Origin of the sequence: Actinomadura kijaniata NBRC 14229, from assembly GCF_001552175.1 — a bacterium.
GTDB classification, from domain to species: domain Bacteria; phylum Actinomycetota; class Actinomycetes; order Streptosporangiales; family Streptosporangiaceae; genus Spirillospora; species Spirillospora kijaniata.
In genome coordinates, this window is sequence record NZ_BCQR01000048.1 from 1 (window position 1) to 55,514 (window position 55,514).

At 73.2% G+C, this 55,514-nt stretch carries 56 protein-coding genes (1 of these 56 running past the window's edge); 36 read left to right on the forward strand and 20 right to left on the reverse strand.

The features are described 5' to 3' along the window. The first annotated feature begins 146 nt into the window (after positions 1–146). The 4 genes from AKI01S_RS17015 (at position 147) to AKI01S_RS17030 (ending at position 5,737) form a co-directional block, all read left to right on the forward strand. Complete coding sequence (locus AKI01S_RS17015) at positions 147–974, forward strand: glycoside hydrolase family 16 protein (RefSeq protein ID WP_083999708.1); 828 nt, start codon at positions 147–149, stop codon at positions 972–974. Between the two features lie 29 nt (positions 975–1,003). Then, complete coding sequence (locus AKI01S_RS17020) at positions 1,004–2,365, forward strand: dihydrolipoyl dehydrogenase family protein (protein WP_067818046.1); 1,362 nt, start codon at positions 1,004–1,006, stop codon at positions 2,363–2,365. 29 nt (positions 2,366–2,394) lie between these two features. After that, positions 2,395–4,374, forward strand: a complete 1,980-nt coding sequence (locus AKI01S_RS17025) for a thioredoxin domain-containing protein (RefSeq protein ID WP_067818049.1) — start codon at positions 2,395–2,397, stop codon at positions 4,372–4,374. A gap of 184 nt (positions 4,375–4,558) precedes the next feature. Next, positions 4,559–5,737, forward strand: a complete 1,179-nt coding sequence (locus tag AKI01S_RS17030) for a C40 family peptidase (RefSeq protein WP_067818052.1) — start codon at positions 4,559–4,561, stop codon at positions 5,735–5,737. On the opposite strand, the gene AKI01S_RS17035 is transcribed toward AKI01S_RS17030, so the two are convergent. Together AKI01S_RS17035 and AKI01S_RS17040 are read right to left on the reverse strand one after the other, a co-directional pair. Then, positions 5,734–6,369 (reverse strand): TetR/AcrR family transcriptional regulator, encoded by a 636-nt coding sequence (locus AKI01S_RS17035; RefSeq protein ID WP_067818057.1) that lies wholly within the window; start codon positions 6,367–6,369, stop codon positions 5,734–5,736. The genes AKI01S_RS17030 and AKI01S_RS17035 overlap by 4 nt on opposite strands. Continuing rightward, positions 6,350–7,906: a DHA2 family efflux MFS transporter permease subunit gene (locus tag AKI01S_RS17040; RefSeq protein ID WP_067818196.1), complete on the reverse strand. Its 1,557-nt coding sequence runs from the start codon at positions 7,904–7,906 to the stop codon at positions 6,350–6,352. Before AKI01S_RS17040 ends, AKI01S_RS17035 begins: the two co-directional genes overlap by 20 nt. A gap of 121 nt (positions 7,907–8,027) precedes the next feature. On the opposite strand from AKI01S_RS17040, the gene abmR reads away from it, so the two are divergent. The 7 genes from abmR to AKI01S_RS17075 all read left to right on the forward strand — a co-directional run bounded on the left by abmR (position 8,028) and on the right by AKI01S_RS17075 (position 14,729). After that, a complete protein-coding gene (abmR, locus tag AKI01S_RS17045) occupies positions 8,028–8,561 on the forward strand; it encodes an ATP-binding transcription factor AbmR (protein WP_067818060.1) in 534 nt (177 codons plus the stop codon). 109 nt (positions 8,562–8,670) lie between these two features. Then, positions 8,671–9,324 (forward strand): hypothetical protein, encoded by a 654-nt coding sequence (locus AKI01S_RS17050; protein WP_245681658.1) that lies wholly within the window; start codon positions 8,671–8,673, stop codon positions 9,322–9,324. 47 nt (positions 9,325–9,371) lie between these two features. Next, the gene (locus AKI01S_RS17055) at positions 9,372–10,208 is read left to right on the forward strand and encodes an isoprenyl transferase (protein ID WP_083999712.1); all 837 of its coding nucleotides are present in this window, start codon (positions 9,372–9,374) and stop codon (positions 10,206–10,208) included. 210 nt (positions 10,209–10,418) lie between these two features. Continuing rightward, entirely contained in the window at positions 10,419–11,711 is a 1,293-nt protein-coding gene (phoH2, locus tag AKI01S_RS17060; protein ID WP_067818203.1) for an RNA 5'-3' helicase PhoH2, read from the forward strand. 447 nt (positions 11,712–12,158) lie between these two features. Then, a complete protein-coding gene (locus AKI01S_RS17065) occupies positions 12,159–13,091 on the forward strand; it encodes an aggregation-promoting factor C-terminal-like domain-containing protein (RefSeq protein WP_245681659.1) in 933 nt (310 codons plus the stop codon). Between the two features lie 418 nt (positions 13,092–13,509). Beyond that, the gene (locus tag AKI01S_RS53495; protein ID WP_067818065.1) at positions 13,510–14,019 is read left to right on the forward strand and encodes an aggregation-promoting factor C-terminal-like domain-containing protein; all 510 of its coding nucleotides are present in this window, start codon (positions 13,510–13,512) and stop codon (positions 14,017–14,019) included. Between the two features lie 212 nt (positions 14,020–14,231). Then, positions 14,232–14,729, forward strand: a complete 498-nt coding sequence (locus tag AKI01S_RS17075; protein ID WP_245681660.1) for an aggregation-promoting factor C-terminal-like domain-containing protein — start codon at positions 14,232–14,234, stop codon at positions 14,727–14,729. A gap of 60 nt (positions 14,730–14,789) precedes the next feature. Here the strand turns inward: AKI01S_RS17075 and AKI01S_RS17080 are convergent, their stop codons facing one another. Continuing rightward, positions 14,790–16,196: a class II fumarate hydratase gene (locus AKI01S_RS17080; RefSeq protein ID WP_067818072.1), complete on the reverse strand. Its 1,407-nt coding sequence runs from the start codon at positions 16,194–16,196 to the stop codon at positions 14,790–14,792. A gap of 142 nt (positions 16,197–16,338) precedes the next feature. On the opposite strand from AKI01S_RS17080, the gene AKI01S_RS17085 reads away from it, so the two are divergent. Further along, positions 16,339–17,043 carry a hypothetical protein gene (locus AKI01S_RS17085; protein WP_067818075.1) on the forward strand — a complete coding sequence of 235 codons (705 nt, stop codon included), beginning with the start codon at positions 16,339–16,341 and terminating at the stop codon, positions 17,041–17,043. Here the strand turns inward: AKI01S_RS17085 and AKI01S_RS17090 are convergent. Then, positions 17,027–18,292 carry a serine/threonine-protein kinase gene (locus AKI01S_RS17090; protein ID WP_083999714.1) on the reverse strand — a complete coding sequence of 422 codons (1,266 nt, stop codon included), beginning with the start codon at positions 18,290–18,292 and terminating at the stop codon, positions 17,027–17,029. The two genes, AKI01S_RS17085 and AKI01S_RS17090, sit on opposite strands and share 17 nt — an antisense overlap. A gap of 341 nt (positions 18,293–18,633) precedes the next feature. On the opposite strand from AKI01S_RS17090, the gene AKI01S_RS17095 reads away from it, so the two are divergent. After that, the gene (locus AKI01S_RS17095) at positions 18,634–19,926 is read left to right on the forward strand and encodes a serine/threonine-protein kinase (RefSeq protein ID WP_067818091.1); all 1,293 of its coding nucleotides are present in this window, start codon (positions 18,634–18,636) and stop codon (positions 19,924–19,926) included. On the opposite strand, the gene AKI01S_RS17100 is transcribed toward AKI01S_RS17095, so the two are convergent. Both AKI01S_RS17100 and AKI01S_RS17105 read right to left on the reverse strand, forming a co-directional pair. Then, positions 19,907–21,550, reverse strand: a complete 1,644-nt coding sequence (locus AKI01S_RS17100) for a fumarate hydratase (RefSeq protein ID WP_067818093.1) — start codon at positions 21,548–21,550, stop codon at positions 19,907–19,909. The genes AKI01S_RS17095 and AKI01S_RS17100 overlap by 20 nt on opposite strands. Positions 21,551–21,633: 83 nt before the next feature. Next, positions 21,634–22,602, reverse strand: a complete 969-nt coding sequence (locus AKI01S_RS17105; RefSeq protein WP_083999716.1) for an EamA family transporter — start codon at positions 22,600–22,602, stop codon at positions 21,634–21,636. A gap of 112 nt (positions 22,603–22,714) precedes the next feature. On the opposite strand from AKI01S_RS17105, the gene pdxR reads away from it, so the two are divergent. Together pdxR and AKI01S_RS17115 are read left to right on the forward strand one after the other, a co-directional pair. Continuing rightward, positions 22,715–24,142: a MocR-like pyridoxine biosynthesis transcription factor PdxR gene (gene pdxR / locus AKI01S_RS17110; protein ID WP_067818098.1), complete on the forward strand. Its 1,428-nt coding sequence runs from the start codon at positions 22,715–22,717 to the stop codon at positions 24,140–24,142. A 29-nt stretch (positions 24,143–24,171) separates the two neighbouring features. Beyond that, entirely contained in the window at positions 24,172–24,438 is a 267-nt protein-coding gene (locus AKI01S_RS17115; RefSeq protein ID WP_067818101.1) for a hypothetical protein, read from the forward strand. A gap of 66 nt (positions 24,439–24,504) precedes the next feature. Here AKI01S_RS17115 and AKI01S_RS17120 read toward each other — a convergent pair whose 3' ends face one another. From AKI01S_RS17120 to AKI01S_RS17130, 3 genes are all read right to left on the reverse strand, one after another. Then, positions 24,505–25,740 (reverse strand): MFS transporter, encoded by a 1,236-nt coding sequence (locus AKI01S_RS17120; RefSeq protein ID WP_067818104.1) that lies wholly within the window; start codon positions 25,738–25,740, stop codon positions 24,505–24,507. Positions 25,741–25,862: 122 nt separating this feature from the next. Beyond that, a complete protein-coding gene (locus AKI01S_RS17125; protein ID WP_067818108.1) occupies positions 25,863–26,678 on the reverse strand; it encodes an ABC transporter permease in 816 nt (271 codons plus the stop codon). A 26-nt stretch (positions 26,679–26,704) separates the two neighbouring features. Further along, positions 26,705–27,655: an ABC transporter ATP-binding protein gene (locus tag AKI01S_RS17130; protein ID WP_174567390.1), complete on the reverse strand. Its 951-nt coding sequence runs from the start codon at positions 27,653–27,655 to the stop codon at positions 26,705–26,707. A gap of 74 nt (positions 27,656–27,729) precedes the next feature. On the opposite strand from AKI01S_RS17130, the gene AKI01S_RS17135 reads away from it, so the two are divergent. Beyond that, positions 27,730–28,338: a DUF1707 SHOCT-like domain-containing protein gene (locus AKI01S_RS17135; RefSeq protein ID WP_083999718.1), complete on the forward strand. Its 609-nt coding sequence runs from the start codon at positions 27,730–27,732 to the stop codon at positions 28,336–28,338. A 21-nt stretch (positions 28,339–28,359) separates the two neighbouring features. On the opposite strand, the gene AKI01S_RS17140 is transcribed toward AKI01S_RS17135, so the two are convergent. Together AKI01S_RS17140 and glpX are read right to left on the reverse strand one after the other, a co-directional pair. Then, the gene (locus AKI01S_RS17140) at positions 28,360–28,947 is read right to left on the reverse strand and encodes a DUF7691 family protein (RefSeq protein ID WP_157419890.1); all 588 of its coding nucleotides are present in this window, start codon (positions 28,945–28,947) and stop codon (positions 28,360–28,362) included. A gap of 158 nt (positions 28,948–29,105) precedes the next feature. After that, positions 29,106–30,140 carry a class II fructose-bisphosphatase gene (gene glpX / locus AKI01S_RS17145; protein ID WP_067818116.1) on the reverse strand — a complete coding sequence of 345 codons (1,035 nt, stop codon included), beginning with the start codon at positions 30,138–30,140 and terminating at the stop codon, positions 29,106–29,108. A 182-nt stretch (positions 30,141–30,322) separates the two neighbouring features. On the opposite strand from glpX, the gene AKI01S_RS17150 reads away from it, so the two are divergent. The 3 genes from AKI01S_RS17150 (at position 30,323) to AKI01S_RS17160 (ending at position 32,808) form a co-directional block, all read left to right on the forward strand. Then, on the forward strand, positions 30,323–30,982 hold the full coding sequence (locus tag AKI01S_RS17150; protein WP_067818119.1) for a TetR/AcrR family transcriptional regulator: 660 nt from the start codon (positions 30,323–30,325) through the stop codon (positions 30,980–30,982). A gap of 20 nt (positions 30,983–31,002) precedes the next feature. Continuing rightward, complete coding sequence (locus AKI01S_RS17155) at positions 31,003–31,749, forward strand: DUF4245 domain-containing protein (protein WP_245681661.1); 747 nt, start codon at positions 31,003–31,005, stop codon at positions 31,747–31,749. Positions 31,750–31,863: 114 nt separating this feature from the next. After that, complete coding sequence (locus AKI01S_RS17160; RefSeq protein WP_067818122.1) at positions 31,864–32,808, forward strand: M23 family metallopeptidase; 945 nt, start codon at positions 31,864–31,866, stop codon at positions 32,806–32,808. Between the two features lie 8 nt (positions 32,809–32,816). On the opposite strand, the gene AKI01S_RS17165 is transcribed toward AKI01S_RS17160, so the two are convergent. From AKI01S_RS17165 to AKI01S_RS17175, 3 genes are all read right to left on the reverse strand, one after another. Beyond that, positions 32,817–33,059 carry an exodeoxyribonuclease VII small subunit gene (locus tag AKI01S_RS17165; RefSeq protein ID WP_157419891.1) on the reverse strand — a complete coding sequence of 81 codons (243 nt, stop codon included), beginning with the start codon at positions 33,057–33,059 and terminating at the stop codon, positions 32,817–32,819. Between the two features lie 10 nt (positions 33,060–33,069). Next, positions 33,070–34,284: an exodeoxyribonuclease VII large subunit gene (gene xseA / locus AKI01S_RS17170; protein ID WP_067818127.1), complete on the reverse strand. Its 1,215-nt coding sequence runs from the start codon at positions 34,282–34,284 to the stop codon at positions 33,070–33,072. A 387-nt stretch (positions 34,285–34,671) separates the two neighbouring features. Then, entirely contained in the window at positions 34,672–35,250 is a 579-nt protein-coding gene (locus AKI01S_RS17175) for a TetR/AcrR family transcriptional regulator (RefSeq protein ID WP_245681662.1), read from the reverse strand. An 81-nt stretch (positions 35,251–35,331) separates the two neighbouring features. On the opposite strand from AKI01S_RS17175, the gene AKI01S_RS17180 reads away from it, so the two are divergent. Continuing rightward, positions 35,332–36,177, forward strand: coding sequence for an NAD(P)H-binding protein (locus tag AKI01S_RS17180; RefSeq protein WP_067818129.1), 846 nt, complete (start codon positions 35,332–35,334; stop codon positions 36,175–36,177). A 92-nt stretch (positions 36,178–36,269) separates the two neighbouring features. On the opposite strand, the gene AKI01S_RS17185 is transcribed toward AKI01S_RS17180, so the two are convergent. Next, entirely contained in the window at positions 36,270–37,727 is a 1,458-nt protein-coding gene (locus AKI01S_RS17185) for an aminopeptidase P family protein (protein WP_067818132.1), read from the reverse strand. A gap of 282 nt (positions 37,728–38,009) precedes the next feature. On the opposite strand from AKI01S_RS17185, the gene AKI01S_RS17190 reads away from it, so the two are divergent. The 7 genes from AKI01S_RS17190 (at position 38,010) to AKI01S_RS17220 (ending at position 44,290) form a co-directional block, all read left to right on the forward strand. After that, the gene (locus AKI01S_RS17190; RefSeq protein WP_245681663.1) at positions 38,010–39,122 is read left to right on the forward strand and encodes a branched-chain amino acid ABC transporter substrate-binding protein; all 1,113 of its coding nucleotides are present in this window, start codon (positions 38,010–38,012) and stop codon (positions 39,120–39,122) included. A 3-nt stretch (positions 39,123–39,125) separates the two neighbouring features. Continuing rightward, complete coding sequence (locus AKI01S_RS17195; protein ID WP_067818137.1) at positions 39,126–40,019, forward strand: branched-chain amino acid ABC transporter permease; 894 nt, start codon at positions 39,126–39,128, stop codon at positions 40,017–40,019. After that, positions 40,016–41,044 (forward strand): branched-chain amino acid ABC transporter permease, encoded by a 1,029-nt coding sequence (locus tag AKI01S_RS17200; RefSeq protein ID WP_067818140.1) that lies wholly within the window; start codon positions 40,016–40,018, stop codon positions 41,042–41,044. The genes AKI01S_RS17195 and AKI01S_RS17200 overlap by 4 nt, the downstream gene beginning before the upstream one ends. Then, positions 41,031–41,840: an ABC transporter ATP-binding protein gene (locus AKI01S_RS17205; RefSeq protein ID WP_067818142.1), complete on the forward strand. Its 810-nt coding sequence runs from the start codon at positions 41,031–41,033 to the stop codon at positions 41,838–41,840. The genes AKI01S_RS17200 and AKI01S_RS17205 overlap by 14 nt, the downstream gene beginning before the upstream one ends. Continuing rightward, positions 41,824–42,528, forward strand: a complete 705-nt coding sequence (locus AKI01S_RS17210; RefSeq protein ID WP_067818222.1) for an ABC transporter ATP-binding protein — start codon at positions 41,824–41,826, stop codon at positions 42,526–42,528. The genes AKI01S_RS17205 and AKI01S_RS17210 overlap by 17 nt, the downstream gene beginning before the upstream one ends. 90 nt (positions 42,529–42,618) lie before the next feature. Continuing rightward, on the forward strand, positions 42,619–43,077 hold the full coding sequence (locus AKI01S_RS17215; RefSeq protein ID WP_245681664.1) for a MarR family winged helix-turn-helix transcriptional regulator: 459 nt from the start codon (positions 42,619–42,621) through the stop codon (positions 43,075–43,077). Next, positions 43,058–44,290 carry an MFS transporter gene (locus AKI01S_RS17220; RefSeq protein ID WP_083999722.1) on the forward strand — a complete coding sequence of 411 codons (1,233 nt, stop codon included), beginning with the start codon at positions 43,058–43,060 and terminating at the stop codon, positions 44,288–44,290. The genes AKI01S_RS17215 and AKI01S_RS17220 overlap by 20 nt, the downstream gene beginning before the upstream one ends. A gap of 130 nt (positions 44,291–44,420) precedes the next feature. Here the strand turns inward: AKI01S_RS17220 and AKI01S_RS49240 are convergent, their stop codons facing one another. Beyond that, complete coding sequence (locus AKI01S_RS49240) at positions 44,421–44,630, reverse strand: DUF397 domain-containing protein (protein WP_083999724.1); 210 nt, start codon at positions 44,628–44,630, stop codon at positions 44,421–44,423. 19 nt (positions 44,631–44,649) lie between these two features. Between AKI01S_RS49240 and AKI01S_RS17225 the strand changes: the two genes are divergently transcribed. From AKI01S_RS17225 to AKI01S_RS50590, 6 genes are all read left to right on the forward strand, one after another. Beyond that, positions 44,650–44,994, forward strand: coding sequence for a hypothetical protein (locus AKI01S_RS17225; protein ID WP_083999726.1), 345 nt, complete (start codon positions 44,650–44,652; stop codon positions 44,992–44,994). Next, positions 44,963–45,481 (forward strand): DUF6879 family protein, encoded by a 519-nt coding sequence (locus tag AKI01S_RS17230; protein WP_245681665.1) that lies wholly within the window; start codon positions 44,963–44,965, stop codon positions 45,479–45,481. Before AKI01S_RS17225 ends, AKI01S_RS17230 begins: the two co-directional genes overlap by 32 nt. Positions 45,482–45,563: 82 nt before the next feature. After that, positions 45,564–46,370, forward strand: a complete 807-nt coding sequence (locus AKI01S_RS17235) for a helix-turn-helix domain-containing protein (protein WP_245681666.1) — start codon at positions 45,564–45,566, stop codon at positions 46,368–46,370. 174 nt (positions 46,371–46,544) lie between these two features. Further along, positions 46,545–46,817 carry a BPTI domain-containing protein gene (locus AKI01S_RS17240; protein ID WP_067818156.1) on the forward strand — a complete coding sequence of 91 codons (273 nt, stop codon included), beginning with the start codon at positions 46,545–46,547 and terminating at the stop codon, positions 46,815–46,817. Then, complete coding sequence (locus AKI01S_RS17245; RefSeq protein ID WP_157419892.1) at positions 46,814–47,104, forward strand: hypothetical protein; 291 nt, start codon at positions 46,814–46,816, stop codon at positions 47,102–47,104. The genes AKI01S_RS17240 and AKI01S_RS17245 overlap by 4 nt, the downstream gene beginning before the upstream one ends. A 40-nt stretch (positions 47,105–47,144) precedes the next feature. Beyond that, positions 47,145–47,438, forward strand: a complete 294-nt coding sequence (locus AKI01S_RS50590) for a hypothetical protein (protein WP_067818163.1) — start codon at positions 47,145–47,147, stop codon at positions 47,436–47,438. A gap of 92 nt (positions 47,439–47,530) precedes the next feature. Here AKI01S_RS50590 and AKI01S_RS50595 read toward each other — a convergent pair whose 3' ends face one another. After that, positions 47,531–48,256, reverse strand: a complete 726-nt coding sequence (locus AKI01S_RS50595) for a DUF8129 domain-containing protein (protein WP_157419893.1) — start codon at positions 48,254–48,256, stop codon at positions 47,531–47,533. Positions 48,257–48,503: 247 nt separating this feature from the next. Between AKI01S_RS50595 and AKI01S_RS17260 the strand changes: the two genes are divergently transcribed. After that, positions 48,504–49,466, forward strand: coding sequence for a 4-hydroxy-3-methylbut-2-enyl diphosphate reductase (locus AKI01S_RS17260; protein ID WP_067818169.1), 963 nt, complete (start codon positions 48,504–48,506; stop codon positions 49,464–49,466). Here the strand turns inward: AKI01S_RS17260 and AKI01S_RS17265 are convergent. Further along, positions 49,447–50,985 (reverse strand): PucR family transcriptional regulator, encoded by a 1,539-nt coding sequence (locus tag AKI01S_RS17265; RefSeq protein WP_218009706.1) that lies wholly within the window; start codon positions 50,983–50,985, stop codon positions 49,447–49,449. The genes AKI01S_RS17260 and AKI01S_RS17265 overlap by 20 nt on opposite strands. A 779-nt stretch (positions 50,986–51,764) precedes the next feature. Between AKI01S_RS17265 and AKI01S_RS17270 the strand changes: the two genes are divergently transcribed. Beyond that, positions 51,765–53,360 (forward strand): flavin monoamine oxidase family protein, encoded by a 1,596-nt coding sequence (locus tag AKI01S_RS17270; RefSeq protein WP_067818172.1) that lies wholly within the window; start codon positions 51,765–51,767, stop codon positions 53,358–53,360. A 38-nt stretch (positions 53,361–53,398) separates the two neighbouring features. On the opposite strand, the gene AKI01S_RS17275 is transcribed toward AKI01S_RS17270, so the two are convergent. Further along, complete coding sequence (locus AKI01S_RS17275) at positions 53,399–53,953, reverse strand: DUF6542 domain-containing protein (RefSeq protein WP_083999728.1); 555 nt, start codon at positions 53,951–53,953, stop codon at positions 53,399–53,401. Positions 53,954–54,009: 56 nt separating this feature from the next. Beyond that, a complete protein-coding gene (locus AKI01S_RS17280) occupies positions 54,010–55,365 on the reverse strand; it encodes a DNA recombination protein RmuC (protein WP_067818175.1) in 1,356 nt (451 codons plus the stop codon). A 132-nt stretch (positions 55,366–55,497) separates the two neighbouring features. Between AKI01S_RS17280 and AKI01S_RS17285 the strand changes: the two genes are divergently transcribed. Then, positions 55,498–55,514 carry the 5' portion of an alpha/beta hydrolase gene (locus AKI01S_RS17285; RefSeq protein WP_067818178.1) on the forward strand. 997 nt of this gene lie beyond the right edge of the window, so 17 of the gene's 1,014 nt are visible here — the first part of the coding sequence; its start codon is at positions 55,498–55,500; the stop codon falls past the right edge of the window.

A 55,514-nucleotide genomic window follows, 5' to 3' on the forward strand; every position in this document is an offset into this window, starting at 1 on the left:
GAGCCGCGGTTCGTGGAGCAGGCGGCGGCCGCCTACGGCGGGGAGATCACGCTGGTCCACGATCTGGACCGGATCCCGCTGCCGCGCCGCCGCGCCACCTGATCGTCTTTAGGTCCGCCTTCGCTCGGGGTTGCTGTCATGGGGACATGTGGCGATCCGGCATCCCCGTGGGCGCGGCGGCGCTCGTCCCCGCGCTCACCCTCGCGGCCTGCGGACCGGGCCCCGCCGAGCGGCGGGAGTCCCGGCCGGCCGGGGCGGCCGCACCGGCCCGCACGGCCCCGCCCACCGGGGCGGCCCTGGTCGGGGCGCCGGGCACCCCCGCGTTCTGGGGGGACCCGGTGCTGGAGGACGGCTTCGACGGCGAACGCGTCGACACCTCCAAGTGGCTCGTCTACCACTTCCCCAACGCCCCGGTGAACCCGCGTACCAGGGCCGCCACCAGCGTCGCCGACGGCACGCTGAGGCTGACCGGCGGCATCTACGGGGGCCGGGACCTGTCCGGCGGCATCGCCTCGCACCTCAACCAGACCCACGGCCGCTGGGAGGTGCGGATGCGCGCCGAGGCCGGGCAGGGCTACTCGGCGGTGGCGCTGCTGTGGCCGAAGGCGTTCGGCGACCCCGAGTACGCCGAGATCGACTTCGCCGAGGTCATCGACCACACGCGGCAGAGCGTCGGGATGTTCGTCCATCACGGGCCCGACGACGTCATGCGGCAGCGGACGGTCCGGGGGGACTTCACGCGATGGCACACGTTCGCGCTGGACTGGCTGCCCAACGCGCTGACGTTCTGGATCGACGGCCGGAAGGTGTGGTCCTACCGGGGACCGCTCACGCCCGAACGCTCCCAGATGGGCCTGGCGCTACAGAACGATCAGGTGTGTGACCGAGGACCCTCGTTCTGCCGTAACCGTTCCACTCCGAAATGGGTGACGATGTACGTGGACTGGGTGCGCGTTTACCGGGCGCCCCGGTGAAACCACGCTTACCTGGGCAGGAGTCCGCTGTGGCTGTAGAGGAAACAGACGTCGTCGTCATCGGACTCGGCCCCGGGGGGGAGAACGCCGCGGGGCTGCTCGCCGACGGCGGGCTCTCGGTGGTCGCCGTCGAGGAGCGGCTGGTCGGCGGGGAGTGCCCGTACTACGCGTGCGTCCCGACCAAGATGATGGTGCGCGCCGCCGGGCTGCTCGCCGAGGCGCGGCGCGTGCCCGGCATGGCGGGCGACACCGACGTGCGCCCCGCCTGGGAGCCGGTCGCCGCCCGGATCCGGGACGAGGCCACCGACTCCTGGGACGACGCGGTCGCCGTGGAGCGGCTCACCGCGCGCGGGATCGGGTTCGTCCGGGGCCGGGGGCTGCTCACCGCGCCGCGCGAGGTCACCGTGGGCGACCGGGTGTTCCGCGCCCGCCGCGGCGTGCTGCTCAACACCGGCACCGCGCCCGCCGTCCCGCCGATCGACGGCCTGGCGGGCACCCCCTACTGGACCAACCGCGAGGCGGTGCAGGCCAAGGAGGCGCCCGCGTCCCTGCTGGTGCTCGGCGGGGGCGTCGTGGGCGTGGAGTTCGCGCAGGTCTTCGCGCGGTTCGGCACGCGGGTCACGATCGTGCAGGGCGGGGACCGGCTGCTGGAGCGCGAGGAGCCCGAGGCGAGCGCGCTGCTGGAGAAGGTCTTCGCGACCGAGGGCATCGAGGTGCGGACCGGCGCGAAGGTCACCCGCGTCGGCCACGACGACGACGCGTTCACCCTGCACACCCCCGACGGGACGCTGACCGCCGAGCGGCTGCTGGTCGCCACCGGCCGCCGCCCGAACCTCGGGGGCCTGGGGCTGGACGCGGTCGGCCTGGACGAGAACGCCCGCGCCCTGGAGGTGGACGACCGGCTGCGCGTCACCGACGGCCTGTGGGCGATCGGCGACATCACGGGCAAGGGCGCGTTCACGCACGTGTCGATGTACCAGTCCGCCATCGCGGCCCGGTCGATCCTCGGCGCGGACGGCCCGGCCGCCTCCTACCACGCCGTTCCGCGCGTGACGTTCACCGACCCGGAGATCGGCGTGGTCGGCCTCACCGAGGCCGAGGCCCGCGACCGGGGCCTGGCGGTCGCGACCGGCCACGCCGAGCTGGCCGACTCGTCGCGCGGCTGGATCCACAAGGTCGGCAACGAGGGCTTCGTCAAGCTGGTCGAGGACACCGGCCGGGGCGTGCTGGTCGGCGCGACCGTCGCGGGGCCGTCCGGCGGCGAGATCGTCGCGGCGCTGTCGGTGGCCGTGCACGCGGAGGTGCCCACCGCGACGCTCCGCACGATGATCACGGCCTACCCGACGTTCCACCGCGCCCTGGAGTCGGCCCTCGCCGACCTCGGCTCATAACCCGGCCCGCATCGGGCAGGATCGGAGACATGAACCGTCTCAAGGACGCGACCAGCCCCTACCTGCTCCAGCACGCCGACAACCCGGTGGACTGGTGGGAGTGGGGTGAGGGGGCCTTCGCCGAGGCGCGGCGGCGCGACGTGCCGATCCTGCTGTCGGTCGGGTACGCGGCGTGCCACTGGTGCCACGTGATGGCCCACGAGTCGTTCGAGGACGGCGCGACGGCGGCGCTGATGAACGAGCTGTTCGTCAACGTCAAGGTCGACCGGGAGGAACGCCCCGACATCGACGCGGTCTACATGGAGGCCACCCAGGCGATGACCGGGCAGGGCGGCTGGCCCATGACCGTGTTCATGACGCCGGAGGGGCACCCGTTCTACTGCGGGACCTACTTCCCCCGCGAGCACTTCCAGGCGCTGCTGCGGGCCGTGGACAAGGCGTGGCGGGAGCAGCGCGACGACGTCGTCGGGCAGGGGCAGCAGGTCGTGGCGGCGCTGGGCGGGCGTTCGGCGCCGCTGGGCGGCCAGGGCGCGCCGGAGGCCGAGGCGCTCGACCAGGCGGTGCGGACGCTGGCGGGCTCCTACGACGTCGCGCGGGGCGGGTTCGGGGGAGCGCCCAAGTTCCCGCCGTCGATGGCGCTGGAGTTCCTGCTGCGGCACCACGCGCGGACCGGCGACGCCGAGGCGCTCGCCATGGCCTCCCACACCCTGGAGGCCATGGCCCGGGGCGGGATGTACGACCAGCTCGGCGGCGGGTTCGCGCGGTACTCGGTGGACGCTGAGTGGGTCGTGCCGCACTTCGAGAAGATGCTGTACGACAACGCCCTGCTCGCCCGCGTCTACGCCCACTGGTGGCGGCTGACGGGGACGCCGTTCGCGCGGCGGATCGCCCTGGAGACCTGCGACTGGATGCTGCGGGACCTGCTGACCGCGCAGGGCGGGCTGGCGTCCGCGCTGGACGCCGACAGCGAGGGCGTCGAGGGAAAGTTCTACGTGTGGACGCCCGACCAGCTCAAGGCGGTGCTCGGAAACGAGGACGGCGGGTACGCCGCCGGGCTGTTCGAGGTGACGGGCACGTTCGAGCACGGCACGTCGGTGCTGCAACTGCTGCGCGACCCCGACGACCTGGAACGCTACGCGCGCGTCCGCGACGCGCTGCTGGCGGCGCGGGAGGAACGCGTCCCGCCCGCCCGGGACGACAAGGTCGTCGCCGCCTGGAACGGGCTCGCCGTCGCCGCGCTGGCCGAGTGCGGCGCGCTGTTCGGGCGGCCGGATCTGGTCGCGGCCGCCGAGGGCGTGGCGCGGCTGCTGATCGACCTGCACGCCACCGGCGGGCGCGTCGCGCGGACCTCGCGGGACGGGACCGTGGGCGCCCACGCCGGCGTCCTGGAGGACTACGCCGACGTCGCCGAGGGACTGCTCGCCCTGTACGGGGTGACCGGGAACGCCGAGTACGCGCGGGTCGCGGGCGCGCTGCTGGACACCGTGCTGGACCGCTTCGGGGACGGCGAGGGCGGTTTCTACGACACCGCCGACGACGCCGAGCGGCTGTTCCGGCGGCCCCAGGACCCCACCGACAACGCCACCCCGTCCGGGCAGTTCGCGGCGGCCGGGGCACTGCTGTCGCACGCGGCGCTGACCGGCTCGCACCGGCACCGGGAGGCGGCCGAGGCCGCGCTGTCGCCGGTCGCGGCGCTGGCCGGCAAGCACGCCCGGTTCGTCGGCTGGGGCCTGGCCGTCGCCGAGGCGCGGCTGGCCGGACCCGTCGAGATCGCCGTCGTGGGCGACCGGGACGACGAGCGCACCCGCGCCCTCCACCAGACGGCGCTGATGGCGGTGTCGCCCGGCGCGGTGGTCGGCGTGGGCGCGCCCGGCGCGGACACCGTGCCCCTGCTGGAGGGCCGCACGCCGGTGGACGGCGCCCCGGCGGCCTACGTGTGCCGGAACTTCACCTGCCGCCTTCCCGTCACCACTCCCGCGGAGCTGACCCGCGAGCTCCACGGAGCCTGACGGAACTGGATGAGCGGTCCAATTTATGGCAACGTGACCTTGATCTCCTCGGCGCTTGGTGTTACCACTTGGTAGCGGAGACGAGGCTGACTGAACGCGGCCATCGGGACCAGGGTGTCGTCATACGATCCGGGTATCTGGACGGTGGTCGGCGACCGGGACGAACAACGTAGGGAGTGCTGCGGTGCGAAAGCCGAACCGCCGGGTTCTGCCAGCGATCATCGGCGTTTCGGCGGCGACCACCTTGGCCGTCAACGGCGCGGTGCTGGTCGCCCACGGCCAGCGCGACGCCCACCGCGCCCCCACCGAGCCGCAGGCGCAGCGGTTCGTGGCCGCTTCCGGCAATTCGACGATCACGCCCGGTGCGGTCGCGCCGATGGGCCGGCGCCTCACCCCGCACGTGCTGGTCGCCGCGCCGACCACGCTGCCCGCCGACGTCGTGGCGAAGGTCCGCGAGCTGAAGGGCGTCAAGGGCGTGGAGGTCGTCGACGCCGCCCAGGCGATGATCGCGGGCAAGCGGGTCGGGCTGCTGGGCGTGGACCCGTCCACGTTCCGCAACTACACGCCCGAGCCGACCGCCAAGTCCGACGCCCTGTGGCGCAACATCGCGGGCGGCGACGTCGCGATCTCGTTCACGATGGGCAGCGACGGCGGCGTGCAGCTCGGCAGCCAGGTCCCGGTCGGCGGCAAGGACGGCCGGCAGAGCCAGCTGCGGATCGGCGCGTACGCGACGATGGGCATCGGCGACGTCGACGCGGTCGTCTCGCGCGGCAACGCCCAGGCCCTCGGCATGCCCACCGGCAACGCCCTGCTGGTCAGCGCGCCCAAGCAGAAGCTCGACAGGTTCCTCAAGGGACTGCGCAAGGTCCTGCCGAAGCAGGCCAGGGCCGTCGAGATCAACCCGAAGGTCGACGTCCCCAAGGCCGGGCAGCTGCCCAAGGCCAACAACCGGGTCATGACCGCCGAGCAGGTCCAGACGGTGATCCGCGCGGCCTACACGCGGCTCGGCTGGCCGTACGTGTGGGGCGGCGAGTCGGAGGCCGAGGGCGGCTACGACTGCTCGGGCCTGATGCAGTTCGCGTTCGCCAAGGCGGGCATCCGGCTGCCGCGCGTGGCCGCCGACCAGGCCCGCACCGGCTGGGTGATCCCCTACGGCAAGGCCCAGCCGGGCGACATGCTCATCTGGGCCAACGACCCCACCGCGCCCGGCTACATCTCGCACATCGCGCTGTACCTCGGCAACGGCAAGATGATCGCCGCGCCGCGCCGGGGCACGGTCGTGCAGGTCCAGAACGTCTACACCCGCAACATGAAGGGCGCGGTCCGCGTCAACCCGCACCAGGCCGCCCGCACCCCCGGCTAGAGCGGCAGGCCCTCGGCCAGGAACTCCAGGTTCGCGTCCACCAGGGCGGCCAGGTCCAGGGTGGCGTCGCTGTCCAGCCAGGCGTACATCGCCGCCTGGAGCACCCCCATCACCGCCCACGCGAACGCCTGCACGCGCCGGTCGTCGGGGGCGCGTCCGGTGCGTTCCCCGACCAGCTCGGCGACCACGCCGAGCGTCCCGGTGCGCATCGAGTCGATCATCCGGGCGCGCAGCGCGGGCACCTCCAGCATCATCCGGGTCCGGGCGACCATGGTGCTCCGGTCCTGCGCGTCCAGGTGGGGGAGGACCTGGCGGAACGTGGCGCGCAGCGCCGCCAGGGGCGTCAGGTCCGCGGGCTGGGCGCGGAAGAACTCGGCCATCACCGGGTCGTACTCGTCGGTGACGACCAGGTCCTCCTTGGTGGGGAAGTAGCGGAAGACCGTGCTGGGCGACACCTCCGCCGCCGCCGCGACCTGCTCGACGGTCGTGGCGTCGTAGCCCTGGTCGAGGAAGAGCCGCAGGGCGTGCTCCTGGATCGCCCGGCGGGTCCGCAGCTTCTTGCGCTCCCGGAGCGGCAGCCGGTCGAGAGGGTCGCCCGGGGGCGAGGTCTGCTCAGGAAGCGAGGTGCTCATGGCTCGATTCTGATGCATCCTGCGGGGAGCCGCCGGACGGGCGCGGCCCCCGCGGGGGCGGGCCGGGCATGAACGTCCACAGCAGCGCCCCCGTCAGGAACGTCGCCGCCGCGCACACCGCCAGCGCCGCGTCCATGCCCGACACGTAGGCGTCCCGCGCCGACGCCAGCAGCGCCGGGTCCCCCAGCCGCGCCGCCACGGCGGCGGCCCGTCCCACCGAGTCGCGGGCCGCCTCGGCGACGTCGGAGGGCAGGCCGGTCAGGCGCAGGTCGTCCCGGTAGACCGAGGACACCAGGCTGCCCAGCACGGCGACGCCGAGCGCGCCGCCGGTCTGCCGCAGCGTCTGCACCAGGCCCGAGCCGCGCCCGGCCCCCTCGTCGGGGAGCCGCGCCAGCACCGCGTCCATCGCCGGGATCATCGTCAGGCCGATGCCCAGGCCCGTCACGGTCAGCCAGGCCGCGGTGAACCCGTAGCCGTCGCCGGGCGCGGTCAGCGCGCCGAGCCCGAGCCCGGCCGCCAGCACGGCCAGCCCCGCCACCATGACCGGCTTGGGGCCGGTGCGCGGCACGATCCGGTCGGTGGCGATCCCGCCCGCCAGCAGGCCCGCCAGCATGGGGATCAGACGCAGTCCGGTGCCGAACACCCCGTTGCCCCGCACGACCTGGAGGTACTGCGGCAGCACGAACAGGACGCCCGCCATCACCAGCGTCCCGACGATCCCCGCGCCCAGCGCCCACACGAAGATCCGGTCGCGGAACAGCGACACGTCCATCAGCGGGGCCGCCGCGCGCCGCTCCCACAGCGTGAACGCCGCCAGCAGCGCCAGGCCGCCGCAGAGCGCGCCCAGGGTGAGCGGGTCGCCCCAGCCGCGCACCGGCCCCTCGATCACCCCGTACACGAACGCGACCAGCCCCGCCGTCGACAGCAGCGCCCCGAACCCGTCCAGCCGCGGCGCGTCCGCGGCGCGCGACTCGGGCAGCAGGAACGCCACCGCCACCCCGGCGGCCGCGACGACCGGCACGTTCAGCAGGAAGATCGAGCCCCACCAGAAATTCTCCAGCAGCCAGCCGCCCAGCAGCGGCCCCAGCGGCAGGCCGATCGCGGTGGCCGCCGACCAGACGGCGACGGCGCGGGTGCGCTCGTGCGGCGGGAAGATCGTCGGCAGGATCGACATCGACAGCGGCATCATCACCGCCGCGCCGGCCCCCATGAGGACGCGCGCCACGATCACGCCGGTGACGCCGTCCGCGAGCGCCCCGGCCAGCGACGCGGCGCCGAACACCGCCATGCCCGCCAGCAGCAGCCGCCTGCGTCCGAACCGGTCCCCGAGCAGCCCGGCGGGCAGCAGCAGGGCCGCGAACACCAGCACGTAGGAGTCCACGATCCACTGCAGCGCGCTGGTGCCCGCGTGCAGCTCCTCCGAGAGGGTGGCCAGGGCCACGTTCAGGATCGTCAGGTCGAACCCCAGCGTCAGCAGGGCGAGCGCGAGCGCGCCCAGTCCCCACCAGCGCCGCGGGTCGGGCCGCGCCTCCGGCATCGCCACGAGAGTTACTCCTAACTGATTGTCTCTACTAAATGACAGTGACTCTCAAAATTTGACCGATGTCAATGGCCGTGGGGGCTCGACCGGGTCCGGATGGACTTGTAATTTTGATTACATGACTACAAGCGAAGCCGTCGAGGAGGTGCGGGGCTGGTTCACCGGCCGCCTCCCCGACGGCTGGTTCACCGGTCCGCCGGAGATCGTGCTGGACCGCGAGGAGATCAGCGTGATCGGGCGGCTGCCCGAGCCGGCCACCGCGTCCGGCGGCGCCGAGGAGGTCTCCGAGACCGAGCGCGCGGCGCGGATCGCCGGCCATGTCGGCCGGTTCCGCGAGTCGACCCGCGACCAGCGGATCGCCATCGCCCGCGAGGCCGAGCACCGCTTCGGCCAGAAGGTGTCGTGGGGCGTGGCCTGCGGCGGCCACCGGGAGATGTTCACCACCCTGTCGGTGCCGGTGATGACCCGGCTCCGCCAGCCCGAGCGCCGCGTGCTGGACACCCTGGTCGAGGCCGGGGTGGCGCGCAGCCGCAGCGACGCCCTGGCCTGGTGCGTCCGCCTGGTCGGCAAGAACACCGACGAGTGGCTGGCCCGCCTGCGCACCGCCCTGGAGCACGTCGAGCGCGCCCGCGCCGAGGGGCCGCGGGCCTGAGGCCGCCGGGACGGGCCGATCCTTACCCGATCCCGGGGTCCGTTAGGTGTGATCATGGGCATGACCTGGCCTAACGTTCCTCGTGGGGGATCGGGCGAGGGGGTCGGGCGTGGGCTGGATCCGGTGTCTGGACGGAACGTCGCTGGGAGTGCTCCCGGTGCCGTCGCGCGACCGGGGCGGCACCCCCTTCGAGGTCACCCTGGAGCTGCGGCGCGACGGGGACCCGTTCGGCGCGGTGGGGGAGCGCTGCGGGTACTTCCTGGCCGCGCTCGCCGAGCAGGTGGCCGCCGCGCGGGCCGACGGATCGCCGCAGTCCGCCCGCTGGCCCGACCCCGACGACCGGTTCCCCGAGCCCGCGGGGGCGGGCCGGGAACCCGAGCTGTTCGCCTTCCGCTACCGGGACCGCGGGGACGTCGCCAGCACCGGCGAGCTGCGCTGCACGCTGCGCACCTCCTCGATGTGGGTGGGGCCCCACGATCCGCGCCGGGCGGTGGAGGGCCGCTGGCGGCTGGCCCGCCGGGCCGTACTCGACGCCTGGGGCGCGGGCGGGCACGGCGTCCGCGCGGTGCTCACCTCCGCCGCGCTGGCCCGTTTCCTGGACGATCTGCTCGTCGAGGCCGAACGCGCCGGCGTGGGCTACCGGGCGGTCCACCGGGGACCGTCGCCGGGCCGTTCCCCGGGGTTCACCTCCGCGCCCGACCGATCCTGGACGGTATTCAAGAGGGGCCGTTCCGGTGGGACGACCCCGCGGCGGGGGCCATAATTGGGGGGCGTTCCAACGGGGGACGCGCGCTCGAAGGAGAAGATCCGATGGGGGACAGGGTGCGCCGGGACCCGTCCGGCGGTGGAACGGTCTTCGCGGCGATCCGGCGCAGCAAGCCCTACGGGGTGGTGCGCGACGTCGCCTACCGGATGTACGAACGGCGGGTCGGGCAGTCGCTGCCCACCGACGTCGTCCCCCGCCATGTCGGCGTGATTCTGGACGGCAACCGCCGCTGGGCCCGCGAGATGGGCCTGCCCGACGTCAACCGCGGCCACCAGCGCGGCGCCGACAAGATCTCCGACCTGCTCCAGTGGAGCGTCGAGGCGGGCGTGGAGGTGGTCACGCTGTGGCTGCTGTCCACCGACAACCTCAACCGGCCCGCCCGGGAACTGGAGCCCCTGCTCCAGATCATCGAGAACACCGTCCGGAAGCTGGCCGCCGACGGCTGGCACGTCAAGCCGGTCGGCGCCCTCGACCTCCTGCCCGACAAAACCGCACGTGTCCTTAAAGATGCGGGCGAAGCGACATCTGACGCCCCCGGCCTGATTGTGAACGTCGCGGTTGGGTATGGAGGTAGACGTGAGATCGCTGATGCGGTGCGCTCACTGCTCCTTGAGCAGGCGGGCAGGGGCACCAGCATCGAGGAGCTCGCCGAGGTCCTCGACGTCGAGCACATCGCCGAGCATCTCTACACGCGCGGCCAGCCGGACCCCGACCTGGTCATCCGGACCTCGGGGGAACAGCGTTTGTCCGGCTTCATGCTCTGGCAGAGCGCGCATTCGGAGTTCTACTTCTGCGAGGTCCACTGGCCGGACTTCCGGAAGGTCGACTTCCTGCGGGCTCTGCGGTCGTATGCCGCGCGCCACCGGCGCTTCGGTTCCTGAGGGGCCCTCCTCGCTGGCGGAGTCCTCCCCAGCCTTGGAACGTCCCACGCTGACCGCCTCCGGCCGCGTCCGCCCGCCGGCGCGTGCCCTTCGAGAGACGGACCGGCGCGCCACCGGTAGTTCCCCCATTCCCAGGGAGATCGAGTGGCCACAACCCCTCCGCGCCGTCCCGCGTCCGGCCCGTCCGGGCAGTCCGTCCCCTCGGGGGCGGTGGACCGGCGCACGTACGTCCTCGACACCAGTGTCCTGCTGGCCGACCCGGGAGCGATGACCCGGTTCGCCGAGCACGAGGTCGTACTCCCCATCGTCGTCATCACCGAACTCGAGGCCAAGCGTCACCACCCCGAGCTCGGCTACTTCGCCCGTCAGGCGCTCCGCACCCTGGACGACCTGCGGCTGGAGCACGGCCGGCTCGACGAGGCCCTGCCGATCGGCGACCAGGGCGGAACGCTGCGGGTGGAGCTCAACCACTCCGACCCCAGTGTGCTGCCCGACGGGTTCCGGCTCGGCGACAACGACACCCGCATCCTGTCGGTGGCCGGCTGGCTGGCGCGGGAGGGCCGCGACGTCGTCCTGGTCTCCAAGGACCTGCCGATGCGCGTCAAGGCGTCGGCGGTGGGCCTGGCCGCCGAGGAGTACCGGGCCGAGATGGTGGTGGAGTCCGGGTGGACCGGCATGCGCGAGCTGGAGGTCGGCGCCGCGCAGGTCGAGGAGCTGTACGAGACCGGCGGCACGGACCTGGAGGAGGCGCGGGGCCTGCCGTGCCACACCGGGCTGCGGCTGCTGTCGGAACGCGGCTCCGCGCTCGCCCGGGTCCAGCCCGACAAGTCGGTGCGGCTGGTGCGCGGCGACCGGGAGGCGTTCGGGCTGCGCGGCCGGTCCGCCGAGCAGCGCATCGCCCTGGACCTGCTGATGGACGAGGAGATCGGCATCGTCTCGCTGGGCGGGCGCGCCGGGACCGGCAAGTCGGCGCTGGCGCTGTGCGCGGGCCTGGAGGCCGTGCTGGAGCGGGGCCGGCATCGCAAGGTCGTGGTGTTCCGGCCGCTGTACGCGGTCGGCGGCCAGGAGCTGGGCTACCTGCCGGGCACCGAGGGCGACAAGATGTCGCCGTGGGCCCAGGCGGTCTACGACACGCTCTCGGCCGTGACGACGCCCGAGGTCATCGAGGAGGTGCTGGACCGGGGGATGCTGGAGGTGCTGCCGCTCACCCACATCCGGGGCCGGTCGCTGCACGACTCGTTCGTGATCGTGGACGAGGCGCAGTCGCTGGAGCGCGGTGTGCTGCTGACGGTGCTGTCACGGATCGGCGCGGGCTCGCGGGTGGTGCTCACCCACGACGTCGCCCAGCGCGACAACCTGCGGGTCGGGCGGCACGACGGCATCGCGGCGGTCGTGGAGCGGCTCAAGGGCCACCCGCTGTTCGCGCACGTGACGCTGACGCGTTCGGAGCGCTCGCCGATCGCGGCGCTGGTCACCGACATGCTCGGCGACGTCACCGGATAAAAGCCGACAAATAGTTACACAAGGGGCGTTTCGGGGGCTTTTCGGCCGCCGGGGCGCCCCTTGGCGCGTGTGGCAGGGGCTGTCGATTCCGTCGCGGAGAGTGATCGTTAAACATCAATCCGTGTACTTGTGATGAAGGTCACATGAACTAAGGCAGAAGTAAAGAAACCCTGTACTGGCTGGGGTTTTGCCATTTCTTGGGGTGAGTTGACAACCGCCCCGCCCAGAGCATCTGTCTCGATTTGGTTGCGGAGCATCCCTCGGCTTCGGGCATTGTGTGTCCCCGTAAGCACCCCGAGTGGGGCGAAGCCGGCCAACGCGGACCCTGATCCCGGCCGGAGCGCGCCGCTCAGGGCCGGGGCCGTCCGGAACACGGGCGGCGGCCGGGCCAGGGGTGAAGGCACTCGCCCGCGTGTCCATGCGCGTGCGACCGTCGGAAGGACCGCCTTGCTCGGAGACTCGTTCGGGTCCCCCAGGCGCGACGATCGACACAACCCCCGGGGCGCGGAGTCCGAACCCCCGCAGGGGGCGGCCCATCCGCTCGCCGAGCACCCCGAGGACCGCAAGGTCGCGGGCGCGGCGTTCACCGGCCCGTCCGGGAGCGGCGACAGCCGCTCCGGCGACACCGCCGGGCTGCCGCCGGTCGGCGGCGGCGGACCCGCCCCGCTGGTCGTGGTCGACCCGCTGGCCGGCCCGCCCGCCAAGGGCGCGCGCTCCGGCCGCGCCGGACTGAAGATCGCCGCGGTGGCCGCCGGCGTGGCCGTGGTGGTGGGCGGCGGCTCGGTCGCCGCGTTCGCGCTCACCGGCGACTCCAAGCCGCAGGCCGCACCCGGCGCCAAGCCGTCCGACGCCCAGCCGCTGGCCGACGCCGCCGCGCCGGTCGACCCGATGCTGGAGCAGCAGATGCGCCGCAAGGCCGCGTTCGAGCGCGCCTCCCGGGCGATCCGCGGCTCCTCCGGCAAGAACCCCAAACTGCTGCCCAAGGGCGAGCCGATCCCCACCGAGAAGCCCAAGTCCGCGAGCAAGGGCGACAAGGACAACGGCGGTGGCGGCGCGGGCCCCGACCCGATGCCCGCCGGCGAGGCGCAGCAGGTCGCCAAGGCGATGCTCCCGTCCTACGGCATGGGTGGCAGCGGCCAGTTCGCCTGCCTGGTGAAGCTGTGGAACAAGGAGAGCGGCTGGCGCGTCACCGCCCAGAACCCGAGCTCCGGTGCCTACGGCATCCCGCAGGCACTGCCCGGCACCAAGATGGCCAGCGCGGGCTCCGACTGGCGCACCAACGCCCGGACCCAGATCAAGTGGGGCCTCGGTTACATCAAGAACCGCTACAAGACGCCCTGCGGCGCCTGGTCGCACTCCCAGCGCGTCGGCTGGTACTGAGGCACACACCCTGACTCCGGGCGGCCGGTCACCACGGCCGCGACCGCCCGGTGGGGCGCACCGCTCATGACGGTGCCGCCCCGACCGAAGGCGCACGGAGCCCTCCGTGCGAGCACGATGCCGCGATGACGCGGCCGGCCTCCTCGACAGGCCCACAAACGGCGCGAACGCATCCGGCGTTCGGCGCCCAGATCCCCTGAGCGGGGACGCCGCCTCCCGCGCGTCCGCCGCCACTCACCTCGGATCGCGCGCAGCCACCCCCCACGGGTGCCGCTGCCCGCGTGCCCTCCCGCGCAGCCGCCACCGGCGCGCTGCGCCCAGCCCCCGGTCGTCCCCCCGTTCCCGGGTGGGTCCGGGCTGCCCCGAGGTGGTCACCCGCTGGACCGACCGGTCCGTCCAGCATGATGAAAGGTCTGCTTTGTCCCGTAAGTCGTCGCGTCGTTCCGCCGCCCGCCGTTCCGCCACCCTGCTGGCCGCCGCCACCCTGTCCTTCGGCGTCGTCGCCGAGACCGTTCCCGCCCAGGCGGCCGCCCCCACCTCGGTGTCGGCCTCGGCGCCGTCCTCGGCCCGGACCGCCCAGGTCGCCGCCGTCACGGCCAAGGCCAAGAAGAAGAAGCTCTCCCGCGCCGCGCGCAACAAGGCCATCGCCAAGAAGATGGTCGCCAAGCGCGGCTGGTCCAACCGCCAGTACAAGTGCCTGGTGAAGCTGTGGAACAAGGAGAGCGGCTGGAACCACAAGGCGCGCAACCGCTCGTCCGGCGCCTACGGCGTCCCGCAGGCGCTGCCCGGCCGCAAGATGGCCAGCGCGGGCAAGGACTGGCGCACCAACCCCGCGACCCAGATCAAGTGGGGACTGAGGTACATCAAGGGCCGGTACAAGACGCCCTGCGGCGCGCTGGGTCACTTCCACTCGCGCGGCTGGTACTAAACGGGGCATAGCGCACGGGTGCTCCGCGCATCCGGCCCGGAAATCGGGTGGTGCGCGACGTTCGTCCGTTCACCGTGACGGAGGGGCGGGCTCCGGCCCGCCCCTTTTGTCCGCCCGCTCGGGCACCGCACGCCAACGGTTCGGCAAAGGCCCGGTCCGGGAGCGCGGAATCTGTGGCCCGCCGTGTCGCGGACCGCTGCACGCTACTCCGCGTGTCCTCTCTCACACGCACCGTAGTGCGGATCGTCTCGCTCGGCTCCGCGACCGCGCTGGTCTGCGCGCCGCTGGCGACCTCCCCCATGGGGAACGCCGCCGCCGACCGCGGCGCGGCGCCCACCGCGACGGCGAACCAGCAGCAGGTCCACGAACGCCGGGAACTGAAGCTGCGCGGCCGGATGGGACGCGCGGAGCGCAACAAGCTGATCGCGCACACGATGATGGCGCGGTACGGCTGGCGCAACTCCCGCCAGTTCCGCTGCCTGGAGCGCCTGTGGGCGCGCGAGAGCCGCTGGAACGAACGGGCCCACAACGCGTCCACCGGCGCCTACGGCATCCCGCAGGCGCTGCCCGGCACCAAGATGGCCAGCGCGGGCTCCGACTGGCGCACCGATCCCCGCACGCAGGTCCGCTGGGGGCTGCGCTACATCAAGAACCGCTACGGGTCCCCTTGCTCTGCCTGGAATCACCTTCAGGCTTCCGGGTGGTACTGAGCGGGAAGCCCTCGTGGGGCTCCGCCGTATACCCATGGCCTCCGGGATCGGCCCTTGTGGTCAGGTTCGGTCGTGGTTCGTCATCGACAGCACGTCCAGGGCCGCGTCCAACTGCTCCTCGGTGAGCTTGCCCTCCTTGACGTAGCCGCGTTCCAGGACCACCTGGCGGATCGTCTTGCGCTCCGCCAGGGCCTGCTTGGCGACCTTGGCGGCCTCCTCGTAGCCGATGTAGCGGTTCAGCGGCGTCACGATGGACGGGGACGACTCGGCGTACTCGCGGGCCCTCTCCTCGTCGGCCTCGACGCCGTCGATCGTGCGGTCGGCCAGCAGGCGGGAGGCGTTGGCCAGCAGGGTGATCGACTCCAGGACGTTGCGGGCGAGCATCGGCAGCATCACGTTGAGCTCGAAGTTGCCCGACGCGCCGCCGAACGTGATCGCCGCGTCGTTGCCGATGACCTGCGCGGCGACCTGGGCGACCGCCTCGGGCACCACCGGGTTCACCTTGCCCGGCATGATCGAGGAACCGGGCTGCAGGTCGGGCAGGCGGATCTCGGCCAGCCCCGCGCGCGGGCCCGAGCCCATCCAGCGCAGGTCGTTGGCGATCTTGGTGAGGGAGACGGCGATCGTCTTGAGCGCGCCGGAGACCTCCACCAGGCCGTCCCGGGCGCCCTGCGCCTCGAAGTGGTCGCGGGCCTCGGTGAGGGGCAGGCCGGTGGCGCGGGCGATCTCCTCGATGACGCGCGAGGAGAAGCCCTCGGGGGTGTTGATGCCGGTGCCGACCGCCGTGCCGCCCAGCGGGAGCTCGGCGAGCCGGGGCAGCGCCGCCTCCAGGCGCTCCACGCCGTACCGGATCTGCGCCGCGTAGCCGCCGAACTCCTGGCCCAGCGTCACCGGCGTCGCGTCCATCAGGTGCGTGCGCCCGGACTTCACCACACGGGCGAACTCGACCGCCTTGCGGCCCAGCGACGCCTCCAGGTGCCGCAGCGCCGGGATCAGGTCGTTGACGACCGCGCCGGTCGCCGCGATGTGGATCGAGGACGGGAACACGTCGTTGGACGACTGGGACGCGTTGACGTGGTCGTTGGGGTGGACCGGCCGGCCCAGGCGCTCCTGGGCGAGGGTGGCGATGACCTCGTTGGCGTTCATGTTCGAGGAGGTGCCGGAGCCGGTCTGGAAGACGTCGATGGGGAACTGGTCGTTCCAGCGGCCCGCGGCGACCTCCCGGGCGGCCTCCCGGATCGCGGCGGCCAGGTCCTCCGGGATGACGCCGAGCTCGGCGTTCACGGTCGCCGCGGCGGCCTTGATCTGGCCGAGCGCCGCGACGTGCGCGGGCTCCAGGCCCCGGCCGGAGATCGGGAAGTTCTCCACGGCCCGCTGCGTCTGCGCGCGCCACTTCGCCGTCGCGGGAACCCGCACCTCCCCCATCGAGTCGTGCTCGATCCGGAACTCCCCGGCCTGCTCGGTCATCGTCGACCACCTCACTCAGCGAACGTGCGTGCCCTGCACCATGCATAGCTTCTGATCGACATGGGCCATTCCCCGTTCCGGCGGTCGCATCCGGGCGCAGCCGTCGGCTCCTTTCCGGACGTCTCCTCCGGAGGGAGAACCGATGACCCTGCATGACGAGAACACCGCGCGGCGCCGCCTGGCGTGGATCGGAGCGGCGGTGGCGCTGGTGCTGGCCGCGGTCGCGTACCGGCCGGGAACCGCCCCCGGCGGCCCCCTCGCGCTCGCGCCGACGCCGCTCGGCTACCGGGCCGTGCCGGGGGAGGACGCGGCCACCGCGCCGCGCCGTCTCGCCGACGCGGCGCGGCGCGCCCCGGACCGTTCCGGGAGCGGCCGGTACGGCTACCGGACGACCGTGGAGTGGTACCGGGTGGAATCGCGGATCTCAGGGCGTGTCCGCGCCGAGGGCCACCGGCTGCGCCGTGAGGCGTGGGCGGCCCCCGACGGTTCCGGCCGGGAGATCGTGGCGGAGGAGGGCGGGCCGCGCACCGACGAGCGGCGCGATCCGGCTCCCGTCGCCCCCGAGGACCTCCGAGACCCCGAGGGCTGCCTGACCGCGCTCCGCGAGGCCCATGAACGGGGCCCGGTGCCGCCGTCCCGTCGCGCCTCGCTCCTGCGGGCCCTGGCCGGGCTTCCGGGGCCGCGTCACCAGGGCCGGGTGACCGACCGCGCCGGACGCCGCGGCCTGGCGGTCGGCGTCGACCTCGGCCCGGTCCAGGTGATCCTCATCTTCGATGAGCGCGACGGAGATCTCCTCGGGACGGAGGAGGTCCTGTCGGGGCCCGCCGCGCTCAGGACTTCTTGGTGATCGTGTAGGACTTGCGCTGCCCCGGCTTGCCGGGCGGCTGCTGCTCGCCCTTCACCCACACGTCGCAGGCCGACGGGTCGTAGACCACCACGTTCAGGCGGGGCTGGTCGTACTGGCGGACCGCGCCGCGCGGGAGCGTCTCGTTGGCGAGCACCTGGAGGGTCCGGGCCGGCTCCGCCACGAAGATCTTGCAGGTGTCGCCGGTGGCGCGGATCACCAGCGTCGTGTCGCCGGCCGGGGCGGGCGGCGCGCTCCGCGTGGCGTCGGGCTGCTGGCGGCCGGTGGGCGAGGGGCCGGGGCTCTCCCGCATCATCCCCACGACCAGGGCGGTCGCGCCGATGCCGCAGGACGCGACGATCGCGCTCACCAGCGCCACCACCAGCAGCAGCCGGTAGCGCGGGTCGGGGGCGCCGCGGCGGCGCGCCGACCGCGGCCCGGCGATGGCGCGATCCAGCTTGTCCACCGCGCGCTCGTGGCTGAGCCGCCGGGTCGGGTTCTTCTCCAGCAGGCCGGACACCACCGGCGCCAGCGGGCCCGCGTTGGGCATGGGCGGGGTGGACTCGTTGGCCAGGGCGCTGAGGGTGGCGATGACGTTCTCGCGCTCGAACGGCGGGCGGCCCTCCAGCGCGGCGTACAGGGTCGCGCCCAGCGACCACAGGTCCGACTGCGGGGTCGCCTTGCGCCCGGCCGCCACCTCGGGCGCGACGTAGGCGGGCGAGCCCATGAAGTGGCCGGTCTTGGTGAGGCTGGTCGAACCGTCGGAGAACGCCAGCCCGAAGTCGGTGAGCACGACCCGGTCGCCGTCCAGCATGACGTTGGACGGCTTGAGGTCGCGGTGCACGATCCCGGCCTTGTGCGCGATGGCCAGCGCGTCCAGCAGACGGCGGCCGATGTGCGCGACCCGTTCGGGCGGCAGCGGCCCGGAGCGCTCGATGAGCTCCTCCAGGCTGGGCGCCTCGATCAGCTCCATCACGATCCACGGCCGCCCGGCCTCGATGACGACGTCGTAGACCTCGATGATGGAGTCCGCGCGCAGCTGGGCGGGCGCGCGCGCCTCGCGCAGGGTGCGGCGGTAGAAGAGCACCCGGTCGTTCTCGGAGAGGTCGTCGGGCAGCCGCAACTCCTTGATCGCCACCGCGCGATCGAGGAGGTCGTCGTGGCCGCGCCAGACGGTGCCGTTGGCACCCTGACCGATTTCCGAGACCAGCCGGTAGCGCGTCGCGAGCACGAGGCGCTCTGACTGAGACATGGCCGAAAAGATACCGGAGCGGCCTGGTGGTCATCCCTGAGACCTCAGGACCAACAGGTATCAGTTTCCAATAATGTGACCTATCGCCCGCCCGGAAGTCACCTTCACTGGCCGTGTAAGCCTTTTGCAGGGTTTCATCCCATGGGCAGCGGGGATCGGGGACGCTGGAGCGGTGAGCCGTCCCGCGTCAGGCGGCGGACGGGAAACCGGAGCAAGGCGAGGATTCCCGTCGGCCCCTTGTGGGGCTCGCGGTCGTCCCTGAGGAAGGAGCTGACGTGAGAACGACGGCGCGACCGGCCCCACCGGGCGTTCCCCCGCTTCTTCCAGGAGATCCGCCGACGGTGGGCGGGCACACGCTGCTGGGGCGGCTGGGAACCGGCGGCATGGGCACCGTCTACCTCGGCCGCGCCTCCGACGGGGCCCTGGTCGCCGTCAAGACGCTGCCGGCGGGGAAGGCCACCGACCCCGAGGCGCGGCGGCGGTTCCGCGCCGAGGCCGCCTACGCGCGGCGGGTGGCGACGTTCTGCACCGCGCGGGTGCTGGAGGACGGCAGCGACCACACCCACCCCTACATCATCACCGAGTACATCGACGGCCCGCCGCTGTCGCAGGTCGTGGAGCACCGCGGCGCGCTGTCGCCGGACGCGGCCGTCGCCGTCGGGATCGGCGTGGCGGTCGCGCTGGCCGCCATCCACAACGCGGGCCTGATCCACCGCGACCTCAAACCCGCCAACGTCCTGCTGTCCCGCTCCGGCCCGCGCGTGATCGACTTCGGGATCGCGGTGGAGCCGGACCTGATCGACGGCCCCACCCAGGCCGGCACCGTCATGGGCAGCCCCGGCTGGATCGCCCCCGAACGCCTCACCGGCCGCCCCGTCACGCCCGCCGCCGACGTGTTCTGCTGGGGTTGCCTGGTCGCCTACGCGGCGACGGGACGGCACCCGTTCGGCTCCGGCCCCGCGGACCGGGTCGGGCAGCGCATCATCCACCTGCCGCCCGACCTGAGCGACCTGCCCGAGCCGCTGCGCGCGCCCGTGCTGGCCGCCCTGGCCAAGGACCCGAGCGAGCGCCCCTCGGCCGTGGAGCTGCTGCACGACCTGCTGCCGCTGCACGCCGGCGGAGACCCCGCCCGTGCCATCGCGGCGCTGTGGGAGCCCCGCGAGTTCGGCGTGGCGTCCGGGCGTTCCCACTGGCGGATGGCGCGGCGGGTCGGGTTCGCGGCGGCCTGGGCGGCGGGCGGGGCGGCGTTCGCGTTCTGGGCGGCGGGCACCGAGCCCGCCGCCGAGGCCGGACCCCGGCCCGGCCGCACCGAGATCGTCACCGTGTCCCCCGGCGGGGGGCCCGGCACCGGGACGTCCCGCCCGCCGCAGGCCCCGCAGTCGTCGGGCTCCGCCCCGGCCGCCCAGGGCGATCCCACCCCGAGCCCGTCGAGCGCGACGCCTCGTCCACGCCGCGCCGGAACACGGCCGCCGGTCACCACGCCGACCACCACGCCCGAGCCCACGCCCACGGCCACCTCCACGCCCGCCAAGGAGCGCAAGAAGAACAAGCGCCCGCGCTCCGACGGGAAACGGCCGGGGTCCGTCGGCTCCGGCCACCCGCGCGACTCCTCCGTCAGCGGCGGCCGATGGTGAGCACCGGGCCGGTGTCGCCCTCGGTGAAGAAGTCGTTGCCCTTGTCGTCGACCACGATGAACGCCGGGAAGTCCTCGACCTCGATCTTCCAGACGGCCTCCATGCCGAGCTCGGGGTACTCCAGCACCTCGACCTTCTTGATGCAGTCCTGCGCCAGCCGCGCCGCCGGGCCGCCGATCGAGCCCAGGTAGAACCCGCCGTGCGCGCGGCACGCGTCGGTGACCTGCTGGGAGCGGTTGCCCTTGGCCAGCATCACCATCGAGCCGCCCGCCGCCTGGAACTGCTCGACGTAGGAGTCCATCCGCCCGGCGGTGGTCGGGCCGAACGACCCGGACGCGTACCCCTCGGGCGTCTTGGCCGGACCCGCGTAGTACACGGCGTGGTCGCGCAGGTACCGCGGCATCGGCTCGCCCGCGTCGAGGCGCTCCTTGATCTTGGCGTGCGCGATGTCGCGGGCCACCACCAGCGGGCCGGTCAGCGACAGCCGGGTCTTGACCGGGTAGCGGCCCAGCTCGGCGCGGATCTCGTCCATCGGCCGGTTGAGGTCGATGCGCACGACGTCGCCGTCGAGGTCGGCGGGCGTGGTGTCCGGCAGGTACTTCGCGGGGTCGGTCTCCAGCCGCTCCAGGAACACGCCCTCCGCCGTGATCTTGCCGAGGGCCTGCCGGTCGGCCGAGCACGACACGGCGATCGCGACCGGGCAGGACGCGCCGTGCCGGGGCAGCCGGACCACGCGCACGTCGTGGCAGAAGTACTTGCCGCCGAACTGCGCGCCGATGCCCAGCCGCTGGGTCAGCTCGAAGACCTGCCGCTCCATCTCCAGGTCGCGGAAGCCATGCCCGAGCGGCGAGCCCTCGGTCGGCATCGCGTCCAGGTAGTGCGCCGAGGCGTACTTGGCGGTCTTCAGCGCGTACTCGGCGGAGGTGCCGCCCACCACGATCGCCAGGTGGTACGGCGGGCACGCGGCGGTGCCCAGCGAGCGGATCTTCTCCTCCAGGAAGGCGAGCATCCGCCTGGGGTTCAGGACGGCCTTGGTCTCCTGGTACAGGAACGACTTGTTGGCGCTGCCGCCGCCCTTGGCCATGAACAGGAACTTGTAGGCGTCCCCGTCGGTGGCGTACAGCTCGATCTGCGCCGGGAGGTTGTCGCCGGTGTTCTTCTCGTCCCACATGGTCAGCGGGGCCATCTGGGAGTAGCGCAGGTTGAGCTTGGTGTAGGCGTCGTACACGCCGCGCGAGATCGCCTCCTCGTCCCGGCCGGACGTCAGGACGTTCTGCCCGCGCTTGCCCATCACGATCGCGGTGCCGGTGTCCTGGCACATCGGCAGGATGCCGCCGGAGGCGATGCCCGCGTTCTTCAGCAGGTCCAGCGCCACGAACCGGTCGTTGGGCGAGGCCTCCGGGTCGTCGAGGATCCGGCGGAGCTGGGCCAGGTGCGCCGGCCGCAGCAGGTGCGCGATGTCGCGCATGGCCGTCTCGGTGAGCAGCCGCAGCGCCTCCGGCTCGACCTGCAGGAACGTGCGCCCGCCCGCCTCGATCGTCGAGACGCCCTCGGTGGTGAGCAGTCGGTACTCGGTGTCGTCGGCACCGAGCGGCAGCAGGTCGGTATAGGAGAACTCAGGCATCCTCAAGTTCCTCGCACGTCATCCGGATGGGGGCCGCCCCCCAGGGTACGGCGTACCGTTCCGGGTCGGGCTCACGCCCCGCCTCAGCCTCCGGAGGCGCTTGCGTGGGCGGCCGGGAGCGGTGTTCCCCGCCCCTGCCGCGTGGCGGGGCCGTGGCTCGGGGCGGGGCGGCGGGTGCGGCGCTTCGGCGGGCGTACCCCGACCACGACGCCGGCGGCGACCAGGGCCGCGCCCGCCAGGTCGGCCGGGGTGGGGGAGGCCAGGCCCAGCACGACGGTGGTGGCCACCGCGCTCACCGGGATCAGCCCGGCGAACAGGCCCGCGCGGTCGGCGCCGAGCCGCCCCAGCGCGTCGTACCACAGCAGGAACGCCCCCACCGTGATGATCACCGACAGGTAGAACAGCGCCGCGAACTCCGCCCCCGTGGGAGCCCGCAGCAGCCCGCGCCCGTCCACGACCAGCCCGACGGCCAGCAGCATCGGCACCGCCAGCGCCGCCGAGTACGCCGACACCCGCACCGGCCCGAGCCGGGGCAGCAGCGGGACGGCCAGCAGCGAGAAGCACACCTCCCCGGCCAGCGCGCCCAGCGCCAGCAGCAGCCCGCGCAGGGTGCCGCCGCCCAGGCCGTTGGCCAGCGCCGCGCCCGCCGTGACCACCAGCGCGGCGGCGACGACGCGGGGCGCGGGGCGGCGGCGTTCCAGCAGCGGCCCGACCAGCGCCAGCGCGACCGGCACCGTGGCGATCACCGTGCCGATCGTGGCGGGGGAGGTGTCGGCGGTGGCGGCGACGATGAACACGTTGAACGCCGCCAGCCCCGTCGCCGCCAGCGCGGTCAGCAGCAGCCAGTCCCGCGCCGTCGGCCGCACCCGGCGGCGCGGCCCGACGAACCGGGCGACCAGGAACAGGATGGCGGCGGCGACGGTGTACCGGACGGCCTGGCCGCCGAAGACGGGGTAGTCGGCGAGCACGGCCGACACGGCGGTGAGCGAGCCCACGCCGGCCATCGCGACGGCCGCGCCGGCCATGCCCCGGGGACTGGTTGAGGAGGTCATGGCAGGAACGCTAGAAGCGGCATGGACTCGAACCCAGGGCCAATTCCGGTCGCGTTCCGTGGACCAAGCCATCAGGTGTGACGGGAACGGCACGAAGGACGCTGAGCCGGATGTGACCGATCTGCATCTTCCCCTCGACCGGTCGGCGGGCCGGCTGGCCGCGCAGATCGCGGCCGGTTTCCGCGCGGCCGTGCGGGCCGGGCGGCTGACCGCCGGCACCCGGCTTCCCTCCAGCCGTGACCTGGCCCGCGACCTGGAGGTCTCGCGCGGCGTCGTCGTCACGGCCTACGAGCAGCTGATCGCCGAGGGCTTCCTGACCGCGCGGCGCGGCGACGGCACCCGGGTGGCGCCGCTGGCCCGTCCCGACGAGCCCGCGCCGCCGCGGCCGGCCATGGCGTCCGGCCCGCCGCCCGCGGCGCTCGTCGCCGACCTCGTGATCAGCCATGATCTGCGGCCGGGCCGGCCCGACCTGGCGGCGTTCCCCCGGGAACGCTGGCTGGCGGCGCTGCGCGCGGTGCTGCGCACCGCCCCCCACGACGAGCTGCTGACCTACCCCGACCCCGGCGGCGAGCCGGTGCTGCGCGCCGAGCTGGCGGGCTACCTGGGCCGGGTGCGCGCCGCCGCGGCGACCGCCGACCAGGTCGTGATCATGGGCGGGGTGGCGCACGGCCTGTCCACCCTGACCCGGCTGCTGGCCGACGACGGGCACACCCGGCTGGCCGTGGAGGACCCGACCAGCGACCGGCAGATCCCGATGCTGCGGGCGACCGGGATCGCGCTAGACCGCGTCCCGGTGGACGGCGAGGGCCTGGACGTCGCCGCACTGGAGCGCACCGGGGCGCGCGCGGTGCTGGTCACCCCCGCCCACCAGTACCCGACCGGGGTGGTGCTGTCGCCGCGCCGCCGCGCCGAGCTGGTCGCCTGGGCCCGCCGCGTGGACGGTCTGATCATCGAGGACGACTACGACGCCGAGTTCCGCTACGACCGCGACCCGGTCGGCTGCCTCCAGGGCATCGACCCCGACCGCGTCGCGCTGCTCGGGTCGGTCAGCAAGGCCCTGGCCCCCGCGCTGCGGCTCGGCTGGGTCGTCGCGCCGCCGGAGTGGGCCGAACGGCTGCGCCACCACCGCCTGCTGAACGACCTGGGCGCGCCCGCCCTCGACCAGCACGCGCTGGCGCACCTGCTGGCGTCCGGGGGCTACGACCGGCACCTGCGCGCGATGCGCCGCCGCTACCGCGCCCGCCGCGACGCGCTGGTCGGCGCGCTGCGGACGCGGCTGCCCGGCGCGGTCGTGCGCGGCGTGTCCGCCGGGATCCACGTGTACGTGGAACTGCCCGACGGCTGCGAGGAGTCCGCGGTGGTCGCGGCGGCGGCCGAGGCGGGCGTCGCGGTGGAGGGCGCGGCGGGCATGTGGGGGCCGGACCGGGGCCGCAAGGCGCCGCCCGCGCTGGTCCTCGGCTATGCCGGGCTCGGTGAGAGCCGCCTCACAGAGGCCGTCGATCTGCTGGCCGGCGCGATTACCGACCGTGCTCGCGGGTAGGTACGCGACCCGAGGCGAGGGAGGGAACGATGAGTCTTGACGAGGCCGTGCGGCAGCTGAAGATGGCCACGCACGACGCCCAGGTGGCCTTCGACCTGGTGGGGCTCGGTGATCTCGAACGCGCCCAGGAGAACGCCGTCACCGCCCGCACCGCGGTGGACGCGGCGCTGCTGGCGCTGGAGCAGGCGGCCAAGGACCTGACGCCTGAGCAGGCGCAGGACGCGGGCGAGCGTGCCGTGGCGGCGCTGGAGGAGCACGACAGCCCCGTTCACGAACCCACGCAGGAGCACGTCTAGACCTTCCGAGAACGCGGAACGGCCGCCCGGTGGTTGCCCGGACGGCCGTTTCGCTTTCCGCGGAGGTCACACCGTGGGGCGTTCGGCGACCGGCGCGCCCGGCCGCGCCCCCGGCACCGGCGCCGGGTCGAACGACCTGGCCACCGCCAGGATCACCAGCACCAGCACGGTCGGCACGACGAACGCGATCCGCAGCCCGTGCTGGTCGTCCAGCGGGGCGATCGCGCCGACGACGGCCGCGCCGAGCACGAAGCCGACGTAGTTGAAGATGTTCACGCGGGCGACCGCGACGCCGAGCCCGGTCGGGTCCACCCGGGAGGCGGCGGTGTAGGACACCGGCGCGACGACGCTGAGCCCCAGGCCGACCAGCGCGAACGCGGGGATCGCCACCAGCACGCTCGGCGCGGCGACCACCGCGGCCATGCCGGCCAGGCCGACCAGCCCGCCGACGCGCACCACCCACACCGCGCCCCGGCGGCGCACCAGCAGGTCCGCGCCGACCCGGCTGACCACCATGGCGACCTGGTAGAAGACGTAGCCGAGCGGCGCGACGGCGGCAGAGCCGCCCAGCTCGTCGTCCAGGTACTTGGCGCCGTAGCTCGACAGCGCCGCGTCGGCCAGGTAGAACGCCGCCATCGCCGCGCCGACCAGCAGGATCGGCCGCCACGGCACGCGCTGCCCGGCGGCCTTCAGCTCCTGCGGCGAGGGCTGTCCGGCGGCCTCCTCGGCCTTGGTCATCAGCCGCCGCCCGGTGACCAGCGCCACCGCGAGGCCGACGGCCGTGACGATCCCGAACCCGGCCGGCAGCGCCAGGTCCAGCTTGTTGGACAGCGACGCCCACAGGCCACCCGCGATGCCCGCCATGCTCCACACCGCGTAGAAGCCGGTGATCAGGCTGACGCCGTAGCGGCGCTCGACCGCGACGGCCTGGGCGTTCATGGAGGCGTCCACCGCGCCGACCAGCAGGCCGAACAGCGCGACCGCGACGTACAGCGCCAGGTCGTTGTCGCCGGTGCAGCCCACCAGCAGGATGACCAGGCACTCCAGGGGCTGCGCGACCCGCAGCACCAGCCCGCTGCCGACCCTCCGGAACAGGAACTCCGACAGCACGCTGCCCACGCCCGCGACGAGCGGCACCATCAGCAGCACCAGCGACAGCGCGGCGTCGCTGAGGTGGTGGGACTTCTGGATCTGCGGGACCTGGGTCACCAGCGTGGCGAAGCAGAGCCCCTGGACACCGAACGCGGCGTAGGCGGCGAACCTCGCCTGCCCGTCGCGGGGGGTGACGCCGTCGGACGTCATCGGCCGCCCCTTTCGTGAACCGTGGCGATCGACCGGGGGACGATCAAAGGCGAGAAAGTTTCACGAAGGCTAGGCCCCCGGTGTCACCCGGGTCAACGATCGCTTACCGGCGGGCGGAGGGGTCAGTGGACGAGCCGCTTCCGCATGCCCCGCACCGCGATCACCCACATCAGGGCCGCGAACACCAGCAGCGCCGCCAGATGCCCCAGATCGGCCAGCGGGCGCAGCCCGAACACCGCGTGCCGCACCAGCTCCACGCAGTGGTACAGCGGGTTCAGCAGGCCGACCCCGCGCACCCACTCCGGCAGCGCGTCCACCGGGAAGAACGTGCCCGCCACCAGCATCAGCGGCGTCACCACCCCGGTGATCACGTAGTCGAACGAGTTGATCGACGGCACCACCGAGGAGGTCCACATCCCGAACAGCCCGAACCCCAGCGCCGTGCAGAACACGATCACCGGAACCAGCAGCATCCCGGCCGACGGGTCGAGCCCGAACAGCATCCCCACCAGCAGCGGCGTGCACGAGTACACCGACGACTTGGCGGCGATCCACAGCGCCTCGCCGGTCACCAGCTCGTGCACGTCCACCGGCGCGGCCAGCATCGCGTCGTAGAAGTGCTGGTAGGTGCGCCGGATGTAGGTGTTGAACATCGCCGGGAACACCGACGTGAACAGCGCCGCCGTCCCGACCACGCCGGTCGCCACGAAGTCCAGGTAGGAGAACCCCCGCACGGCCGCGACCAGCGCCCCGAAGCCGTAGCCGAACGCCAGCAGCATGAACGTCGGCTCCACCATCGACGCGAACGACTGCGACCGCCAGTACCGCTTGTACAGCGCGAACTCGTGCCGCCAGATCCCCTTCACCGGCGCGGGCTCGAACCACCGCACCCGCACCTCGCCCGTGCCCGCGGTCTCGTCCCCGCTCGCGGTGGTCATGGCCTCGCCTCCGCTCGACGGCGCGTTCATTCGACCCGCTCCCCGGTCAGCACCACGAACACGTCCTCCAGGCTGGCCGCGCGCCGCACCCCGTCCGGGCCGAGCTCGTCGGCCAGCGACGGCGGGATGGTCTCGGCCTTCAGCACCGACACCGAGGGCCCGGTCCGCCGCGTGGGCAGCCCGGCGGCGCGCGCGACGCCCTCGACCTCGGCCAGCCGCTCGGGAGGCCCGTAGTGCTCGACGACGACCTCCCCGGCGTACTCGGCGACGAGCTCGCCGGGCGCGCCGCGGGCGATCACCTTCCCGCGCGACATCAGCGCGCACTGGTCGGCGAGCCGTTCGGCCTCCTCGATGTAGTGCGTGGACATCAGCACGGTCGTCCCGCGCGACCGCAGCCCGTCGATCAGCCCCCACAGCTCGGCCCGCACCTGCGGGTCCAGCCCCACGGTCGGCTCGTCCAGCAGCACCAGCCGGGGCCGGTGCACGAGCCCCCGGGCGATCAGCAGCCGCCGCCGCATCCCGCCCGACAGCCCGTCGACGCGCGTGTGCCGCCGCCCGGTCAGGTGCGCGATCTCCAGGGCCTCGTCGACGGCCCGCCGCCGCTCCCCGCGCGGGACCCGGTACAGGTGCGCGAAGACCTCCAGGTTCTCCTGGGCGGTCAGCTCCTCGTCGAGATTGTCCTGCTGCGGGACGACCCCCATCAGCGCCCGCGCCCGCTTGGACCGGCGCGGCACCGGGAACCCCAGCACCTCGATGCGGCCCTCGTCGGCCAGCGCCTGGGCGGTCAGCAGCCGCATGGTGGTCGACTTGCCCGCGCCGTTCGGTCCGAGCAGCCCCAGGCAGATCCCGGACGGGACCTCCAGGTCGAGCCCGTCCACGGCGGTCAGATCCCCGAACCGCTTGACCACGCCGCGCAGGCTGATCGCCGTCTGCGCGGCGGCGGCGACGGGCTCGGCGGGCGGACGTTGGACCGTCATGCGTCCGACGATAGGTGTGAGGGACGACATTCCCCCACCCGTTTTCCGGGGCCGCCGCCCGTTAACCTGAACCCGTGGACAATTCCGACCGCCGCCCCGTCGAGCAGGTGACGCGCGTGCGCGACCTGCGCGCCTCCGACGCCGACCGGGAACGCGTGGTCGCCGCCCTCGGCGACGCGCTGGCCGACGGCCGGCTCACCATGGAGGAGCACTCCGAACGCGTCTCCCGCGCCTACGCCGCCCGCACGCTGGGCGAGCTGACCGGCCTGACCGGCGACCTGAGCCCCGCCGAGACCCAGCCGATCAAGGTGGACGACCGCCCGGTGTCGGCGTTCTTCGGCCGCGTCCACCGCGAGGGCCGCTGGGTGGTCCCGGTGAAACTGCCGCTGCTGGCCCTGTTCGGCACGGTGGAGCTGGACCTGCGCGAGGCGGTCCTGCAACGCCGCCACATCGTCCTGGACTCCACCACCCTCGGCGGCCGCATCCGCCTGCTGGTCCCCGAGGGCGTCCAGGTCCACGTGACGGGCCGCTCGGTGCTGTCCACCCGCGACGTGCGCACGCGCCCGGCGGCCGACGGCCCGACCATCGAGGTGAACGGCACCATGATCTTCACCTCGATCAGGGCCCAGGCGCCGAAGCGCTCCCTGCGCGACCGCGTGAGGGGACGCCTGGGCCGCCGCTGACCGGCCGCGCCGGCAGGGGCGTCAGTGGTAGAAGCAGACCAGGTCGAGCTCGTACTCACGGCAGTCGCGCAGCCAGGACCGCATCTCCTCGACCGCGTCCGCGACCGACGGGTCGGCCTTGGCGCCGTCGAAGCGGTCCAGCTTCTCCAGCAGGGCGGGCATCTCGGCGTTGGCCACGTGGCCGACGTTGGGGAAGCCGCTGGGGTGCGGCAGCGGCACCGGGGGCCCGCTGAAGACCAGGTCGGTGGGGTCGAAGTCGACGCCCTGCGCCTTCAGCTCGGCGGCCACGGTCTCGAACCAGCCGAACCGCATACCGGACCAGTGCCGGTTGGACAGCATCTCGTAGTCGGTCGAGTACTGGCACAGCAGCTTGAAACAGTAGGCGTAGAGGGAGCCCTGGCGCTGGTCCAGCTCCGTCTCGATGATCAACTGCCGGAAGGCGTCGCGCGCCGAGAGCGACGGCTCGTCATCCTCGAACTCGCTGTCGAGGTAGGTCAGCGAGGCCGTGAAGTAGTTCGCCAGGCCGTCGGCCAGCCGGACGTCGCCGGAGCCGACCCACTTCCGGAGCACTCGCAGGTCGGCGGGGTACGCCATGATCCCGTAACTCATCGGGGGGAGCCTTTCGGTGGAGGGGCGGTCGTTCCCGGATGCGACGCGTGTTCCGCCGGGCGCGTTCCCGCCCACCGCCGTTGACCTAACGTTGAACCGCGGCGCGCTGGGCGCTTGGACACGGCGGACATCCCAGCGCGCCGCGGCTCAACGGGCTCTCAGACCGCCGCGTCGAAGTTGATCGCGCTGTAGGCGCGGAGCTTGTCGAGGCGGTGCTCGCTGGAGACCGAGCGGATCGTGCCGCTGCGGGAGCGCATGACCAGCGAGTGGGTGTGGGCGAGGCCCTTGCGGTAGCGGACGCCGTCGACCAGCTCGCCGTCGGTGATGCCGGTCGCGGCGAAGAACACGTCGTCGGAGGAGACCAGGTCGTCGGTGGTCAGGATGCGGTCCAGGTCGTGCCCGGCGTCCAGGGCCTTGCGCCGCTCGGCGTCGTCCTGCGGCCACAGCCGGCCCTGGATCACGCCGCCCAGCGCCTTGATCGCGCAGGCCGCGATGATGCCCTCGGGGGTGCCGCCGATGCCCAGCAGCAGGTCCACACCGGTGCCCTCGCGCGCCGCCATGATCGCACCGGCGACGTCGCCGTCCATGATGAACTTGATCCGCGCCCCCGCCTCGCGGACCTCCTTGACGATGCCCTCGTGGCGCGGCCGGTCCAGGATGACGACCGTCACGTCCTCCGGCCGCGAGCCCTTGGCCTTGGCGATGGCGCGGATGTTCTCGCCGATCGGCTTGTCGATGCCGACGACGTCGGCCGCCTCCGGCCCGGTGACCAGCTTCTCCATGTAGAACACCGCCGACGGGTCGTACATCGACCCGCGCGGCGCGACCGCCAGCACCGCGATGGCGTTGTTCATGCCGAGCGCGGTGAGCCGGGTCCCGTCCACCGGGTCGACGGCCACGTCGCACTCGGCGCCGCTGCCGTCGCCGACCTCCTCGCCGTTGTAGAGCATCGGGGCGTTGTCCTTCTCGCCCTCGCCGATGACGACGACACCGCGCATGGAGACCGTGTTGATCAGCTGGCGCATGGCGTTGACCGCCGCGCCGTCGGCGCCGTTCTTGTCACCGCGGCCGACCCACCGGGCCGCGGCCATGGCGGCGGCCTCGGTGACGCGCACCAGTTCCATCGCCAGGTTGCGGTCCGGGGCGGCGGGCTCGGTCGTGAGCGGGGAGTGAACGGAGAAGTCGTCGGACATGACCAGGCAGCCCTTTCGGTCGGTAGCTGACACGGATTCTCTGTGTGCCGGATACCGGGCCACAAATTGGACCAGACCAGAGGCCGGCGGGGAGTCCGTGACACCCGCGGGGGACAGGGTTTTGGAGACCACGCGGGCACAGGGATCGTTTCCCCGGGGGCGAGGGCGTAATCTCGCCTTCCATGAGCAGCGACATCGACGTCCCGTCCGGCGGGGCCGTGGACGGAGTCTCCTCCCCCCGTACCTCGGACCGTGGGGCCGCCACCCGCAGCGCCCTGCTGCGTTCGGCCCGGGACGTGTTCTGCGAGGCGGGCTTCGCGCAGGCCGCCGTCACCGACATCGTGGCCAAGGCCGGGGCCAGCGTGGGCAGCCTCTACCACCACTTCAACGGCAAGGCCGACCTGTACCTGACGCTGTTCGAGGAGTTCCAGGCCCGCCAGCAGGAACGCACCCGGGAGGCGATCAACGCGGTCCGGGAGGCGGGCGAGACCGACCCGATGCGGCTGTTCGTCGCGGGCGCGGGCGCCTACCTCAACGGCTGCCTGGAGGAGCGCGACGTCTCCCGGCTGTTCATCTCCGGCGACGGCCCGCCCGGCTTCGACCGCGTGATGCGCCAGCGGCTCAACAAGTGGGCCCGCCGCAACGCCGCGCTGTTCCACACCGCCGACGGGGGTGTGGACGAGGCCCTGGTCGTCGTGCTGACCGGGGCCATGGCGGGCGCGGTGTCGGAGGTCTCGCTGATGGACGACGAGACCGCCGCCCGGCGGCTGGCCGACGAGGTCATGGAGATCGTCGGCACGATCCGCAACCCGCGCACCCACCCCGGTTCGGAGCAGCGCTGACCGTACGGGATCCTGGAGGGGTGAGCGAGAAGACCCCAGCCCCCACCCCGGAGAGCACGCCCGCCGGGCCGGAGGCCGTGCCCGCCGGACCGGAGGCGGCGTCCGCCGGGCCCGAGGCGGCGTCCGCCGAACCGGAGGCCGCGCCGCGGCCGAGCGGGCCGATCCCGGTCAGCCCCGCCGTGCACAAGCGGCTGACCACGGGCCTGGGCGGGTTCACGCTGGCGATCGCGGCGTGCCTGCTGCTCGTGGCGGTGATCTACGCGATCACGCCGCGCAGCACCACGGAGATCCTGCCGATCGTCGACTACCGCTCCCAGCTGTGGGCGATGAGCAACGACGCCCCCTACCGGGTGTGGGCCCCCGAGGGCCTGCCGGACCGGTGGCGGCCGACCTCCAGCCGGGTCAGCGGCCTGAACGAGAAGGGCAGGCCGGTCGCCTGGCACCTGGGCTTCGTCACGCCGAGCGACGAGCACGCGGCGCTGGAGCAGAGCAACGAGAAGGCCGAGCCGTTCATCCGCCGGATGACCAACGACCGGATCCCCGACGGCGCCCAGCAGGTCGCCGGGGCGCAGTGGACCAGGTACGTGGCCGAGTCCCGCAAGCAGAACTCCCTGGTCCGCACGCTGCCCAACGGCGTCAGCGTCGTGGTGACGGGCACGGCGTCGTTCGAGGAGCTGGCGGCGCTGGCGTCCTCCCTGAAGGAGCAGCGCAAGGGCGAGGTGCCGCTGCCGACCTCCCCGGCGTCGCCCGGAACGCCGCGCTCGTAGCCGTCGGAGCTTGGCGCGGGGTTCGGTAACTTTTCCGTTTTGGGTCTTCCGTCCGCTTTGTGGTGCCGCCAGGATCGCCAGTTGCGCATGAGCGATCAGTGAAGGGTGGTGCGCATGGGCGGACGGAGGAGGATCGCGGTCCTGGCCGCGGCCGGGATCGCGGTGGCCACGGCCGGAACGGCGGCGGCGGTGGCCGTCGCGGACTCCCCGGAACCGGTGCGGACCGCGCCCACCGGGGCACGGGCGGCCGCGGCGGCGAAGGCGATGCCCCGCTTCCGGCTGCCGTTCCCCTGCGGGCAGGTCTGGACGGGCAACTCCAGCAGGTCCAGCGTCCACACCGGCTACGAGATCGACTTCAACCGGGGCCGCACCGCCGAGGCCGACAACGGCGACACCGTCGTGGCCGCCGCCGCGGGCAAGGTGATCCGCTCCACCCGGCACACCACCCAGAGCGGCTTCGGCCACCACGTCGTGATCCAGCACTCCGGCGGCTACACCACCTGGTACGCGCACCTGAAGTACCGCTCGGTCAAGACCGGCCAGCAGGTCGCGGCCGGGACCAGGATCGGCGCGGTGGGCCGCTCCACCCGCCCCGGCAACGGCGGCATGTCCTCCCACCTGCACTACGAGGTGCGGTACAACGGCGGATACCCGCCGGTCGAGGCCTACTTCGAGGGGCGCCGCTTCGGCTACCCCCAGCAGACGCTGGAGGCGTGCTCCACCGGCGCGCCCGCCCCGGCCGACCCGGTCGCGCAGATCTGCGGCCCCGGCTACCGGAAGATCGACGAGGCCGTGCTGCGCGAGGGCGGCCGGACCTACGGCCGCGTGTACCTGGGTTACCGGAACGGCTCCAACTGCGTCGCCACGGTCAAGCCGAAGGGCGCCCGGGCCGCGATGACGGCCTTCCTCCAGGTGAAGGGCGCCACCACGAAGACCGACAGGGGCTCCTACCAGTGGTACGCGGGCCCGGTGCGGGCGGCGGCGGCCGGTAAGTGCGTCCGCTGGGGCGGCGGCATCTCGGGCGTGTCCTACGCCAGCGGCTTCGAGCACTGCCGCTAGGGCCGTCCCTAGAACGGGGCGGGCGCGTTCTCCCCGCCCTCGTCGGAGGCGGAGATCGCGGCGGTCAGCCGGGCACGGGCCCCCTCCAGCCACTCCTCGCAGACCGCCGCGAGCCGCTCGCCGCGTTCCCACAGCTTCAGCGACTCCTCCAGGGTGAGGCCCCCGGCCTCCAGCCGCTTCACGACCTCGGTCAGTTCGTCGCGGGCCTGCTCGTAGGACAGCGCCTCGTTGTCGGTCTTCGCGTTCGCCACGTCAGCCACCCTACGGCTCGACGATCTCGGACACGGACACCTTGAGCCGGCCCGCGGCGAGCCGGACCGTCAGCGGCTCGCCCTCGGCGACGTCCTCGGCCGAGCGCAGCACCGACGCGTCCGCGCGCTGCACGATCGCGTAGCCGCGGTCCAGCGTCGCCGCCGGCGACAGCGCCAGCAGCCGCGCCCGCGTGTGCGACAGCTGGTCCCCGGCGCGGTCCAGCGACCCCGACACGCAGCGGCGGGCCCGGTCCCGCAGCGCCGCGACCTGCTCGGCCTGCCGCTCGACCTCGCGGACGGGGTCGGCCAGCGCGGGCCGGGAACGGACCGCGTTCAGCCAGGTCAGCTCGCGCTCGACGCCGCCGACCAGCACCCGGCGCGCCCGGTCCCGAAGCTGCCGCACGTACTGGAGCTGCTCGCGCACGTCCGGAACGGTCTTCTTCGCCGCGTCGGTCGGCGTGGAGGCGCGCAGGTCGGCGACCAGGTCCAGCAGGGGGGAGTCCTGCTCGTGCCCGATCGCGCTGACGACCGGGGTGCGCGCCGCCGCGACCGCCCGCACCAGGGCCTCGTCGGAGAACGGCAGCAGGTCCTCCATCGACCCGCCGCCCCGCGCGATGATGACCACGTCGATCCCGGGGTCGGCGTCCAGCTCCCGCAGCGCCTCCAGGATCTGCGGCACGGCCTGCTGCCCCTGCACCGCCGTGTTGACGACCTTGAACTCCACCGCGGGCCAGCGCCGCCGCGCGTTCTGCAGCACGTCGTGCTCGGCGTCGGACTCCCGCCCGGTGATCAGCCCGATCCGGCCGGGCAGGAACGGCAGCGGCCGCTTGCGCTCGGGCCGGAACAGCCCCTCGTTGGCCAGCAGCTGCTTGAGGCGTTCCAGCCGGGCCAGCAGCTCCCCGATGCCGACCGGCTTCACCTCCAGCGCGGCCAGCGAGAACGTGCCGCGCGTCTGCCAGAAGTCGGGCTTGGCGTGGACCACGACGCGCGCCCCGTCGGTGACCGCCGGACCCGCCGCCTCGAACACCGAACGCGGCCCGACGACCCGCACCGACATGTTCGCCACGGGGTCGCGCAACGTGAGGTAGACGGTGCCGCCGCGCGCGTTCAGCTCGGTGATCTGCCCCTCGACCCAGATCCGCCCGAGCCGCCCGATCCAGCCGCCCACCGCCTGCAACACGGTCCGCACCGGAACCGGGGACTCCGCCGAGGTCTCCATCGCCATGACCGCCAGCCTAGGGGGCCGCACAGACACCCACCCCCCGAGCACGCCGTGTCCGCCGCGTCGTGTCCGCTACGCCGCGTCGTGTCCGCTACGCCGCGTCGTGTCCGCTACGCCGCGTCGTGTCCGCTACGCCGCGTCGTGTCCGCTACGCCGCGTCGTGTCCGGCCGTGCCGTGCCGTGTCCGGCCGTGCCGCGTCGTGCCGTGCCGCGCCGCGTCGTGCCGCGTCGTGTCCGCCGCGTCGTGTCCGCCACGCCATGCCGTGCCGCGTCGCGTCTGCCGTGCCGCGTCGCGTCGTGTCCGCCGCGCCGTGCCCGTGTCCGGCCGTGCCGGGTCATATCCGCCGGGGCGTGGTCACCGGGTCGCGCCGGGGCGTGGTCGTCGCGTTGTCACAGGTTGTCGAGCCAGTGGCGTAGGCGGTCGCCCTCGCGGTCCATCACCGAGGGGTCGCGCAGCGCGTTGGCCAGCAGCGACATCCCCTGGTACGCGCCGACCAGGGTGATCGCCAGCCCGTCCGGGTCGGGCAGGCCCAGGGCGCGGAACTGCGCCGCCGCCCAGTCCAGCAGCAGCCGGACGACCCGTCCCGCCTCGGCGTCGAGCCCGTCGTCGCGCTTGTCCAGCTCGACGGCGAGGGTCCCGGTGGGGCAGCCGTAGCGCGCGGCGATCTCGCGCTGCCCCACCCAGGAGGCGACGAGCGCCTTGAGGCGCTCGCGCGGGTCGGGGAGGGCGTCGAGCTCGGCGGTGAGCGCCGCCAGATGCGCGGCGTGCTCGCCGAGAGCGGCCCGGACCAGGTCGTCCTTGGTCTTGAAGTAGTAGTACACGTTCCCGGTCGGGACCCCGGCGGCCTCGGCGATGTCGGCGATCGTCGTGCGTTCGACGCCCTGCTCGTGCAGGACGCGCGCGGCGGCGGCCATGAGCAGGCGCCGCTTCTGCTCGCCCCGCACCCGGGTCCGTGGTGAGTCGGTCACCTGACTGACTATAGACAGCCGCCCTCCGGGCCCGGTACGGTCCACCGAGTGAGTCAGTCAGCTAACTAACTAGGAGATCTCATGATCGTGGTGACCGGAGCCACCGGGAACGTCGGCCGGGCGCTGGTCCGGCTGCTGGCCGAGGCGGGGGAGAAGGTGACGGCGACGTCCCGTGGGATCACGGACGCCGACGTGCCGGAGGGCGTGCGGGCCCGGCGGTCGGACCTGACCGACGCCGGGAGCCTGCGGCCCCTGCTGGACGGCGCCGACGCGCTGTTCTTCCAGAGCGGCGGGGCCGCCGCGCACCTGCTGGACCCCGAGGCCATCCTGGACGCGGCTAGGGCCGGTGGCGTCCGCCGGGTGGTGCTGCTGTCCTCCCAGGGCGTCGCCACCCGCCCGGACTCGGCGTCCCACGGACAGGTCGGCCGCTCCATCGAGGACGCCGTCCGGCGCTCGGGCCTGGACTGGACGATCCTGCGGCCCGGCGGCTTCGCCTCCAACACCTACGCCTGGGCCGGGTCGGTCCGCGCCGCCCGGACGGTCGCCGCGCCGTTCGGCGACGTCGGCCTGCCGGTCATCGATCCGGACGACATCGCCGCGGTCGCCGCCGCGACCCTGCGCGAGGACGGCCACGCCGGACGGGTCTACGAGCTGACCGGGCCCGTCCCCGTCACGCCGCGCGAGCAGGCCGCCGCGATCGGCGAGGCGCTGGGCGAGCCGGTCCGGTTCGCCGAGTGGACCCGCGACGAGGCCCGGGAGCGGATGCTGGCGTTCATGCCCGGGGACGTGGTCGAGACGACCCTGGAGATCCTCGGCGAGCCCACCGGGCGGGAGCGGACGGTCAGCCCGGACGTGGAACGCGTCCTGGGCCGCCCGGCGACGCCGTTCGCGACCTGGGCGCGCCGCAACGCCGCCGCGTTCCGCTGACGGTCCGGCGGCGGCGCTCGCCGTCCGGTCCCGGCGCAGGCGGATGAGACGAAGGGCCTCCCCGGCGGGGAGGCCCTTCGTGTGCCGTCAGGTCAGGACAGCAGGTCGGCCATCCACGTCTCGATCTCGTCGGCCCGGCGCGGCAGGCCGTCGGACAGCACCTTCGCGCCGTCCTCGGTCACGACCAGGTCGTCCTCGATGCGGACGCCGATGCTGCGCAGTTCCTCCGGCAGCGTCAGGTCGTCCGGCTGGAGGTACAGGCCGGGCTCGACGGTCAGCACGTGGCCGGGCTCCAGCACGCCGTCGAGGTACTGCTCGGCGCGGGCCCTGGCGCAGTCGTGCACGTCCATCCCCAGCATGTGGCCGCTGCTGCACAGGGTGTACCGCCGGTAGATGCCCGACCCGGGGTCGAGGGCGGCCGCGGCGTCGGGGATGACCCCCCACTCCTCCAGCCCCTCGGCGATCACCCGCATGGCGGCCTGGTGGAAGTCGCGGAACCGCGCCCCCGGCCGCACCGCCGCGATCCCCGCCTCCTGCGCGGCGTACACCAGGTCGTACACGCGGCGCTGGACGTCGGTGAAGCGGCCGTTGACCGGCAGGGTGCGGGTGACGTCGGCGGTGTAGAGGGTGTCGGTCTCCACGCCCGCGTCCAGCAGCAGCAGGTCGCCGTCGCGCAGCGGGCCGTCGTTGCGGATCCAGTGCAGGACGCAGGCGTGCGCGCCGCCGGCCGCGATGGTCTCGTAGCCGACGCCGTTGCCCTCCAGCCGGGCGCGGGTGTTGAACACGCCCTCGACCAGGCGCTCGCCGCGCGGGTGCCGCATCGCCCTCGGCAGCGCGCCCACCACGTCGGTGAACCCGGCGACCGTGTGGTCCACGGCGGCGGTGAGCTGCGCGATCTCCCACCCGTCCTTGACCAGCCGCAGCTCCGACAGGAACGCGGCCAGCTCCCGGTCGGCGGCGGCGTTCGCGTGCTCGCCGACCAGGCGGTCCACCCCCGCGTCCACGTCACGCACCACGCGGGTCGGGGTGACGCCGCCCAGGAGCTTCGGCAGCTCCTCCAGGGAGGCGGCGGTGAGCTGGAGCGCGCTTTCGGTCTCGGCGAGGCTGCGGCGGCGGCCCACCCAGAACTCGCCGTGCTTGCGGTCCCGGTAGAACTGCCCGGTGTCGCGCGGGGAACGCGGGTGCGTGAACAGGATCGCCTCGTGCCCGGCGGCGCCCGGCTCCAGCACCAGCACCGCGTCCGGCACCGCGTCGGCGCCCGACTCGGCCGTGAGGTACGCGAACGCGGTGTGCGGCCGGAACGGGTAGTCGCAGTCGTTGCTGCGGACCTTCAACCCGCCCGCCGGGATCACCAGGCGCTCGCCGGGGAACCGGGCCGACAGCGCGGCGCGGCGGCGGGCGGCGTGCGGGGCGGCCTCCACCGGGGCGGGGGTGTGGGAGGTGTCGGCCCACGAGTGGCCGAAGTACTCCGCGAGCGCGGCGGAGACGGGCAGATCGTGGCTGCCGGTCGCGTACCGGTCGGCGTTCTCGGCGGGCTGGGAAGAGGACAACGCTGGCCTCCGGATGACGATCAGTCGGGGTGTGCGATGTCACCGTACCGGCCGTTTCCCGTGGTCGTGGCGCTGCGGAACGCCCGCTGGGGACCCCTGCCACGGCGATCCGGTCTGTCCGGTAACGGTCTTGTCTCACGTCCGTTCGCGTATTGACGGCGGATGCCCGCCCACGGTCATGTGACAGCAGGCGGCCGTACGGCCGGCGCTCGGGGGACCGGCACCTTTCGGGAGACGAGGACTTCCATGAGGACGCGCAGGGTCATACTCACGTTCGCACTGGTGACAACGGTCTCGACGGCGTGCGGCCAAGGACTGCTCGGCGGCGGCTCGAAGGAGGAAGAAAAGGGCCCGATCCTGGTCGGGATGGACATCCCGCTGTCCGGCGACAGCGCCGAGATCGGCCCCTACATGCGCAACGGCGCGCAGCTGGCCGTCGACGAGATCAACGGTAAGGGCGGCGTGCTCGGCCGCAAGCTCCAGCTGCGGGTCGAGGACGACGCCTGCGATCCCCGGACCGCCGTCGCCGCCGCGAACAAGCTCGTCTCGGCGGGCGTGAAGGTCTCGGTCAGCGGCTACTGCTCGGGCGCGACGCTGCCCACCCTGCCGATCTTCGACCGCGCCCGGATCCCGATGATCATCCCGGTGGCCAACTCCGCCGAGCTGCCCGCGCAGAAGCTCAGGCACGTCTTCCTCATCAACGGCACCGGCGACCAGCAGGCCGCGGCCGCGTTCCGCTGGCTGGCCAAGGAGGGCGCGAAGAAGGTCGCCGTCATGCACGACAACACCTCCTACTCCAAGGACATCGCCGTCCGCACGGCCACCGAGCTGGACAGGTCCGGCGCCCCCGACAAGTCGGTGCTGGAGGCGGTCACCCCGAAGGAGAGCGACTACTCGGCCGCCGTCACCTCGGTGCTGAAGGGGAACCCCGACTACATCTACTGGACGGGCTACTACGCCGAGGGCGGGCTGCTGATCCGGCAGTTCAAGCAGGCCGGGTACAAGGGGAGGTTCCTGGTGGGCGACGGTTCGGTGGCGACGAAGCTCGCCGAGATCGCGGGCGGGAAGAACGCCGAGGGCGTGTACGCGACGATGACGCCGACACCGGAGACCCTGCAGGGCGCGGAGTCGTGGAAGGCGGCCTACAAGCAGAAGTTCAACGCCGACCCCGGCCCGTACTCCACCCAGGCGTACGACGGCGTCCGCCTGGCGGCCGAGGCCGTCAGGAAGGCCGGGAGCACCGACGGCGGGAAGATCGTCACGGCCCTGGAGACCATGGAGGGCTTCACCCTCTTCTCCGGCCCGCTGAAGTTCACCCCCCAGCACACCATCACCGGAGGCTTCGAGATCCAGGTCGTGAAGGACGGCAGGTTCGTCCTCAAGGAGAAGATCTGACCGGTGAGCCAACTCGTCTGGAACGGGCTCTTCGTCGGCAGCTTCTACGCGCTGGTCGCGCTCGGCTACAGCATGGTCTACGGCGTCATCAAGCTGCTGAACTTCGCCCACGGCGACCTCTACATGCTCGGCGCGTTCTCCGGGTTCGCGATGCTGGGCGCGCTCGGCGGGCTGGTGCGGTCGCAGTCGCTGCTGGCGCTGCTGCTGGTGCTGGTCGCGACGATGCTGGTCACCGGCCTCGCCGGGATGGCGCTGGAACGCGTCGCCTACCGGCCGCTGCGCGGCGCGCCCCGGCTGTCACTGCTGATCACGGCGGTGGGGGCGTCGTTCGCGCTGGAGTACGGAACGCGCGCCGCCGCCGGCGCCGACCCCCGCGTCTACCAGGTGCGGCTCGGCGGCACCACGCTGCACGTCCTCGGCGCCCGCGTCACCGTGCAGCAGCTCGTGCTCGTCGCCATCGCGGTCGCGCTCATGGTCGCGCTGCACCGCCTGGTGACCAGCAGCCGCCAGGGACGCGCCATGCGGGCCATCGCGCTCGACCCGGTCGCCGCCCGGCTGATGGGTATCGACGTCGACGCCGTCATCGCCCGCACGTTCTTCCTCGGCTCGGCCCTGGCGGGCGCGGCCGGGGTCATGGCGGGCGGCTACTACGGGAAGATCGACTTCCTGATGGGCTTCATCATCGGGCTCAAGGCGTTCACCGCCGCGGTGATCGGCGGTATCGGCAACATCCCCGGCACGATGCTCGGCGGGCTGCTGCTGGGGCTGCTGGAGTCGTTCGGCACCGACCTGCTGGGCGGGGAGTGGCGGGACGTGTTCGCGTTCGGGTGCCTGATCCTGTTCCTGACCGTGCGGCCGACGGGCCTGCTCGGCGAGCGCGTGACGGAACGCGTATGAGGCTCACCAAGGACACCGGGCCGCCGGTCAAGCCGGTGCGCGGACGCGGTGACTCCGCCCTCACCCGCCTGCTGGAGAGCCGATGGCTCGGCTGGCTCGGACTCGCGCTCGCGCTCGCCGCCCCGCTCGTCATCGCGACGCCGTACGCGCTGAACGTCATGACCAGCGCCGCCATCTTCGTCATGCTCGCCGTCGGCCTGAACATCGTCGTCGGCTACTGCGGCCTGCTCGACCTGGGCTACGCGGCGTTCTTCGCGGTCGGCGCGTACACCAGCGGCGTGCTGGCCACCCGCCTGGACGTCCCGCTGCTGGCGACGCTGCCCGCCGTGCTGGCGGTGACGGTCGTCGCGGGCGTCGTGATCGGCGCGCCGACGCTGCGGCTGCGCAGCGACTACCTGGCGATCGTCACGCTCGGCTTCGGCGAGATCATCCGGATCGTCGCGACCAACCTGACGGTCACCGGCGGCCCCTCGGGGATCTACGGCATCCCCGGGCTGTTCGGCGACGCGACCTCCGGCGCGGCGGTGTTCTACTACGTCACCGTGCTGATCGTCGCGGTGGCGGTGCTGCTGGCGGCGCGGCTGGGCCGCTCCCGGATCGGCCGGGCGTGGCGGTTCATCCGGGAGGACGAGGACGCCGCCGAGGCGATGGGCGTGCACACCTACCGCACCAAGCTCGCCGCCTACGTCGCGGGCGCGGTGTGGGGCGGGATGGCCGGGGTGCTGTTCGGCGCGCACCTGTCGGCGATCTCCCCGGCGAGCTTCACGTTCCTCCAGTCGGCGCTGGTCGTGATGGCGGTGGTGCTGGGCGGGATGGGCTCCACCCCCGGCGTGGTGATCGGCGCGGTGGTCATCAGCGTCGTGCCGGAGCTGCTGCGCGACCTGGCCGACTACCGGTTCTTCGCGTTCGGCGTGCTGCTGATCGTCGTGATGATCCTGCGGCCCCAGGGCCTGTGGCCGCACCGCTCCCGCGAGACCCCGCACACCGCCGCGCGTTCGAAGGGGACAGACCATGCTCCGGGTTGAGGACCTGAGGTTGTCGTTCGGCGGGGTGCGCGCGCTGGACGGGCTGGGCTTCGAGGCCGCGCCCGGCGAGATCGTGTCGCTGATCGGGCCGAACGGGGCGGGCAAGACCTCGGCGTTCAACTGCGTCACCGGCTTCTACCGGCCGACCGGCGGGCGCGTCCTCGTCGACGGCACCGACGTCACCGGGCGCCGCCCCTCCGCGATCGCCGCGCTGGGGGTGTCGCGGACGTTCCAGAACCCGCGGCTGTTCAAGGAGCTGTCGGTGCTGGACAACGTGCGTTCCGGCACCCACCTGTGGCTGCGCCAGAACGTCTTCGACGCCCTCCTGCACACGCCCCGCTTCAAGCGCGGCGAGCGGGAGGCCACCGACGAGGCGCACCGGTGGCTCGACTTCGTGGGCCTGCGCGGCGACCGCGCCGGGCTCGTCCGCGGGCTTCCCTACGGCGAGCAGCGCCGCGTCGAGATCGCCCGCGCCCTGGCCCGCCGCCCCCGGCTGCTCCTGCTGGACGAGCCCGCCGCCGGGCTCAACCACGGCGAGAAGGCCGAACTGCTCGACCTGCTGGGCCGCATCCGCGACCTCGGCGCCGCCGTCGCGCTGATCGAGCACGACATGGGCCTGGTCATGGAGGTGTCCCAGCGCGTCGTCGTGCTCAACTTCGGGCGCGGGATCGCCGACGGGCCGCCCGGGGCGGTGCGCCGCGACCCGGCCGTCATCGAGGCGTACCTGGGCCGCGACGCCGACGAGGCGGAGCTGGCCGCGGCCCGCGAGGAGGTGCGCGGTGCTGGAACTGACTGACCTCGACGTCCGCTACGGCGCGGTGCGGGCGCTGCGGGGCCTGTCGCTGACCGTCGCCGAGGGCGAGATCGTCGCGCTGCTCGGCAACAACGGCGCGGGCAAGTCCACCGCCCTCGCCGCGGTCTCCGGGCTGGTGCGGCCGTCCGCCGGGCGGATCACGCTGGACGGGCGCGAGGTGACCGGCGCGTCCCCGCCCGCGATGGTCGCCGCCGGGGTGGTCCACGTCCCCGAGGGCCGCCGGATCTTCAGCACCCTCACCGTCCGCGAGAACCTCCAGCTCGGCGGCTACCTGGTCCGGGACGGCGCCGAACTGGAACGCCGCATCGCCCGCGTCTACGACCTGCTGCCCCGGCTCGCCGAACGCCGCGACCAGCAGGGCGGCACCCTGTCCGGCGGCGAGCAGCAGATGCTCGCCATCGGCCGCGGCCTGGTCGCCGGACCCCGCCTGCTGATGCTCGACGAGCCGTCCATGGGCCTCGCGCCGCTGATCGTCACGGCCGTCATGGACGTCATCCGCGACATCAACGCGGCGGGCACCACCGTGCTGCTGGTGGAGCAGAACGCCAAGGCCGCGCTGCGGATCGCCCACCGCGGCCACGTCCTCGACCAGGGCGCCGTCACCCTGCACGCCCCGGCCGCCGAACTGGCCGCCGATCCTCGCGTCATCGAGGCGTACTTGGGAGCCTGAACCCCTCCGGCGGCCGTCGCCGGGCCTGATCGTCTTGCAATGGTTAGCCAAGCTAACTTAGTCTGGCTAAGTAATCGAGGAGGACCCACCGTGAGCGACGCCGCGACCCGCGCCCTGGCCGAGCACTTCAACGCCCGGCTCCGGGACGTCGTGCTGCTGCTGCGCCGGGTGAACGCCGACCAGCCCGTCACCTCCCAGCAGCTGGCGGTGCTCGGCTCGCTGGACGGCGGACCGCGCCGGATGACCGAGCTCGCCGAGGAGCAGGGCGTCCGGCTGCCGACCATGACCGCCCAGATCAACCGGCTGGAACGCGACGGGCTGGTGCGGCGCGGCCGCGACGCCGCCGACGCCCGCGTGGTCACCGTCGAGCTGACCGGGACCGGGACCGAGCACCTGCGCACCGGCCGCGCCCGCCGGGTGGACTTCCTCGCCGAACGCCTGGCGGCCCTCAGCCCGGCCGACCGCGAGGCCATCGCGGCCGCGCTGCCGGCGCTGGACCGGCTCTTCGCCCCGGAAAGGAAGACCCCCTATGCGCGCACAACCACCTGATGTCCTCCCCAGGAGCGGCGGCATACTGCGGCAGCCGACGTCGGTATGGGCGACGGCGTTCGCCGCGGTGGTCGCGTTCATGGGCATCGGGCTGGTCGACCCCATCCTCCCGGCCATCGCCGAGAACCTGCGCGCCACGCCGAGCCAGGTCTCGCTGCTGTTCACCAGCTACTTCCTGATCACCGCCGTGGCCATGCTGGTCACCGGCTGGGTGTCCAGCCGGATCGGCGGGAGGAGGACGCTGCTGATCGGCCTGGCCCTCGTCGTGGTGTTCGCGGCGCTGTCGGGAACGTCCGGCACCGTCGGCCAGCTGATCGGCTTCCGCGCCGGATGGGGCCTCGGCAACGCGCTGTTCGTCGCGACCGCCCTGGCCGTCATCGTCGGCGCGGCCAGCGGCGGCGCCGAGTCGGCGATCATCCTCTACGAGGCCGCGCTCGGCCTCGGCATCTCCATGGGACCGCTGGTCGGAGCCCTGCTGGGCGACATGAACTGGCGCTACCCGTTCTTCGGCACCGCCGTGCTGATGGCCGTCGGCTTCCTGCTGATCGCCACCCTGCTCCGGCCGGCGCCGAGGCCCGCGACCCCGACCGGCCTGACCGCGCCGCTGCGGGCGCTGCGGCACGGCGGGCTGTCCACCACGGCGTTCACCGCGCTGTTCTACAACTACGCGTTCTTCACGGTGCTGGCGTTCACGCCGTTCGTCCTGCGCATGGACGCGCACGGCATCGGCCTGGTGTTCTTCGGCTGGGGCGTGCTGGTGGCGCTGTCGTCGGTGTTCGCCGCGCCCGTGCTCCAGCGTCGGCTTGGAACGGTCCGCGTCATGCACCTGTCCCTGGCCCTGCTGATCCTGTTCCAGCTCGGCCTGGCGGTCCTCGGCCACACCGGGATCATCGTCTGCACGATCCTGTGCGGCATCCCGATCGGCATGAACAACACCGCGTTCACCGAGGCCGCCATGGAGGTCTCCGACCATCCCCGCCCCGTCGCCTCCGCCGGCTACAACTTCGTCCGCTGGCTGGGCGGCGCGCTGGCCCCGTACCTGGCCTCCCGGCTGGCCGAGACGTTCGACCCGTCGGTGCCGTACTACGCGGGCGCGCTCTGCTGCGCGGCCGCGATGCTGATCCTCCTGACCCGCCGCCACCACCTGAGGCCCCTGGAACGGGTGGACACAGACCACGCCTTCCAGAACCCCCCGCTTCCCGCGCGGACGTGACCACCGCCTCCGCCGACCAAAAGGACGGCTGTCATCAGGTCGAGCCGTTGAGCTTGATGTTCCGGTTCTCGTACGTATGCAGCACGTCCGGGCGGGTGGTGTGATCGGCGCGTGACGACGCTGCCCGACGTCAGGCTTCGCTGAGCGCTCGTTCTCCCTGCTTGATACGGCTGACGAACGCCGTCCAAGGCCGCGACGCCAGAACGATCATGGGGCCGTGAGGGTCCTTGGAATCGCGGACCGCGACGGCATGTTCCCCGGTAAGGTCGGCCACCTGCACGCAGTCCTGGCCCTCGGTGTAGCTGGATGTCCGCCAGCGCGTGAGGCGCGGGTTTTCCATCTGTATGAAATTACAGCCCTTGACGGAGGCGGTTGGCGGCGTGACGCTCGGTGAAGCGTTCGCCACGCGCAACTCAGTGCAACCCCCTCACCTGGAGGCCGCGATGCCCCTACGGTTGATCGCGCTCGACCCCGGCACCGACGGCGCGCACTGCCCGGCGTTCTTCGTCGCCGATTCCGGCAACCTGGTGGTTCAAGGACCGAGGGTCACCGATCCCGGCGTGCTCGCCGACGCGGCGCGACTGGGGATGACGGGACCGGATGAAGCAGTGATCGAGATCCCCGCGCGGATGAAGTCCGTCATCCTGCGGGCATTGCTGGAGGAGGCAGACGGTGCGGATCCTGGAGCTGACGGCGTTCGATGAGCTGATCACCGGGTGCGCCTCCTCGGCGGTGCATCTGGAGATGCGCGACATGTACACGCCCTCGGACCCGTCCTACCGCGCTTTCATCGGCGGTCCGCCCTACGACCGCACCCAGCGGGAACGGGGCTGGCACGCACTGCTCGCCCCGGCGGTTGCACGCGGGGTGAAGGTGCGGCGGGCGCGGATCGTGTCGGAACCGGTGACCGACTACATCCGTTGGGAGTACTCGGTCACCGAGTCGATGAATCTCACGGCCGGTGAGAAAGTGCGGTGGCTGCCGCGCCGACAGGCGTCGGATCTGTGCCTGCCGGGAAACGACTTCTGGCTGTTCGACGACCGGCTGGTCCGCTTCCACCACTTCGCCGGGGACGGCGAGCACATCGAGGACGAACTGACCGACGATCCGGCGGCCGTCAAGCTGTGCGCCACGGCGTTCGAGGCGGTGTGGGAACGGGCGGTCGACCACGCCGACTACCGGATCCGCTGACCGCCCACGCCGTCCTCGACGCTGACCCGCCATGCCCTCCTCACCGTCGCCCTCGTCCAGCGTCCAGGCCGCCCGGCAGGCCTTGGCCGACCGGCTCCGCGACCTTCGTCTCCAGGCCGACCTGACCGGCGTGCAACTGGCCGCCGCGGCGGACTGGCACAAGTCGAAGGTGTCGCGGATCGAGAAGGCCGTGCAGCCGGTCACGCAGGCCGACATCCGTACCTGGTGCCGAGTGTGCGGTGCCGATGACATGGTCGAGGATCTGGTGGCGTCGCTGCGCGCTCTGGAGAGTGCGTACGTGGAATGGCGGCGGCTGGAGACCACCGGGCTCCGGCGGCTCCAGGAGTCCTACGTTCCGCTGTTCGAGCGCACTCGGTGGATGCGGGTGTACCAGCCGCAGGTGATTCCGGGACTGCTCCAGACCGAGGGGTATGCCACGGCGTTGCTGTCGGCCATCACCGGCTTTCGGGGTCTGCGCGACGACGTTCGGGACGCGGTGCGGGCTCGGCTGGCACGGCGGAGGGTCCTCACCGAGGGCGGCCGCACCTTCGTGTTCCTACTCGAAGAGACGGTGTTGCGCTACCAGGTCGGCGACCGGCGGACGATGCTGGACCAGCTCGCCCACCTGATGACGTCGATCTCGCTGCCGTCGTCGAGCTTGGGCGTCATCCCACAGACCGCGCCCCGCACCACCATGTGGGCGCTGGAAGGCTTCACCATCTATGACCACGACCAGGCACAACTGGAGCTGCTGGGGTCGAGGATCACCGTGACCATGCCGGGCGAGCTGCGCGTGTACGAGCGAGCGTTTGACGAACTGTCGGCGATGGCGGTGTTCGGCGACAGGGCGAGGGCGCTGATCGAGGCGGCAGCCGACACGTTCAGATAGCCACGCGCAACCGGCGCGCAACCCGGCGCAACTTTGTGGACCAGTCCTCGGGCGAGGCGTCAGTGTCAGGTGACACGGAGTCATCGACGCTCTGTCGGTTCCCGACCAACTCAAAGGGCCCGACCTGGGGTGCGAAACCAGAGATGCGGGCCTCGGCCGGAGGTGAGGCCATCCATGATCACGACATCCGATGACGGCATCGCGGCGCTGGAGCGGTTGCGTGCCGACTTCCCTCGCTGGTGGATCGAGGTCTCCACCGGCCTCTGTCCGTGGGAGGCCCGGCGGGGCGGGCCGGTCGGCGGGCGCGACGAGCGTGGTGGCGTCGTGTTCCTGCAAGGGGAGACCCCGGGGATCCTGCGGTACCTGATCGGGGAAGCGGAGGCGTTGGACCGGCGGGTCGCCGAGCGGCACGGCACGCACCTGTGCCCGCGCGAGGGGACGGCGTGACCAGGGCGGCGGTGGGGCGGGACGAGGAACGGCGTCGCGCCATCGCCCGTCAGCTCGATCGCGAACATCCGGCATGGACGGTCTGGTACGGGCCGCGGACCGGGCGCTACTGGGCGATGCCCGCGCGTGGTGTCGCCTCGCCGTTGCTGGAGGCCGACCAGCCGGAGGCGTTGGAGGCGGCGATGCGTGAGGTCGAGACCTGGTACGGCATCAGCCAGGAGCCCCTGAACGGGGCGGCGGCCCCTACCGCCTCGCGTCCATCCGTTCGTCGTGCGGTTCGTCTCTGACCCGCAAGTGGGCCACACAGATACGACGAGGAGCGATCCTGTGGAGTCGAGAGACCATCTTGCGGCGCTGGCGGAGAAGTTGGCGGCTGAGGGCCTGGGCGTCGAGGCCGACGGGGGCCGCCTGCGGGTGTCCAACCCGGCCGTGCGGGGATGCTGTGCTCCGCATCCCGCGATGACGATCATGTGTCGTCGGCGGGAGGGCTTCTCGGACGCCTGGTTCTACACCGGCTGGCAGGAACCGTTGGCTCCGGTCGCGCGCCATGACGTGGCGGTTGAGGCCGTTCAGGGCTGGCTGTCGCGTCACTCGGGGGAAGCCGGTCGCCGCTCTCGTTGATCAATGGCGGATCATGATTTTCCGGACGAATGGGGACGGCCCCCGGAACTCTCCGGGGGCCGTTCCCATTGGCCGATTGCGGATGGCCGTTATCAGTTGAGGCCGTTGAGCTTGGTGATGCGGTTCTCGTACATCTTGAGGACGTCCGGGCGGGCGGCGTGCTTGCTCTCGTACTCGCGCAGCAGCTTCACCTGGTCCGCCGACAGGCCGCGCAGCCGGGCGCGCAGCTGCGGCAGCGTCGCGCTGTCGTAGTCCGGCACCGGGAGGTCCTCGACGACCTTCTCGGCCTCGGCCTGCGCGGCGGGCTTCAGCTCGGGCTTGGGCTCGAACTCCGGCTTGCTCTCGACCTTCGGCTCCGGCTTGGCGGTCGCCTTGGGGGTGGGCTCGGCAGCGGGCTTGGCCTCGGGCTTCGTGGCCTCGGGCTTCGGCGTCGCGGCGGGCTTGCCGACGGAGATCTCCCGCTCGGCGGGCTTGGGAGCGGGCTTGACGGGCTCGGCGGGCCTGGGGGCGGGCTCGACCCGGGTCCGCGCCGCCGGCTCCGGCTCCGGCTCGTCGTCCTCGCCGCGCACCCGTTCCACGACCGCGCCGACCACCTTGAACGCGGTGGTCTGCACGTCCCCGGCCAGCCGGCCGATGACCGGCTTCACCCCGCCGCCCTCGGTGATCTCCTTGTAGTCACGGGTGACCCGGTCGCTGAGCAGCAGGGCCCGGCCGACGCCGAACATGGCCAGCCGGACGGCGTGCAGCGGAAGGTCGCGGACCTGCTCGCCCACCGTTTCCTGTACGTGCTGTTTGAGGCGGCGCGGCGATTTCGTCATCGTCTTCCCTCTCCCTGCCGTCCGGTCATCGGACTGGGTCGATACGGCACCGTCTGTCAATCTTCACTTTGCCGCATGGCGGGGGAGTGGTCACCTCCGGTAACTGGATTTCTGTCCAAGAAGGGCGTGGAGTGGGTCACATTGCGGGCTTCATCAGAGCTTTGTCCCTGGCCGGGCCGTGACAGAAGCGTCGCCCCCCAGCCGGGAGTGACCGGGGACACCCGGGACGGCTCGTACGATAGGGGGCATGACCTCCACCCAGCGCCGTGTCCTGCTCGCCAAGCCGCGTGGTTACTGCGCGGGCGTCGACCGTGCCGTCCAGGCGGTCGAGATCGCCCTCGAGAAGTACGGGGCGCCGATCTACGTCCGCAAGCAGATCGTGCACAACGTGCATGTGGTGAAGACCCTGGAGGAGCGCGGCGCGATCTTCGTGGACGAGACCGAGGAGGTGCCGGAGGGCTCCATCGTGGTCTTCTCGGCCCACGGCGTCGCGCCGGTCGTCCACGACGAGGCGAAGCGGCGGAGCCTGGCCACCATCGACGCGACCTGCCCGCTGGTGACCAAGGTGCACAAGGAGGCCGTCCGGTTCGCCAAGGACGACTACGACATCCTCCTGATCGGGCACGAGGGCCACGAGGAGGTCATCGGCACCTCCGGTGAGGCCCCCGAGCACATCCACCTGGTGGACGGCCCCGACGACGTCGCCAACGTGAAGGTCCGCGACCCCGAGAAGGTCGCCTGGCTGTCGCAGACCACCCTGTCGGTGGACGAGACCCTGGCCACCGTCGCCAAGCTCCGCGAGCGGTTCCCCAAGCTCCAGGACCCGCCGTCGGACGACATCTGCTACGCCACCCAGAACCGCCAGACCGCCGTCAAGCAGATGGCCGCCGAGTCCCAGCTGGTGATCGTGGTCGGCTCCACCAACTCCTCCAACTCGGTCCGCCTGGTCGAGGTCGCCAAGGAGCACGGCGCCGCCAACGCCTACCTGGTCGACTACGCCGACCAGATCGACGAGTCCTGGCTGGAGGGCGTCACCACGGTCGGCGTCACCTCCGGCGCGTCGGTCCCCGACGAGCTGGTCCAGGGCGTGCTGGCGTGGCTGGCCGAGCGCGGCTTCGCCGACGTCCAGGAGATCGAGTCGGTGAAGGAGTCCATGCGCTTCGCCCTCCCGCACGAGCTCCGCAAGGACCTCAGGGCCGCCGCCGTCTGACCCCGGCCGCCGGGCGGTCCGGACGGTCGGCGGGCGGGATCCGGTCCAGGGCCCGCAGCGCCAGCCGCAGCCGTAGCTGGCACTCGGGGTCGTCCAGGTCGGCGTCCAGCAGCGCGGCGATCCGGGAGAGCCGGTCGTAGAGCGTCTGCCGGTTGACGCGCAGGGCGCGCGCCGCCTCGGTCTTGCGGCCCGTGCGGTGCGCGCCGTGGCCCAGGTAGGCCGCCAGCGTCGGCAGCAGCGGCTGCGGGCGGACCCGGTCGTGCTCCAGCAGCGGGCCGAGGGCGCGGTCGACGAACGCCGCCAGCTCGGGACCGCCGTCGAGCCGCCACAGCAGCACGTCCACCTCCAGCCGCCGCGCGTCGTGCCAGCGGCGCGGCGGCAGCGCCTCGGCCGCCTCGGCGGCCAGCAGCGCGTACGCCAGCTCGCCGCCCACCGCCTCCCACGGCAGGGCGTCGCCGACCACCGTCACCGGGCCGGCGTCGGTGAGCCGGTCGGCGATCCGGTCGGCGAGCGCGGCGCGTTCCCGCCGCGAGCGGACGGCGACCAGCGCGCAGATCCACCCCCGCGCGGGCCGGATCCCGAGCAGCGCGGGCAGCCCGTCGAACGCGTGCCGGGCGCGTTCCCAGCCGTTGCCGAACGGCTCGGCGGGCAGCCGCACCACGACCGGCACCAGCGGGCCCGCCACGTGCTGGAACCCCAGCGGCCGGGCCCGCCGGGCCGGGTCGTCGATCCGGCCCGCGGCCAGGTCGGCGAGGAAGTCGCCGCGGGTGCGGGCCGTCAGCTCCTCCTCCTGCCGGGCCTGGCGCAGCAGGATCGCCAGCAGCCCGGCGGCGTGCTCGGCGGCGATCCGGTCGAACGGGCGCGCCGCCGACGGCGCCGTCAGCCGCAGCGAGGTGTCGGGGATCGGCACCGCGACCCCGGCGGGACCGCGCGCGTCCCAGCCGTCGGCCGGGTGGCCGGGCGGGACGGCGAGGTGGACCAGCCCGCCGCGCCGGTCCTCCAGCCGGACCGGCCGCCCCAGATGCTCGGCCAGCACGGCGAGGACGCCCGCCGCCCCGTCGTCCTGCGCCGCGTCGGTGCAGCGCCGCAGCGCCCGCTCGCCGGCCCGCAGCGTCGCGTGGTGGTCGTTGACGATCTCGGTGAGGACCGCCTCGGAGATCGCCACGAACGGGACCTCGCGGTGTAGCTGGACCAGCGGAAGGCCCTGCGCCTCGGCCGTCTCCACCAGCGCGGCGGGCAGCGTCCCGTACCGGGTGCCGAGCTCCACGACCAGCGCCGCCACCCCGCGCGCCGCCAGCCGCAGGACGAACCGGCGCTGCTCGGCCGTGCGGTCGCCGATGCCCATGCCGGTGGTGAGCAGCAGCTCGCCGCCCTTGAGCAGCGCGGCGATGTTGGGCACCTCGGCGGCGTGCACCCAGCGGATCTCCCGGTCGAGCCGGTCGGCGGCGGCGACCACCTCGGGCAGCCCGCGCCGGAAGGCGGGCAGCTCCAGGGCGGCGGCGACGGTGATCGCGGTCACGGCAGGGACGCTAGCGCCCACCCCCACCCCTGTGGTCACGCCCACATCACAAACCGACCACCCCCCTCTACCGACACCCCGCCGCCGCTGTGCCGAGACGCCGCCACCATGCCAACGCGCCGCCGCGCCGCCGCCACCGTGCCGCCGCCCCGCCGCCGACGCCCTGATGCTGTGCCGACGCCCTGATGCTGTGCCGACGCCCTGATGCTGTGCCGACGCCCTGATGCTGTGCCGACGCCCTGATGCTGTGCCGACGCCCTGATGCTGTGCCGACGCCCTGATGCTGTGCCGACGCCCTGATGCTGTGCCAACGCGTCGATGCTCCGCTACCGCTGTGCCGCCGCCGTGCCAACGCGCCGACGCTTCGCCGCCACCGTGCCGCCGCCCCGCCGTTGTGCCGAGACGCCGCCACCATGCCAACGCGCCGACGCTTCGCCGCCACCGTGCCGCTGCCCCACAGCCGCTTCGCCGCCGCTGGGCCGCTGCCCCGATGCTGGGCCGCCGCCCCGATGCTGGGCCGCCGCTCCGCCGCCGCCGTGCCGTCGTGCCAACGCTCCGCCGCTCCGCCGGTGCCGCCGTCGTGCCAACGCGTCGCCGCCGTGCCGACGCGCCGGTGCTCCGCCGGTGCTGACGTGGTGCCGACGTCGTTCCGACGCCGTGGCGACGTTGTGTGGACCGCGACACTGTGCCGGGGTGCGGGGCGGGATACCCAGCATCGTGGCGGTTGTTCCGCCGTGTCCGGGCGCGCAGGCTCCGGGCCATGGCACGTACCCCCCCTGATGCGCTCCCTGCGGCGCATGGTCGCCGACCACCACACCGCCCACCGTCTCGGCATGCCCGTCGACGAGGTCCGCGACATGCGGATGACCCGCCGCGAGCTGCTCGTCCGCTCCGGCGCGCTGACGGCCGCCGCCGGGCTCGGGCTGACCACCGCCGCCCGTCCGGCCCGTGCGGCGGGCGCCGCGCGGGTGGTCGTCGTCGGCGCGGGCATCGCCGGGCTCACCGCCGCGCTCACCCTGCGGGACGCCGGGGTGGCCTGCACCGTCTACGAGGCCGACCCCGACCGGGTCGGCGGCCGGATGTACTCCCAGACCGGGCTGTGGGCGAACGGCCAGGTCTCCGAGATCGGCGGGGAGCTGATCGACCAGGAGCACAAGAAGATGCTGGAGCTGTGCCGCCGGTTCGACCTGCCGACGGTGAACTTCGCGGGCGCGGGCCCGAACGGGGCCGAGGAGATCCTCCACTTCGACGGCGCCTACTACCCGCGCCACCAGGCCGACGAGGACTTCAAGCCCGTCTACCAGCGGCTGCGCTCCGACCTCCAGGCCGCCGGGGAGGTGATGTGGAACCGGACGACCCCGGAGGGCACCGCGCTGGACAACATGTCGATCCGCGAGTGGATCGAGACGCGCGTGCCCGGCGGTTACGCCTCCCGGCTCGGGCAGTTCTTCGACGTCGCCTACAACGTCGAGTACGGGGCCGAGACCACCCTCCAGTCGTCGCTGGCGCTGGTGCTGCTGATGGGCTACCAGCCCAACCCCGGCCACTTCAACGTGTGGGGCCTGTCGGACGAGCGCTACCGCATCGTCGGCGGCAACGACCGGCTTCCCAAGGCCATCGCGGCGTCACTGCCGTCCGGCAGCGTCCAGCGGGGATGGCGACTGCTGGCGGTGCGGGCCGCGTCCGGCGGGACCCAGACCCTCACCTTCGACGTCGGCGGAACGACGAAGACGGTGACCGCCGACCACACGATCCTGACCGTGCCGCTGCCGGTCCTGCAACGGCTCGACACCTCCGGCGCGGGCTTCGACCCGCTGATGACGAACCTGCTGCGCGACGCCCGCATGGGCCACTGCACCAAGCTCAACATGCAGTTCGACCGCCGCACCTGGGTGGGGACGGGGCCGTGGCCCGGGGTGTCGTCCGGCGACTGCTTCACCGACCTGCCGTTCCAGCAGGTCTGGGACACCACCAAGGGGCAGCCGGGCACGGCCGGGGTGCTCGTCCAGTACCACGGCGGGGACCGGGCGGCCGCGTTGAAGCCGTCGAGCCCGTTCCCGACCCACGCCGACCCCTACGTCCGCGCCCTGGTGCCCCGGACGCTCACCGAGGTCGACCAGGTGTTCCCCGGCACCGGGGCGCGGTGGAACGGCCGCGCGCAGCTGTCGGCCTGGCACCGCAGCCCCAACGCGCTCGGCGCCTACTCCTACTGGCCGACCGGCTACCTGCACCGGTACGCCGGATACGAGGGACGGCGCCAGGGCAACATCCACATCGCGGGCGAGCACACGTCCTACGACTTCCAGGGCTTCATGAACGGCGGCGCCACCGAGGGCGAGCGCGCGGCCAGGGAGGTCATCGGGGACCTGACCTGAGCCGCCGGACACCCGGCGGGGGCGGCGCCCCCGCCGGGTCAGTCCACGTCGGCGTGGTTGGGACGCTCGCGACGGCGGCGGCGGGAACGGGAGGTCGCGCGGCGCGGGGTGTCGTCCCAGCGGACCGGGTCCTCGTTCTCCTCCTCCATGAACAGGCGCATCCCGGCCAGCTTCTCGCGCAGCTCGCGGACCTGGGCGAGCATGCCGCGCGGGGCGGTGACCGCGAGGACCAGCACCGTCCCGGCGAACAGCCACGGCGCCGTCGTCGACAGCGCGGTCAGCAGGCCCACCAGCGAGCCGGTCAGCAGGTTCTCGTCGCCGAGCGAGGTGAGCACCACCGCGGCGAGCGTGGCCAGCAGGAACACCAGCGGCGGGCTCACCGCGAGCGTCAGCAGGTCCACCGGCCGGGTCAGCAGCGCCGCCGCCGCGCAGCCCGCCACGAACCCCGCCCCGGCCAGCAGGGGAAGGTCCGTCCAGCGGGCCAGCAGCGCGCCCAGCAGCGTCAACGCGAACATCACGACGATCCCGCCGCGCCCGGTCAGGGTGACCGCCCCGCCGGTCCGCGGGGTGGCGGCACCGCGCTGACGTCGCACAGGACCCCCAGAGGGCGGCGAGGCGCCACCGGGCGCGTCGCGTACCGTCGATGTACTCATGGGCACCCTTTCTCCCGATCATTGTGACCAGGGACCGCCCGTCCGCCGAAACCCCAGGGTTCGGCGCCGGTGTCCGGTTGTGGTCGCGTGCCGCGCGGGGGAACGCCGCCGCGCGGCCGGGGGACCTCGGCGGTGAACCCCTCGGAGAGTTCCGCCGCCGACAGCGAGCGCGGGCTCTCCTCCACCGGCTCGGGCCCGGCGAGGTCGGCCTCGGTGACGCCGAGCTCGTTGAGGCGGCGGGCCGTGACCAGCACGCGGGTCTCCAGCGAGCCCACGGTGCGGTTGTAGGACTTGATGGCGTTGGTCAGGGAGCGGCCCAGCTCGTCCATGTGGCCGCCCATCGTGCCGAGCCGCTCGTACAGCTCCCGGCCCAGCTCGAACACCGCGCGGGCGTTGCGGGACAGCGCGGCCTGCTGCCAGGCGTAGGCGGCGGTCCGCAGCATCGTCACCAGCGTCGTGGGGGTCGCGATGTGGACGCGGCGGCGCATCGCGTACTCCAGCAGGTGCGGGTCGCGGTCCAGCGCCGGGGCCAGGAACGCCTCGCCCGGCACGAACAGCACCACGAACTCCGGGGTCGGCTGGAACGCCTGCCAGTACGCCTTGGCCGCCAGCCGGTCCACGTGGTCGCGCAGGTGGCGGGCGTGGGCGTCGAGGCGGTCGCGTTCGGCGGCCGGGTCGTCGGCCCCGGCGGCGTCCAGGTAGGCGGCCAGGGAGACCTTGGAGTCCACGACGATGTTCTTCCCGTCCGCCAGCCGGACGATCATGTCGGGGCGGATCGCGCCGTCCACGGTGCGGGCGCTCGCCTGCTCGTCGAAGTCGCAGTGGGGCGCCATCCCCGCCAGCTCGACGACGCGGCGGAGCTGGAGCTCGCCCCACCGGCCGCGCGCCTCGGGGCGTTGCAGGGCGCGGACGAGCGTGCGGGTCTCGGCGCGGAGCTGCTCGCCGCTCTGGCGGACGAAGTCGACCTGCTTGGCGAGCATCGCGTGCGACTCGCGGCGGCCGATCTCGACCTCGCGCAGCTGCTCCTCGACCTTGGCGAGGGTCTCGCGCAGGGGGGCGACCAGGTTCTCGACGGCCTGCTGCCGCCGCTCCAGCTCGCCCGCCGCCTCGACCCCGGCGGACCTCAGCCGGGCGTCGGCCAGCTCAAGGAAGCGCTGGTTGCTGGCGTCCAGGGCCTTGGCCGAGAGGTTCTCGAAGTGCTCGGCCATCCGCTCCTCGGCGTAGGCGAGCTTCTCCTCGGCGGCCCGGGCGCGGGCGATCAGCGCGCCCTGGCGGCCGGTCGCCACCGCGTACCCGACCACGACGCCGAACACGGCCCCCACGAGCAGGGCGGTGAACAGCGCGAGATCCATCCGTTCATCGTGACAGCGCGGACGCGCCGCGCTCACGCGACGCGCCGGAACGACCCCGCTCCGCGCCAATTAGACTCATCGTTCACTAAGACCCCCCAAGCGGGGCGAAGGCCCCACGGTCGAGGAGCGCGCATGACCCTCGGTACCCG

What these genes read in the sequence shown, in the direction of transcription:
- AKI01S_RS17015 (WP_083999708.1), top strand. Translation starts at nt 147, where the DNA reads ATGTGGCGATCCGGCATCCCCGTGGGCGCGGCGGCGCTCGTCCCCGCG.
- AKI01S_RS17025 (WP_067818049.1), top strand. Translation starts at nt 2,395, where the DNA reads ATGAACCGTCTCAAGGACGCGACCAGCCCCTACCTGCTCCAGCACGCC.
- AKI01S_RS17035 (WP_067818057.1), bottom strand. Translation starts at nt 6,369, where the DNA reads ATGAGCACCTCGCTTCCTGAGCAGACCTCGCCCCCGGGCGACCCTCTC.
- AKI01S_RS17040 (WP_067818196.1), bottom strand. Translation starts at nt 7,906, where the DNA reads ATGCCGGAGGCGCGGCCCGACCCGCGGCGCTGGTGGGGACTGGGCGCG.
- abmR (WP_067818060.1), top strand. Translation starts at nt 8,028, where the DNA reads ATGACTACAAGCGAAGCCGTCGAGGAGGTGCGGGGCTGGTTCACCGGC.
- AKI01S_RS17055 (WP_083999712.1), top strand. Translation starts at nt 9,372, where the DNA reads ATGGGGGACAGGGTGCGCCGGGACCCGTCCGGCGGTGGAACGGTCTTC.
- AKI01S_RS17080 (WP_067818072.1), bottom strand. Translation starts at nt 16,196, where the DNA reads ATGACCGAGCAGGCCGGGGAGTTCCGGATCGAGCACGACTCGATGGGG.
- AKI01S_RS17085 (WP_067818075.1), top strand. Translation starts at nt 16,339, where the DNA reads ATGACCCTGCATGACGAGAACACCGCGCGGCGCCGCCTGGCGTGGATC.
- AKI01S_RS17090 (WP_083999714.1), bottom strand. Translation starts at nt 18,292, where the DNA reads ATGTCTCAGTCAGAGCGCCTCGTGCTCGCGACGCGCTACCGGCTGGTC.
- AKI01S_RS17100 (WP_067818093.1), bottom strand. Translation starts at nt 21,550, where the DNA reads ATGCCTGAGTTCTCCTATACCGACCTGCTGCCGCTCGGTGCCGACGAC.
- AKI01S_RS17105 (WP_083999716.1), bottom strand. Translation starts at nt 22,602, where the DNA reads ATGACCTCCTCAACCAGTCCCCGGGGCATGGCCGGCGCGGCCGTCGCG.
- AKI01S_RS17115 (WP_067818101.1), top strand. Translation starts at nt 24,172, where the DNA reads ATGAGTCTTGACGAGGCCGTGCGGCAGCTGAAGATGGCCACGCACGAC.
- AKI01S_RS17120 (WP_067818104.1), bottom strand. Translation starts at nt 25,740, where the DNA reads ATGACGTCCGACGGCGTCACCCCCCGCGACGGGCAGGCGAGGTTCGCC.
- AKI01S_RS17125 (WP_067818108.1), bottom strand. Translation starts at nt 26,678, where the DNA reads ATGACCACCGCGAGCGGGGACGAGACCGCGGGCACGGGCGAGGTGCGG.
- AKI01S_RS17130 (WP_174567390.1), bottom strand. Translation starts at nt 27,655, where the DNA reads ATGACGGTCCAACGTCCGCCCGCCGAGCCCGTCGCCGCCGCCGCGCAG.
- AKI01S_RS17140 (WP_157419890.1), bottom strand. Translation starts at nt 28,947, where the DNA reads ATGAGTTACGGGATCATGGCGTACCCCGCCGACCTGCGAGTGCTCCGG.
- glpX (WP_067818116.1), bottom strand. Translation starts at nt 30,140, where the DNA reads ATGTCCGACGACTTCTCCGTTCACTCCCCGCTCACGACCGAGCCCGCC.
- AKI01S_RS17150 (WP_067818119.1), top strand. Translation starts at nt 30,323, where the DNA reads ATGAGCAGCGACATCGACGTCCCGTCCGGCGGGGCCGTGGACGGAGTC.
- AKI01S_RS17160 (WP_067818122.1), top strand. Translation starts at nt 31,864, where the DNA reads ATGGGCGGACGGAGGAGGATCGCGGTCCTGGCCGCGGCCGGGATCGCG.
- xseA (WP_067818127.1), bottom strand. Translation starts at nt 34,284, where the DNA reads ATGGCGATGGAGACCTCGGCGGAGTCCCCGGTTCCGGTGCGGACCGTG.
- AKI01S_RS17180 (WP_067818129.1), top strand. Translation starts at nt 35,332, where the DNA reads ATGATCGTGGTGACCGGAGCCACCGGGAACGTCGGCCGGGCGCTGGTC.
- AKI01S_RS17200 (WP_067818140.1), top strand. Translation starts at nt 40,016, where the DNA reads ATGAGGCTCACCAAGGACACCGGGCCGCCGGTCAAGCCGGTGCGCGGA.
- AKI01S_RS17205 (WP_067818142.1), top strand. Translation starts at nt 41,031, where the DNA reads ATGCTCCGGGTTGAGGACCTGAGGTTGTCGTTCGGCGGGGTGCGCGCG.
- AKI01S_RS17220 (WP_083999722.1), top strand. Translation starts at nt 43,058, where the DNA reads ATGCGCGCACAACCACCTGATGTCCTCCCCAGGAGCGGCGGCATACTG.
- AKI01S_RS49240 (WP_083999724.1), bottom strand. Translation starts at nt 44,630, where the DNA reads ATGGAAAACCCGCGCCTCACGCGCTGGCGGACATCCAGCTACACCGAG.
- AKI01S_RS17240 (WP_067818156.1), top strand. Translation starts at nt 46,545, where the DNA reads ATGATCACGACATCCGATGACGGCATCGCGGCGCTGGAGCGGTTGCGT.
- AKI01S_RS50595 (WP_157419893.1), bottom strand. Translation starts at nt 48,256, where the DNA reads ATGACGAAATCGCCGCGCCGCCTCAAACAGCACGTACAGGAAACGGTG.
- AKI01S_RS17260 (WP_067818169.1), top strand. Translation starts at nt 48,504, where the DNA reads ATGACCTCCACCCAGCGCCGTGTCCTGCTCGCCAAGCCGCGTGGTTAC.
- AKI01S_RS17270 (WP_067818172.1), top strand. Translation starts at nt 51,765, where the DNA reads ATGCGCTCCCTGCGGCGCATGGTCGCCGACCACCACACCGCCCACCGT.
- AKI01S_RS17280 (WP_067818175.1), bottom strand. Translation starts at nt 55,365, where the DNA reads ATGGATCTCGCGCTGTTCACCGCCCTGCTCGTGGGGGCCGTGTTCGGC.